The organism is Enterobacter sp. B79-1 (assembly GCF_057444735.1).
Map to the genome: position 1 here is coordinate 342,964 of NZ_JBYAZJ010000001.1, position 56,084 is coordinate 399,047.

Genomic DNA, 56,084 nt, shown 5'->3' on the forward strand with positions numbered 1-56,084 from the left:
TTGGGGATTTTTAATCTTCCCCCCGTTCTGATCGCTTCGGTGACGTAGCGAGCACAATAACCGGTGCTCTTCGATTGGGCGTGTGATTTGGCATACGAGATTGCGCCATCTTTATTCCATGGCATTGATATTTCCTTAACGCGTGAGTGCTAATGCAGCAACTCCGGAAATATCCTCCGTTTTACAACGCAATAGTAAACATAAAATGCCATAGAAATTTCATATAATTCAGACCTATATGATTAAAAAATCAATCCAGCGCCTTCACAATCTTCCCACTCGCCACAAACGTCCCGGCACCAAGATGATGTAGGGTATTCAGCTTATCCCCGTCAAACTGCCAGCGTCCGGCGACAAACGCGCGTTCGTCGGCTGCCGCTGAAACCACTTCACCAAACAGGGTGTCATATTTTTCTGCCGCAGAAGTTACAGGTAATAACCGGCACTCCATCCACGCCAGACATTTCTCTTCAATAACCGGCAGGCCAAGTTCAGGACCGTTCACGACCGGGATCCCATAGCAGTTGAATTTGTCTTCATCGCGCCCGCTGACGCTACCGACCGCGTATGTCCAGTTGGCCGCTGCCACGCCGGGGATGACGATGCCAAATTTCCCGCTGCGCTCAATCAGCTCACGTGACCAGGTACTTTTATCCACGACGATCGCGATGCGCGGCGGTTCAAACTCAACGGGCATTGACCATGCGGCGGCCATCACGTTGCGTCTGTCGAGGCTTTCATCCCGACTGGTGATAAGCACAGTCGGACCGTGGTTCAGCAGACGGCTGGCATGACGTAATTCAACAGGGCGAAAGTGATTCATAGAGGCTCCTTATTTACTTTGATGAGTATGACGAAAAAGCACGTAAATCAAAGTGGGCGCATAAAATTAGTTTATAAACAAAACATCGCAATCAAAGGAAACTGATTAATGTCCCCATTTCTGACCGCCTATTTCGCTCGCATCGGCTGGACGCAACCAACCGCTGTTGATATCGACACGCTGCGCGCGCTGCATTTACACCACAACTGTGCGATCCCTTTTGAAAATATTGATGTCGTTCTGCCGCGAGAGATCCACCTTGAGGATCAGAATCTGGTCGACAAGCTGGTCTCCGCGCGCCGCGGAGGTTATTGCTTTGAGCAAAACGGCCTGTTCGAACGCGTATTGCGCGAAGTAGGCTTTACGGTACGCAGCGTGCTGGGGCGCGTCGTTCTGGCAAATCCGTCGCAAATGCCGCCGCGCACGCATCGCCTGCTGCTGGTGGAGCTTAACGGTGAACGTTGGATTGCCGACGTAGGGTTTGGCGGCCAGACGTTGACGGCGCCGATTCGTTTGATTGCCAATGAAGAACAAGAGACGCCGCACGGGCTGTATCGTCTGCTGAGTGAGGGTAACGACTGGGTGCTGCAGTTCCGCCACCACGAGCACTGGCAGTCGATGTATCATTTTGACCTGACGACGCAGTATTTCAGTGATTACGTGATGGGGAATTTCTGGTCGGCGCACTGGCCGCAGTCGCATTTCCGTCACCATCTGCTGATGTGTCGTCACTTGCCTGACGGCGGCAAGCTGACGCTAACTAACTTCAACTTTACCCACTGGCAAAATGGCCATGTGGAGGAGCAGATCCATTTGCCGGACGCTGAAGCGCTTTACCGACTGATGCAGGAACGCTTTGGACTGGGCGTTGACGATGCAAAACACGGATTTTCACTGGCTGAGCTGTCGGCCGTGATGGCGGGCTTTGAAACGCAGGGAAAATAACTCGCTTCATTATCGGCCGCGAAACTCGCGTCGATAGCGGGAAGGTGAGGTATTGAGCAGATTGTGAAAGTGACGGCGTAAAGAGGTCGTCGAGGGAAAACCGACGCGCTCGGCAATGTCATCCACAGGCTGGTCGGTTTTTTCGAGATAGCGCTGTGCGACGATGATGCGCTGGTTGAGCAGCCAGCGCGAAAAACTTTCCCCCGTGGTTTGCTGGAACCGTCGGGTAAAACTGCGTCGGCTCATGCAGGCTTTTTCCGCCACGCAGTCCAGCGTGAGTGCGAGCTGGAGATTCTCCGTCGCCCAGGCCAGCGCATCGGTGAAATAATCCCCGCGACGCGTATTCTGAACCGGCAGCTCGACATACTGTCGCTGCCCGCCCTGGCGGTGCGGCGGTACAACCAATAAGCGCGCCACGCCGTTTGCCACTTCGGCACCCCATGCCTGACGCACCAGATGCAGGCAGCAGTCAATACTCGCCGCCGTTCCGGCGGAAGTGACAATGTCACCATCATCAATATAAAGCACGTCTTTATCCATTTGCACGGAGGGAAAGAGGCGCTGAAAATCAGCCGCCCATCGCCAGTGCGTTGTCGCAGGACGATGTTCCAGTAACCCGGCGGCGGCAACAACAAATGCGCCCATGCACAAACCCACAATGCGTGCACCCGCAGCATGGGCCTTTTGCAGCGCCAGCAGAAGGTCGCGATCCGGGGCTCGCTCGGGAACATCCCAGCTTGGGACGATCACCATATCCATTCCGGCCAACGCATCCAGCCCGCGTTCAACAACGATAGAAAATCCGGCATTGGTCTTCAGTACGCCGGGCGTCGTGGCGCAAACAACCAACTGATAAAGGGGCTCGCCTTGTGGTGTGAGTGCTTTCTCAAACACGGCATACGGCACCGAAAGGTGAAAAGGGATGATGCCATCAAATACCACAATACCAATTTTCAACGTCATAAAAGCCTCCATGTGCCAGCCAGTATAGAAGTCAGTCTGGCGACAGGGATCAAGTCCGGTCTTATTTTGTGACCGGAAGTGCCATAACGTCTTTGGTGGTCATTACCTCAGCGAATACATCGGCCACACCGGCTAATGCCGCCCGCTGCAGCGTTTTGTGATCCACCACGCCGCCCTTGCCGTCATCCAGATCGCGCGTTGCCGTTGCATCTTCAGGAATAATCACGCTGTAACCCAGCGGTACAGCGTCGCGCGCGGTGGACGAAATGCACATGTGCGTCATCAGGCCAATCACAATCACATTTTTAATCCCTTTTTTCTTTAATTGCGCATCCAGATCGGTGCCAACAAAAGCGCTCGGGGTCGCTTTGGTGATAATGGCGTCTTGCGCAGAAGGCTGCAGATCTTTATGGAACTGCGCATAAACAGATCCTTCGGCAAACAGCGGGCTGTCTTTCGGCCCCATATGGCGAACGAAGTAGACCGGCATCCCTTTTTGATGGGCATAGCTGACCAGTTTTTGACTGTTTTTCAGCACGTTTTCACCATCCGGGATCACCATCTGACCGCGAAAATCTTTTGATGCGTAATATTCGTTTTGAATATCCACCACAATTAACGCGGTTTCAGACGCCGATAAGGATGGGGTAGCTTCTGCGCCCGTCATTGCGCGAATGGTTTTGGTATTCATACGGGTTGTCTCCTGCGCGGTAGCATAAGTGCAAAATGCGCTCATCATGCCGATTATCACTGCCGTACGAAAAAAAGCTTTCATCACGATAACTCCCTCTGTGTTGTGTTCGGGAGCCATTATTCCTCACCGTTTCCAACGGCAGGAGTGACCTGAAGAACCAATAACGGTACTTTTGGGCCATTATGAGGCGATATTCAGTGGTGGAATTTTCTTCTGCAAAACGGCATGCTTCAGTCTTAATCGCCCGGTGGCGGCTACGCCTTACCGGGCCTACAGCCCACGCGGCGGCATTACTCGAAGGCATGTTGATATGGAAATCGTATTACGAAATAAATTCAGTTCATTGGGAATGTTTTTGGGGGGAATTGCACTCATTCTCTCAATCGTTCAGTTTTCATTCGGCCCGTTTTCTCCAAAGCCGCCAGCGCTTGAGGTTATTGTTGCTGAGAAAGTTTCTGCTGTAAAACAAGGGGTAATTGCGGGATTAAAGGGAGAGCGTCCTGCTGCCCGAACCGAAAAAACGACGGTTGATATCGACAGCATTATTCTTAACGCCGGGATTATACTCGCTGTTGTGGCACTGGGACTTTCGTTCATCGGAGGAATGTGCAAGGAGAGCCGTTGGGGGATCTCTGGGGCACTTCTATTCTCAGGGCTAACGCTGACCTATCATGCTGTGCTGCTTGCGTTCGGGCTGATCGTCGCAGTGTTGTTGCTGTTATTTATTCTCTCTCTGGTAACCGGAGGTTCCGTAGGCTGATTATAGCCCGATGGCGGCTACGCCTTACCGGGCCAGGAGGAAGCTGAACGTAGGTCGGGTAAGGCGTAGCCGCCACCCGACAAAATCAACGGCGCGATCTCACCACCTGATACCGACGGGTAAAATACTCAAACGGCGCGCTCCACACGTGCACCAGACGGGTGAACGGGAAGATCAGGAAGATCGTCATCCCCAGCACCAGATGAACGCGGAAGATCGGCGCCACGCCGCTCAGCATTTCTGATGAGCCTCCCTTAAACGTCACGATCCCCTGCGCCCAGCCCACCAGCTTCATCATTTCACTCCCGTCAGGATACTGCGCGGAGAAGGGGATGGTGGTCAGCCCCAAAATGCACTGGATCAGCAAAATGCTCATGATGATGATATCCGGCGTGGTGGACGTGGCGCGCACGCGCTGATTGAACAGGCGGCGGTAAAGCAGCATTGACCCGCCAATCAGCGTCAATACGCCACACACACCACCCGCCATCATCGCCAGCTGCTGCTTAACCGCGACGGGTAAAAACCAGGCGTACATCCAGTGCGGGGTTAACATGCCGAACAGGTGTCCGAAGAAAATCCCCAGGATCCCGATATGAAACAGGTTCGAGCCCCAGTTCATGCCGCGTTCGCTGAGCATCTGGCTCGACGAGGCGCGCCAGGTGTACTGCCCGTAGTCGTAGCGCAACCAGCTGCCGAGGAAAAAGACGGTGGCGCAGATGTAGGGGTAAATATCATAGAAAAATACGTTCAGGTAATGTGTCATTTTGGGCCTCCGGCGCTGACGTCCACGTACTGCGGCGCGACGTCCTGGCTAAAGCGTCGTTGATATTGCTGCATCGGCGAGCTGTCGCACGATGTGGCGTTGTCTTCGATAAACTTCACCTGTTCCTCTTCCCAGACGGCGTCCAGCGCCTGGCGGGAATCATCCCGTTTTTCACCGGACACCTGTGTCGCCACGCTGTCGCTGGAAAGCCGCGTACCCGCCAGCGCCAGCAGGGCATCAAACAGCTGGTAATGCGCTACGCCGCGCTGCTTCAGACGTCCTCCAATCAGCGCCAGGATCGGCGCGACATTTTGTAATCCTTCGCGCGCTTCGTCGTCGGTGACGATGCTGAGGTATTCCAGGTAGAGCGGCAGATAGTCCGGCAGCTCACGACAGTCGAGCTGTAGCCCGGCTTTCTCGTACTGGCTCATCAGGTCGACCATCGCCTGACCGCGATCGCGGGACTCGGCGTGAACGTGCTCGAACAGCAGCAGCGACGTTGCGCGACCGCGCTCAAAAACCTCGCACCACTCGGCCTGTTTATCCAGCAGCGGGGCGTTCAGATGCTGCCGGGTAAAAGGCAGCAGCGCGGGCGCGTCCTGCTCAATCAGCGAAAGCGCTTCGTCACGGCTTTCCCACAGGGTCTCATCGGGATACTCGATCAGCAGCGCGATGATTTTGAGGATCTGCATTATTCTCCCTCCCCATGTTCGCGCACCTCGGTGATGTTAATCGCGTCAATGCGGCTGCTGTTGAAGAGGTTGAATTTGGTGTCGGAGCCGTGGCAGCCGTCGCCAAAGGTGAAGCCGCAGCCGTTTTTCTCCGGGAAAGCGTCGCGCGCCATTTCACGGTGGCTGGTCGGGATCACGAAGCGATCTTCGTAATTGGCAATGGCCAGATAACGATACATCTCTTCAACCTGCGCTTCCGTCAGGCCCACTTCTTCAATGGCGCGGGTATCGGTCACGCCTTCCACGGTCTGGGAACGTTTGTAATGGCGCATCGCCATCATGCGTTTCAGGGCGCGCAGCACCGGGCCGGTATCGCCCGCGCTGAGCATGTTCGCCAGATACTGCACCGGAATGCGCAGGCTCTCTACGGCAGGAAGGACGCCGTCGCTCTGCGGCAGGCCGCCCGCATCGGCGTAGGACTGAATCGGTGACAGCGGCGGCACGTACCAGACCATCGGCAGGGTGCGGTATTCCGGATGTAGCGGCAGGGCCAGCTTCCAGTCCATCGCCATTTTGTAGACCGGTGAACGCTGGGCTGCGTCAATCACGTTCTGCGGAATACCCTGTTTCAGCGCTTCTTCAATCACCGCCGGGTCGTTCGGGTTCAAGAACACGTCGCACTGGCGCTCGTACAGATCGGTTTCATGCTCGGTGCTGGCCGCCTCTTCAATGCGGTCCGCGTCATACAGCAGCACGCCGAGGTAGCGGATGCGCCCGACGCAGGTTTCCGAGCAGACGGTCGGCTGGCCGGATTCAATGCGCGGATAGCAGAAGATGCATTTTTCTGATTTGCCGCTTTTCCAGTTGAAGTAGATTTTCTTGTACGGACAGCCGCTGATGCACAGACGCCAGCCGCGGCATTTGTCCTGGTCGATCAGCACAATGCCGTCCTCTTCACGCTTGTAAATCGCGCCGCTCGGGCAGGTCGCGGCACAGCTCGGGTTCAGGCAGTGCTCGCACAGACGCGGCAGGTACATCATGAAGGTGTTTTCAAACTGGCCGTACATCTCTTTCTGGATCTTCTGGAAGTTGCGGTCGCGGGCGCGTTTTTCGAACTCGCCGCCCAGCAGCTCTTCCCAGTTGGGCCCCCAGACGATTTTGTCCATCCGCTTGCCGTCAATCAGCGAGCGTGGGCGGGCGGTAGGGAGGTGATCGCCCTCCGGGGCGCGGTGGAGATCCTGATAGTCAAAGGTAAAGGGCTCGTAATAATCGTCAATCTGCGGCAGGACGGGGTTAGCGAAAATCTTCGACAGCACGCCCATTTTGCCGCCGAGGCGCGGCGTTAGCTTGCCGGTAATGCCGCGGATCCAGCCGCCTTGCCACTCCTCCTGATCTTCCCAATTTTTCGGGTAGCCGATGCCCGGTTTGGTTTCGACGTTGTTGAACCACGCATATTCCATGCCTTCACGCCCGGTCCAGACGTTCTTACAGGTGACCGAGCAGGTGTGGCAGCCAATGCATTTATCGAGGTTCAGAACCATGCCAACCTGTGAGCGTATTTTCATTTTTTCGCCTCCTGTACCTGATCCCGACCTTCGCCATCCAGCCAGTTAATGTTTTTCATTTTGCGGATCATGATGAACTCGTCGCGGTTAGAGCCGACGGTGCCGTAATAGTTGAAGCTGTACGCCAGCTGGGCGTAGCCGCCGATCATGTGCGTCGGTTTCGGGCAGACGCGGGTCACCGAGTTGTGGATCCCGCCGCGCCGTCCGGTCACCTCTGAACCCGGAATGTTCAGGATGCGCTCCTGGGCGTGGTACATCATCGTCATGCCCGGCGGCACGCGCTGGCTGACCACCGCGCGGGCGGTGAGGGCGCCGTTGGCGTTGAAGGCTTCGATCCAGTCGTTGTCCTCAATGCCCAGCTCGCGGGCGTCGGTTTCGCTGATCCAGACAATCGGCCCGCCGCGCGACAGGGTTTGCATCAGCAGGTTTTCGCTGTAGGTGGAGTGGATGCCCCATTTCTGGTGCGGCGTCAGGAAGTTCAGCGCTTTTTCCGGGAAGCCGTTTGGCGGGATCTCGCGCATATGGGTAACGCTTCGGGTATCAATCGGCGGACGGTAGGCCACCAGGCTCTCTCCGAAGGCGCGCATCCACGCGTGGTCCTGATAAAGCTGCTGACGACCGGAAAGGGTACGCCACGGGATCAGCTCGTGCACGTTGGTGTAGCCCGCGTTGTAGGAGACATGCTCGCTCTCAAGTCCGGACCAGGTCGGGCTGGAGATGATTTTGCGCGGCTGCGCCTGGATATCGCGGAAGCGGATCTTCTCGTCTTCTTTGTTCAGCGCCAGATGGGTGTGATCGCGCCCGGTCAGTTCGCCGAGCGCTTCCCAGGCTTTCACCGCCACCTGACCGTTGGTTTCCGGTGCCAGAGCGAGGATCACCTCGGAGGCGTCAATAGCGGTTTCAATGCGCGGCCGGCCTTTCGCCGGGCCGTCGAGCTTGACGTAGTTCAGCTTGCCGAGGAAATCGACCTCGTTCTGCGTGTTCCACGATATGCCTTTTCCGCCGTTGCCGAGCTTATCCATTAGCGGACCGAGAGAGGTGAAGCGTTCGTAGGTTTCCGGGTAGTTACGCTCGACGACCGCAATGTTCGGCGCCGTTTTGCCAGGGATCAGATCGCATTCGCCTTTGCGCCAGTCCTGAATATCAAACGGCTGCGACAGCTCCGCCGGGGAGTCGTGCTGCAGCGGCTGCAGCACCACGTCGGTTTCGGTGCCCAGATGCCCGACGCAGACCTCGGAGAAGACTTTGGCGATGCCTTTGTAGATCTCCCAGTCGCTGCGGGACTCCCACGCCGGGTCGACGGCGGCGGAGAGCGGATGAATAAAGGGATGCATATCCGAAGTATTCATGTCGTCTTTTTCATACCAGGTGGCGGTGGGCAGGACGATATCCGAGAACAGGCAGGTGCTGGACATGCGGAAGTCGAGCGTGACCAGCAGGTCGAGCTTGCCCTCGATGGCGGTGGTCTGCCACTCCACCTCTTCAGGCTTCACGTCATCGGTAGAGCCGAGATCCTCGCCCTGAATGCCGCTCTCGGTGCCGAGCAGGTATTTCAGCATGTACTCGTGGCCTTTCCCGGACGAGCCGAGCAGGTTAGAGCGCCAGACGAACAGGTTGCGGGGATGGTTCTTACCGTTGTCGGGCTGCTCGCAGGCGAAGCGGATATCGCCCGATTTTAACGCCTGAACGGTGTAATCCTGCGGGGACATCCCAGCGGCGTCGGCGCGCACCTTAACGTGCAGCGGGTTAAGATTGAGCTGCGGGGCCGACGGCAGCCAGCCCATGCGTTCGGCGCGGACGTTGAAATCAATCAGGTGGCCAGTGAATTTCGAGGCGTCCGCCAGCGGAGAGAGCAGCTCCTGCGCGGTCAGCTTCTCGTAGCGCCACTGGCTGGCGTGGTTGTAGAAGAATGACGTGCTGTTCATCTGGCGCGGCGGACGGTTCCAGTCCAGCGCGAAGGCCAGCGGCAGCCAGCCGGTTTGTGGGCGCAGCTTCTCCTGGCCGACATAGTGTGACCAGCCGCCGCCGCTCTGCCCGACGCAGCCGCAGAAGACCAGCATGTTGATCATCCCCCGGTAGTTCATGTCCATGTGGTACCAGTGGTTCACCCCGGCACCCAGAATGATCATTGAGCGACCGTGCGTTTTGTGCGCCGTGTCGGCAAACTCGCGGGCAATTTTTTCGATCAGATAAGCGGGCACGCCGGTAATCTGCTCGCCCCAGGCCGGGGTGTAGGCTTTGATTTCACCGTAGTGTGCTGCTGCGTTGTTGTCTTCCAGACCGCGATCGAGACCGTAGTTAGCCAGCACCAGATCGTAAACGCTGACCACCCGTTTCTCGCTGCCGTCGGCGAGCGTCAGGGTTTTGCTCGGCACGCGGCGCGTCAGCACCGGCTCCTGCTTCACGCTGCGGAAATGCGGATTTTCGTTGCCGCCAAAGTAGGGGAAGGCGACGTCGGCAACGCTGTCGTGGGTAACGAGCAAAGAAAGCGTCAGTTCGGTTTCGTGGCCCGCAGCCTGCGGCTCCAGGTTCCATTTGCCTTTTTCTCCCCAGCGAAAACCAATCGATCCGTTTGGCACCACCAGGTTCCCGGCAATGTCAAAGGCGACGGTCTTCCATTCAGGGTTATTGGCTTCACCCAGCCCGTCGACAAGGTCCGAGGCGCGCAGCATGCGTCCCGGCACCACGCGACCGTCTTCCTGCTCGTCGAGCAGCACCAGCATCGGCATGTCGGTATAGCGGCGACAGTAGTTGAGGAAGTAGTCGCTGGGGTTATCGAGGTGGAACTCTTTGAGGATCACGTGGCCCATCGCCATGGCGAGGGCGCTGTCGGTGCCCTGTTTGGGGGCCAGCCACTGGTCGCTCAGCTTCGCGACCTCCGAGAAGTCCGGCGTGATGGCGACGGTTTTGGTGCCTTTGTAGCGCACCTCGGTGAAAAAGTGGGCGTCCGGGGTACGGGTCTGCGGCACGTTCGAGCCCCAGGCAATAATATAGCTGGAGTTGTACCAGTCGGCGGACTCAGGCACGTCGGTCTGCTCGCCCCAGGTCATCGGCGAAGCCGGAGGCAGGTCGCAGTACCAGTCATAGAAGCTCAGGCAGGTGCCGCCCAGCAGGGAAAGATAGCGCGTGCCGGCGGCGTAGGAGACCATCGACATTGCCGGGATAGGGGAGAAACCCGCCACCCGGTCCGGGCCATAATTTTTGATGGTCCAGACGTTGGCGGCGGCGATCAGCTGGTTTAGCTCTTTCCAGTTCGAGCGGATAAATCCGCCGTGTCCGCGCGCCTGCCGGTAGCTCTGCGCCTTTTGCGGATCGCTCTGGATGGCGTCCCAGGCCAGCACCGGATCGGTATGCTGCGCCAGCGCCTCGCGCCAGAGCTCAATTAACGTGCGGCGCACCAGCGGGTATTTGAGGCGGTTGGCGCTGTAGAGATACCAGGAGTAGCTCGCCCCACGCGGACAGCCGCGCGGCTCGTGGTTGGGCAGGTCAGGGCGGGTGCGCGGATAGTCGGTCTGCTGGGTTTCCCAGGTCACCAGGCCGTTTTTGACGTAAATCTTCCAGCTGCAGGAGCCGGTACAGTTTACGCCGTGGGTGGAGCGCACAATCTTGTCGAACTGCCAGCGCTGACGGTAGCTGTCCTCCCAGTCGCGGTTGGTGTGGTATACCTGCCCGTGCCCGTTGGCGAAGCTGTCCCCCTTTGTTTTGAAATAACGAAAGCGATCCAACAGTTTGCTCATGACATTTCTCCTGCTTCGGACGTGTAGTTATTCTTTTTTTGCGGATTTGCGGCCATACACCAGCCAGGTAACAAGCACGCAGACGATGTAAAACACGAGGAACACCTTCATGGCGCCGACCGGCGATCCGGTCATCGCCAGCGAGGTGCCAAAGGCTTTGGGAATGAAGAACCCGCCAACGGCGCCGATAGCGGAGATAAAGCCCAGCGCGGCGGCGGTCTCCGTCACCGCTTCGTGCTGCGCCTGCTCGTCCGTGCCGCCCTGCTTTTTGACGCGGTCGAGAGTGATTTGGCGGAAAATAATCGCGATCATCTGGAAGGTCGATCCGCTGCCCAGCCCGGCGGTGAGGAACAGTCCCATAAAGACCAGATAGAACGCGACAAAGCTACTGGAGCCAGAGCCGGGCAGCGTCAGGAAGATCAGGGCGCTAAAGACGGCCATAAAGACGAAGTTAATCAGCGTGACCCGCACGCCGCCCAGTTTGTCAGAGATCATCCCGCCCGCTGAACGCGCCAGCGCACCGATAAGTGGACCAAAGAAGGCGAGGTGCAGGATGTTGACGTCCGGAAACTGAGTTTTTGACAGCATGGCAAAGCCCGCCGAGAAGCCGATAAACGAGCCGAATGTCGCCAGATAGAGCAGGCTCAGCAGCCAGAGGTGAAAGCGCTTCAGCACCGGGAGCTGGCTGGCAATAGAAGCCTTAGAGCTGGCAATATCGTTCATGCCAAAAAAAGCCGCAAGGGTTGCCAGCAGCAGCAGCGGCGCCCAGATCCATGCTGCATTGGCCAGCCATATCGTCGAGCCATCTTCCTGCGGCACGCCGTGCACGCCGAGGAAAGTGAACATCGGCAGAAATATCACCAAGGGTGCGACCAGCTGCATCACGCTGACGCCCAGGTTGCCGAGCCCGCCGTTAATGCCGAGCGCGCTGCCCTGTTTTGCCTTGGGGAAGAAGAAGCTGATGTTGCCCATGCTGGAGGCAAAGTTGGCACCTGCAAAGCCGCAGAGCAGGGCAATCACGATAAAGACCCAGTAAGGCGTCGCGGTGGTCTGAATGGCAATTCCCAGCCAGACGCAGGGAATAATCAGGATGACGGTACTCAATACCGTCCAGTATCGTCCGCCAAATATGGGCACCATAAACGAATAGGGGACGCGCAATATCGCGCCGGAGAGAGAAGGTAATGCCGTTAGCATAAAAAGTTGATCGGTGGTGAAATTAAATCCGACTTTATTGAGATTGACCGCGATTGCGCTAAACAGCATCCATACGCAAAAGGCCAGCAGTAAACATGCCACCGAGATCCACAGATTTCTTTGCGCGATATGTTTGCCTTTATTCTCCCAAAATTGCGCGTTTTCAGGTTTCCAGTTACTTAAAAGATGCGGGTTACTCTTTTCACTTTGTGGTGACATATCGCCCTCTTGCTTGCCATAATGGAGAGAAAAACGAAGTGAAAACAAAAAGATAAATGAGAGTGGGGACTAGGGTTTATTGGATGTTTTGGGATACATCTGAAAGGATAGATAAAAAAGCGAACCCCTGAGATTAGAATGGGATTAAGGGGTCGCTTAATGTGTTACTAATTGTAAAACGCACAGGAGTTAATACTCCGGAAGGGGTATTAAAACAATTCCAGCGTAATGAGTTTATCGAGATGCTTATTAAAGGCCGCGTCGTCCATCTCCGGCATATTTAATATGTAAATGCCGTCCAGCCCGCACACCAGCCCTATCAAACGCCAGGCAATATTTTCTGCACGGTCAGTCAGCGTAAATTCGCTGGCGTCCGCCCCGGCACGAATAATGGCAACGGTCTCCTGGTGCCACATCTCCATTGTCAGTACGTAAGCGCCTTTTATTTCGGCATCCCGAATGGCCAGAATTTGGGCTTCACGCCACAGACGAATGTAGGGTTCAAACCTGCCGTCATCGCTGCCGAGCATGGCATGCAGCCGCTCGCGCCAGCTGGCGTTTTCGTCCAACGCGTCGGCATCCAGCAGCTCGCGGATCAGGCGAACAAAGGCCAGCGACTTTAGCTCTCCACCGGAGGTGAAGTGGTGGTGAACCTGTCCTGTCGCCACGCTGGCTTCAGCGGCAATACGGCGCACCGTCATGGCCGCCAGTCCTTCGGCGAGGGCCACGCGCATGGCGGCCTGTAGGATGGCTTCACGCCGCTCGTCCTTGCTCAGATAACGCATGTTTTTCTCACTCTCAATGGGGGCGAAACGAGTGTAACAAAAAGCTGGACATGCGTTCAACTTTACGTAGGATCGCATCCTGGACATGTGTCCATGTTTTAAAAGAAAAGGAAATTTATGTTTCGTCAGTGGTTAGCGTTAGTGATTATCGTGCTGGTGTATATCCCGGTGGCGATCGACGCGACGGTGCTGCACGTGGCGGCGCCGACATTGAGCATGACGCTGGGCGCCAGCGGCAATGAATTACTGTGGATCATCGACATTTACTCGCTGGTGATGGCGGGAATGGTACTGCCGATGGGGGCGCTGGGTGACCGCATTGGTTTTAAACGATTGCTCATGATTGGCAGCACGCTGTTTGGCCTGTCCTCGCTGGCGGCGGCGTTTGCGCCTTCTGCGGGCTGGCTGATTGCGGCGCGCGCCTCGCTGGCAATAGGCGCAGCGATGATAATTCCGGCTACGCTTGCCGGGATCCGCACGCTGTTTGTCGACGCGAAGGATCGCAACATCGCGCTCGGCGTCTGGGCGGCCGTGGGATCCGGCGGCGCGGCATTTGGCCCGCTGATTGGCGGTATGTTGCTGGAACACTTCTACTGGGGTTCAGTGTTTTTGATCAACGTGCCAATCGTGCTTATTGTTGTCACGCTTGCGGCGCGCTTTGTTCCCCGGCAGCAGGGGCGGCCTGAGCAGCCGTTGAACATTAGCCATGCGATCATGCTGATCGTGGCGATTTTACTGCTGGTCTACAGCGCTAAAACCGCGTTGAAAGGCGTGCTGTCGCCGTGGCTGGTGGCCTGTACGCTGCTGACTGGCGCGGTGATGCTGTTTATTTTCGTGCGCATTCAGCTCCGCGCCCGCGTGCCGATGATCGACATGCGCCTGTTTTGCCACCGCATCATTTTAAGCGGCGTGGTGATGGCGATGACGGCGATGATCGCGCTGGTGGGGTTTGAACTGCTGATGGCGCAGGAGCTGCAGTTTGTTCATGGCTTTACGCCGTTTGAGGCGGGCATGTTTATGCTGCCGCTGATGGTGGCCAGCGGGTTTAGCGGCCCGATAGCGGGTGTACTGGTGGGACGTCTCGGTCTGCGTCTTGTGGCGGCAGGGGGGATGGGGCTGAGCGCGGTCAGTTTTATCGGCCTGTCGATGCTGGATTTCAGCACTCAGCAGCTTCTGGCGTCTGCCCTGATGGTTCTGCTCGGCTTTAGCGCGGCCAGCGCGCTGCTGGCCTCGACCTCTGCGATTATGGCCGCTGCGCCAAAAGAGAAAGCGGCTGCTGCAGGGGCGATTGAAACCATGTCCTACGAGCTGGGCGCGGGGCTGGGGATCGCCATTTTCGGCCTGCTGTTAACCCGCAGCTTCTCGGCGTCGATTGAGCTGCCGCAGGGGCTGAACCCGTCGCTTGCAGATAAAGCCTCGTCATCTATCGGTGAAGCGGTGAAGGTGGCGCAGGATCTGGCACCGTCACTGGCGGAGTCGGTGATTGAGGCGGCGAAAACGGCGTTTATCACCTCCCACAGCGTAGCGCTCGGCAGCGCGGGAGCGATGCTGCTGATGCTGGCGACAGGGATTTGGTTTAGCCTGGCGAAGGTGCCGAAGCCGTAAAACCCGCCAGGTTTGTCCCCTCTCCCTGTGGGCTGAAGGTTCCCCACAAAATAATTCCTGCACGGACGACCCCCTCTCCCTTGAGGGAGAGGGCTGGGGTGAGGGGGACATACGGCTCTGGTGGTCATTCCGTTCACTTTATGTTCCTTGCTACTCTGCAACGTCATGACCGGTGAACGTGCCAGGGTGGCTCAATCGCCACCACCCTGGCGACCCGGGCTCCCGGCGGTAAATCGCCGCTTCGCGGTGCCCTCGGCTTATTCCTTCCGGCTTATCGGGGACGGGCGGAGGCAACGTCCCTGTAAAGCCCGCCCTCTCGGCGCATCCCTGCGCCTCGCCCCGGCCTGCAGGAAACGCCTCAGCGATTTACAGCCGGACCAGGGCATCGCTGAAAGCCTCAGTCGTTCTGAAACAACGTTATTGCTTCTGTTTAAAATTACTGGGGGTTCGAGGGCATCAGGCCGCGGTAATGGCCTAGATTTCCTGCGCAGCGGCCAACACGCTGTGCAACAGCACATTTGCCCCTTTCTCTGACCACTCCGGCAGGATCCTTTCCGCTTCGTTATGGCTGATGCCTTTCTCGCAGGGGATAAAGATCATGCTGGCCGGGGCGATTTTGCTGACATAACAGGTGTCATGCCCGGCACCCGAAACCATCGGTTTAGACGAGTAGCCCAGCGCCGCCACGGCGCGTTCCGTGCGGGCCAGACACGCCGCGTTAAACGCAATCGGCGCGTAGTCAAAAATGCGCTCGACGTTAGCCATCACGCCACGGGCGGCCAGGCTTTCCGCAGCCTGATGCAGCGCCACCTCCATCGCTTCCAGCGCATCCTGCTCCGGATGGCGGAACTCCACGCTACACACGACGCGAGACGGCACCACGTTGCGCGAGTTCGGCGTGACCTCCGCCATGCCGATCGTCGCACGACCGTCCGGCGCATGCCGATAGCCAATCTCTTCCACCTTCAGCGCCAGCTCGGCAAACGCGGTTAACGCATCGCGTCGGCTGTGCATAGGCGTGGTGCCCGCATGCGCGGCGAAACCCTCCAGTGCGATCGTAAACCAGCGCTGGCCCATGGCCGCACGCACCAGACCGATATCGATGGATTCATCTTCCAGAATCGGTCCCTGCTCAATGTGCAGTTCATAGCAGGCGTGGACCGGAAAAGCGCGGGCCGGGATTTCGCCGCGATAACCGATCGCCTCAAGCGCCTCGCGTACCGTTACTCGCTTGCTGTCCATCCGGGCGTAGGCAAAATCTTCGGAAAGCTGGCCTGCCCAAACGCCTGATGCGAGCATCGCCGGGGCAAAGCGCGCGCCTTCCTCGTTGGTCCAGTTCACCAGCACAATGTCGCGCTCGGTTTGTACGTTGTTATCGTTCAGCGTCCGCAGCAGCTCAAGCCCGGCCAGCACGCCGTAGATACCATCGTAGTTGCCGCCGAGGGGTTGCGAATCGACGTGCGAGCCGGTCATCACCGGCGCAAGCGCCGGGTTTGTACCCGCGCGGCGAATAAACATATTGCCCATGCTGTCGACGTCGCAGGTGAGGCCCGCCTCCAGCGCCCAGTCGCGCAGCAGGTTACGCGCGATGCGATCCTCCTCGCTCAGGGCCAGACGGGTAACGCCACCGGCGGGCGTGCCGCCGATCTGCGCCATCATCTCCAGCGTTGTCCACAGACGCTCAGCGTTGACCCGAATCATGCCGTGTCCTTTTTACTGCGGTAGCGGAAGTCACAGCACGAGCCGCCCTGCATGATGGTGGTGGTGCGCGTCAGCTCCACGTCCGGCGCGTAGCCCACAATAAATTTCTCATCGCGCGCGCAGGAAAGCAGGTGACCGATTTCACCCAGCCCCATCTCGTGGTACATCTCGGCGTAGCGGCAGCGGGTCACGTTGTAGTTGTACTGCTGGTCGTCAGCGTCGATCACCTTAACCTCAAGGGCATTATCTTTCTCCCACAGGTACTGCAGGGCGATAAAGCTCTTTACGTCCGCACCGTCGGGCTCTTTGCTGGCAAACGCTTTGCCTGCGTCAATCGCGGCCTGCTCAATGGCCTCGCCAATGACCGCCTGCGCGCGGGTTTTTCCTATCTCCCGCACCAGGATTTCATAGATTGGCTTAATAATTTCTGCTTCAATTTTGCGGCGGGCGAGAATGCCCAGCTCATTATTATCACTCATCACATTGCCTCACTGCGGTTACTTGTCTTTCGCGCCGCCCAGCACGGTCTGCGGCTGCCACTTGCCGTCAACGACTTTGTAGACCGTGAACGACGGTGATTTCAGGTTGCCTTCTTTATCAAATGCGATCTGTCCGGTCACGCCCGAATAGCTGATGGCGCGCAGGGCAGGCAGATACTCGGTCGGATCGACGGAGTCGGCTTTTTCCATGGCTGCAACCAGCACGCGGGTGGCGTCATAGGCGAACGGGGCGTGCAGTTCAATATGCGTGTGGTAGCGCGCCTGGTAGGCTTGCTCAAACGCCTTACCGCCCGGCATTTGCTCAACCGGCAGGCCCGGTTCGAGGGCGACTACGCCTTCGCCTTCCTTCTGCGCCAGCTGAAGGAACGTCTGGCTGACGAAGCCGCCTGCGCCCATCAGCGTGGCGTTCATGCCCAGCTGTTTGATACGGCGCGCCAGCGGTGCTGCCTGGCTGTCAACGCCGCCAAAGAAGATCAGATCGGCGTTTTTGCTGCGAATGGCGGTCAGCACGGCGCTGAAGTCCACGGTTTTATCATCGACGTACTGACGGTCGACAATCTTCACGCCCTGAGCGTCCAGCGATTTGATAAATTCGTCCGCCAGACCCTGACCAAAGGCGGTACGGTCGTCGATCACCGCAATGCGTTTGGCTTTCAGCGTATTGACCGCGTACTGACCGGCAAACTGCCCGCCGTCATCGTCATGGCCCATTACGCGGAAGCTAGTGTCAAAGCCCTGTTTGGTATAGGCGTGCCCGGTTGCTACCGGGGCCACCTGTGCGATGCCCGCATCGTGATAAACGCGCGCGGCCGGAATGCTGGTGCCGGTATTCCAGTGCCCAACGACGCCCGCCACGCCGCTGTCCACCAGACGCTGCGCCACGGCAACGGCGGTGCGCGGGTCAGACTGATCGTCTTCGGACTGCAGCTTGAAGGTCACCGCTTTGCCGCCGATGGTCGGGTGCTGCTTGTTGATGTCGTCAATGGCCAGCTGCGCACCGTTTTCCAGATCTTTACCGATACGGGCAGACGGGCCGGTGAGCGGGCCCGCCAGGCCGATGGTCACGGTTTCGCTGCCAGCGGCCCACGCGGCCGTCGAGGCAAAACCGCTGAGGAGAATAGCGGCGCTGAGCGCACTGATTTTTACTGTTTTCATTATATTTCCCTGATGTTGGCTGGTGTGGTTAAACGGGCATTTCGCCCAGGTAAATCTGTGCAATCTGGTCGTCATTGAGCAGCGCTTTCGACTCGCCATGATGGACAATGCTGCCGCTGTCCATCACCCACGCGCTGTCGGTCACTTCAAGCGCGAGCCTGGCGTTTTGCTCGATCAGAAGGAGGGCGACGCCGCGTTCGCGCAGGCCGCCGATAACGGCAAAAATGTTCTCAACCATCTTCGGGGCAAGGCCCATCGACGGTTCGTCGAGGATCAGCAGACGCGGGCGGCTGAGCAGGGCGCGGTTAAGCGCCAGCAGCTGTTGCTCACCGCCGGAAAGCAGGCCAGCGAGCTGATGCTGGCGCTCCCCAAGTCGCGGGAAGCGCTCGAAAATGTCATTCATCTCTTGCCTGACGGTGACAGTGTCACGCCTGAGCCAGGCACCCATCTGCAGGTTTTCCAGTACCGTCATTCGGGCGAAGATCCCACGTCCTTCCGGGACCATAACCAACCCGTCCCGGAGCAGGGATTCGGGCCTGTGCTTACGTACCGTTTTACCGTTGAATTCAATACTGCCGCTAAAGTTTTCCAGCCCGGTGATGGCGCGGACGGTGGAGCTTTTTCCTGCGCCGTTAGCGCCGATGAGCGTAGCCTGTTCGCCCTCGCGCAGAGTAAAAGAGACATCGCGTACGGCCTGAATACCGCCATAATGCACGTCCAGACGTTCAACCTTCAGTAATTCAGACATGGGCGTTGCCTCCAAGCCAGGCGGCAATCACTGCCGGGTCGCGCCGCACGCTCTCCGGCGTGCCGCTGGCGAGCGTTTTGCCGTAATCAAGCACCGTCAGGCGATCGCAGATGCCCATCACCAGCTTGACGTCGTGTTCGATCATCAGCAGGGTTCTGCCGTCGTCACGAATACGCGTCAGCAGTTCACCGAGCGCCACTTTTTCCGCCGCGTTCATCCCGGCGGCGGGTTCGTCCAGCGCCAGCAGGAGCGGATCCGTTGCCAGCGCCCGGGCAATTTCGAGACGTCGCTGATGCCCGTAGGCCAGGTCGCAGGCGCGATAGTGGGCAAACTTGGCAATGCCGGTGTATTCCAGCCAGTGCCACGCCTGCTCGCGCGTTTCGGCTTCTTCTTTACGGGCGCGCCCGTTGCGGCTCAGCGCCGCCCATAAACCGTTGCGGGTGCGCACGTGGCGACCCACCATGACGTTTTCCAGTACCGACATCTCGTTAAACAGCCTGATGTTCTGAAACGTGCGGGCGATCCCGGCGGCGGTGACTTTTTCAATCTGTTTCGGGTAATAGGGCTTATCGGCAATGGTGAACTCACCGCTGTCCGCCGGATACAGCCCGGTAATCAGGTTGAAACAGGTGGTTTTGCCCGCGCCGTTAGGGCCAATCAGGCCGTAGATTTCGCCTTTATTCACGGTGAGCGAAACGTCATCCACGGCGGTCAGCCCGCCGAAGCGCTTGGACATATTGCGTACAGTTAACAGGCTCATGCTTTCACCTCCTTGTGGCGCACCGGCCAGATGCCTGAAGGACGAACCAGCATCACCAGCACCAGCGCCAGACCGTAGAACAGCTGGCGTAAAATTTCCGGGTCGACCAGCACCGTGCCAAACAGCGCCTGCTGAACGGGCGCGGCCTGGCTGCGCAGCAGCTCCGGCAGGGCCGTCAGGAGCACCGCGCCGAGGATCACGCCGGGGATATGCCCCATACCGCCCAGCACGACCATCGCCAGTACGGCAATGGATTCCTGCAAGGTAAACGACTCCGGTGAGACAAAGCCCTGAAACGCGCCGAACAGGGCACCCGCCACGCCGCCAAACGAGGCGCCCATGGCAAAGGCCAGCAGCTTGTAGTTGCGCACGTTGATGCCCATCGCGAGGGCCACGTCTTCATCTTCACGAATGGCGTGCCAGGCGCGACCAATGCGCGAATGCTGCAGGCGCAGGCAGACAAACACAATCGCCACAATCACCAGCATCAGCAGGTAGTACCACAGCCACAGGGCGGGCACTTTGAAGCCAAACCAGTGATATACGCCGCTGAACTTCAGGCCGAACAGGTTCAGGGTATCGACGCCGGTAATGCCCTTTGCGCCGTTGGTGATGTTCACCGGACGGTCGAGGTTACGCATCAGGATGCGGATGATTTCGCCAAAGCCGAGGGTCACTATCGCCAGGTAATCCCCGCGCAGCTTCAGCGTGGGTGCGCCAAGCATAATGCCGCACACCGCGGCAACCAGAGCCGCTATGGGAATAATCAGCAGCCAGGAGGTGTGCAGCCCCTCCGGGAACCAGACGGTGAGGATCGGGAATACCTCTGACAGGTGCGGGGAGGCAAGCAGGGCGGCCAGATAGGCACCGACCGCGTAAAAAGCGATAAAGCCCATGTCCAGCAGGCCCGTGTAGCCGACCACGATGTTAAGCCCCAGCGCCAGCATGATGTAAAGCAGGGCAAAGTCGATAACCCGCACCCAGTAGTTGCCGCCAATCTGGCTGGCGACCACGGGCGCAATCAGCAGCGCGAGGCAGAACAGCGTTATGCCGGACCAGAACGTGCGCGTCGCGGTCGGCGTTTGGAGTTGTACGGTTGTCATAGTGTTCCTTACGCTCTGTTTGCCACGCGTTCGCCGAGCAGGCCTGCCGGACGGAAGACCAGCACCAGAATCAGCACGATGAAGGCAAAGACATCCTGATAATTGCTGCCGAACACGCCGTGGGTCAGTTCACCCAGGTAGCCCGCGCCGAGTGCTTCTATGATGCCAAGCAGGATCCCGCCAATCATTGCGCCGCGAATATTGCCGATCCCGCCCAGCACGGCGGCGGTGAACGCTTTAATCCCTGGCAGAAAGCCCATGGAGAAGCTGGCGTTACCATAGTTGCTCGCCATCATCACGCCTGCCAGCGCGGCAAAGATGCCGCCGATGGCAAACGTGAGGGTAATTATCGCGTTCGGGTTCACGCCCATCAGCATGGCGACGCGCGGATTTTCCGCCACGGCGCGCATGCCGCGCCCCAGGCGGCTGTATTCGACCAACAGCCAGAGTCCGACCATGACGGTCAGCGCCAGCGCCACGGTCACGATGCCGGTGACGGTAACAATCGCAGGGGGATGGGCTTCGCTGCCGGACGTGACGGCGATCGGGTCCATCGGCAGGATCTGCGGGAACATCAGCGGATTGCGCGTCCAGATAATCATCGCCACGGTTTGCAGCAGCACCGAGACGCCAATCCCGGAGATCAGCGGTGCCAGACGCGGCGCGTTGCGCAGGCGTCGGTAGGCAAAGCGTTCCACAGCCATCGCCAGCAGAGCACAGACCGCCATGGCAACCAGCAGCGCAAAGCCCAACTGCAGCAGCAGCGGCAGATGCGGGAAGGTGTTGTTCAGAACGTTAATGGCGGAAAGCGTGGTTAACGCGCCGACCATCAGAATATCGCCGTGGGCGAAGTTAATAATGCGCAAGATGCCATACACCATGGTATAGCCCAGCGCGATCAGCGCGTAGATGCTTCCCAGCATCACGCCGTTGATCAGTTGTTGTATCAGTGTATCCAACGTGCGTACCCGACAAGTTGCTCTTTCAGCGGCTACCATCCAATAAATGAATAAAATTGTAAAATACACATATATTATTTCTTATGATAAACCGATATTGCTTTATCTCTATGATTTACATGAAAATATCAAAACCCATTAGCAGGGTGAAAAGCCTAAAGAAATCAATATATGAATAAAACAGAACAGTTGACCGCCGTGTCAGCCTATGCCGAAAGCCGTCTGGCAAACGATCCACCGCTTCGGGCCGTGCGGGCATTTGAGGCCATTGCCAGGCTGGGAAGCGTAACCCTGGCCGCGCAGGAGCTGGATATCTCCCCCTCCGCCGTGAGCCATCAGCTTAAGGTGCTGGAGGCCTATCTGCAGATGCCACTCACGGAGCGACAGGGGCGAAGGCTGATCCTGAGCCAGCAGGGGCGGGATTACTACCGCTCGATTCGCGCCGCGTTCAACGTGCTTCGGCAGGCGACGGAGCACCTGGTGGAACAGGCGCAAACGCGTCAGGTGACCATCAGCCTGATCCCGCTGTTTGGTATGGGGTGGTTTATTCCACGTCTGCCGACCTTTATGCGCGCCAACCCGCAGACGGAGATCAACGTCGTCTACGCCAACCACCGTAACTACCTGAGCGACGCATCCGATATGTCGATTCGCTTTGGTAACGGTCAGTGGGCTGGCTATCAGAGTGAAAAACTGATCTCCGGCCAGATGGTGCCGGTGTGCAGCCGCGCGTTTTTACGTATTCACGGCCATATCGATACGCCCGACCAGCTGCTGCAAATGCCGCTGCTGCATGACGAGGAGCGCTCGACCTGGCCGCAATGGTTTATGCAGCAGGGGGTGAAGCGTCCCGTGCGCCGCAGTGGACCGATGTTTGAGGATGGCTTGCTGACGCTGGCTGGCGTACAGGCCGGGCTGGGATGTGCCCTGATGCGCGAGCCGCTCATTGCTCCGTATCTTGAGAGCGGGGAACTGGTAAAGATCGTTGATTTACCGATCGACGACGGGCGGGATTACTACCTCTGCGTACGCACTGACTCGGACATGACCGAAGACGGGAAACTGCTGCAAAACTGGCTACGCCGGGCGGCGGGCAGTGAACAGAGCCTGGAATAAAAAAGGCCAGCGACGATGGCTGGCCTTTTCGTACTGACACATCTTAGAACTGGTAGGTCAGACCCACAGCCACGATGTTGTCGGTAGACACTTTGGCATCTTTGGTGAACGTGTTGTCGTCCAGCAGGTTGATTTTGTAATCAACGTAGGTAGACATGTTTTTGTTGAAGTAGTAGCTCGCGCCAACATCGATGTATTCAACCAGATCCTGATCGCCATAAGAACCGATGTCCTTACCTTTGGATTTCAGGTAAGCGATGGATGGACGCAGGCCGAAGTCGAACTGGTACTGTGCAACCACTTCGAAGTTCTGCGCTTTGTTCGCCACGTGACCGTTACCGAACGCGGTCATGTTACGGGTTTCAGAGTAGGTGGTTGCCAGGTAGATGTTGTTCGCATCGTACTTCAGGCCCGCTGCCCAGACTTCTGCGTTTTCGCCACCGGCGTTCAGATCGCTTGCTGCGCGAACCTGACGGTCAGTACGGTCGGATTTCGCATAGGTCGCACCTGCCGCGAAGCCATCGAACTCATAGCTGGAAGACAGACCCCAGCCGTCACCGTTGGATTCGGTGATATCGTCACGGTCGTTTTTACCCTGGTACTGTGCCGCAAAGTTCAGGCCGTCAACCAGACCGAAGAAGTCGGTGTTACGGTAGGTTGCAACGCCAGTGGTACGGCCAGTCATAAAGCCGTCGGTCTGGGTCCAGGTATCGCCACCGAATTCTGGCAGAACGTCAGTCCACGCGCCGATGTCGTAAGCAACACCGTAGTTACGACCATAGTCGAAAGAGCCGAATTCGTTGAATTTCAGACCGGCAAACGCCAGACGGGTTTTGTTACCGTCAGAGCCCTGTGCTTCAGAGCGGTTGCCCTTGAACTCATATTCCCACTGACCGTAACCGGCCAGCTGGTCGTTGATCTGCGTTTCGCCTTTAAAACCCAGACGAACGTAAGTTTTGTCGCCGTCGTTGTCAGCGTCATCAGAGAAATAGTGCAGACCTGTTACTTTGCCGTACAGATCCAGTTTGTTACCGTCTTTGTTAAAAACTTCAGCCGCGTTTACAACGCCTGCTGCCAGCATAGAAGTGACTGCCACTGCAACTAATTTAAGTTTCATCTTAAACATTCCTTATAATTTTCTTAGGTATTTCCTGAGCCAATTTGAACGATTTCTAAACGAGGCGGTTCGTCAATGGCAGACTATTTTTAAAAATCTTGTAGCCTGCTTTCAATAATAAGTTTCAAAATATTAAAGATAATTTCAATTAGTGTGATCCTGATCGGAATAATTGCCGTGAAACCCGCGAATTTGATTAATATTCACACATAAAATGACTATTTACGCGCCATGAATATTGCGCAGTAAATAGTTTATATATGTTGTAGTACAGGAGGGGAATATTCGTGATTAACGATCTTTTAAGTGTGAGGTGATAATGTTAAGTTCAATGAAAACAGTTACATGAAGGTTTCATTGCATCGAATTTATAAAGGGGCGTCTGACATACACAGAAACGTATTATTGCATTCTGTGCTATATAGTTCGTTAATATACGCAGCGAACTAATCACATTGCGTTGTCAGTTTATGTCAATATGAGAAGAGGTGAGGTTACGCCACGAGCCTAATATAAACAGAATTTAAACCGGTCACTCTAATTCTGATAAATATTCTGAGCAGGCTCACATTTTAAATTAATGTTAATTATGTTGCCGGGATGAAAATATTCCCGGCACGGGGAATTATTTGCGTGTCGCATACCAGCAAAGGAGCGAACCGGCGCAGACCATCAGCGCACCTTGCCAGAAAGAGAACGACAGCGGGGAACTTAACAGCACGGCCGCCAGGGCGGCGGATAATACCGGGGTGAAATAGGAGATCGCCGCCAGGACGGTGACGTTGCCGTGGAGAATGCCAATATTCCATGCGGCATAGCCAAACCCCAGCGCGATGCCGCACATGACGAGCTTCACCACCACCGGGATGCTGAACACCATCTCCGGCTGATCGCTGAGCGCATATTTCACCCACAGACTCAGCGCCGTTAGCAAAACGAAAAGGGTGATCCCGTTTTGTCCTCTGGCAAATTTGGCGGTGACGGTGCAGTAGGCCGCCCAGATAAAGGCACCGGCAAATGCCAGAGCATAACTCAGCGGGCTGGAGACGATATTGCGGATGATTTCATCAACGTGTAACCCCTGTTCACCGCCTAATACCCAGCAGACGCCGAGCAATGAGATCGCGAGCCCGGGGATCACCCACACGTTTGATTTCTGCCCGTTGAACAAAATCGCAAATACAATCGTCAGGCTTGGCCAGAGATAATTGACCATGCCTACTTCTATAGCCTGAGATCGCGTGGCGGCATAGCCTAACGACAGCGCCAGGCATATTTCGTAGCTGACAAATAAAACGCTGCCAGCAATAAGATACCGGGGCGAAAACCGTCTGATATCAGGAAATCCTACTGTTACCAGACACAGTAATCCGCTGAGGGTGTATATCATCGCCGCGCCGCCTACCGGCCCCAGCCCTTCGCTCACGCTGCGAATAAGGCCGACCATGGTGCTCCATAACAGTATCGCCGCCAGCCCAATAAGCGTTGCTCTTTTTCTGTCCATGTCGATGCCATTGCAATAAAAATCAGAGGGAAAATGTAGCGCATTCATCCTGACGCTGTCGCGAATTATTCTCTTAAGCCGTTAATCAAAAAGGGGTATTTGACCGTACCGAAGGTGACTATTTAGGGGGTGAAGGGAGATGACCTTGATTTGACGCAAAAAAAACAGGGGCATAGCTGTTAGTTTGCGCCACGAAGTCTTATTAGATAACGAGGACAACAATGGACGTCAGCCGCAGACAATTTTTCAAAATCTGCGCGGGCGGTATGGCCGGAACAACAGCCGCGATGCTGGGATTTGCTCCCAAAATGGCGCTGGCTCAGGCACGCAACTATAAGCTGCTGCGCGCGAAAGAGATCCGTAACACCTGCACATACTGCTCCGTAGGTTGTGGGCTTTTAATGTATAGCCTGGGCGATGGCGCGAAGAACGCCAGAGAAGCGATTTACCATATTGAAGGGGATCCGGATCATCCGGTGAGCCGCGGCGCACTTTGCCCGAAAGGGGCGGGGCTGCTGGACTACGTTCACAGTGAAAATCGCCTGCGCTACCCGGAATACCGCGCGCCGGGTTCCGACAAGTGGCAGCGAATCTCCTGGGATGAGGCCTTCTCCCGAATCGCCAAATTAATGAAAGCCGACCGCGATGCCAACTTTATTGAAAAGAACGAGCAGGGCGTAACGGTTAACCGCTGGCTTTCCACCGGGATGCTGTGCGCATCTGCGGCGAGTAATGAAACCGGCATGCTGACGCAAAAATTTGTGCGTTCTCTCGGCATGCTGGCGGTAGACAACCAGGCGCGCGTCTGACACGGACCAACGGTAGCAAGTCTTGCTCCAACATTTGGTCGCGGTGCGATGACCAACCACTGGGTTGATATCAAAAACGCTAACGTCGTGGTGGTGATGGGCGGTAACGCCGCTGAAGCACACCCTGTGGGTTTCCGCTGGGCGATGGAAGCAAAAAACAACAACGATGCGACGCTGATCGTCGTCGATCCGCGCTTTACGCGTACGGCATCGGTGGCCGATATTTATGCGCCGATCCGCTCCGGTACGGACATCACGTTCCTCTCCGGCGTACTGTTGTACCTGATCGAAAATAACAAAATTAACGCGGAATACGTTAAGCACTACACCAACGCGAACTTGCTGGTGCGGGATGATTTTGCCTTTGATGACGGGCTGTTTAGCGGCTATGACGCCGAAAAACGCCAGTACGATAAATCGTCCTGGAACTATCAGTTCGATGAAAACGGCTATGCGATGCGTGATGAAACGCTGACGCACCCGCGCTGCGTGTGGAACCTGCTGAAAGAGCATGTATCCCGCTATACGCCTGACGTCGTGGAGAACATCTGCGGCACGCCGAAAGCCGACTTCCTGAAAGTGTGTGAAGTGCTGGCCTCAACCAATGCCGCAAACAGAACGACCACGTTCCTGTACGCGCTGGGCTGGACGCAGCACACCGTTGGCGCGCAGAACATCCGCACCATGGCGATGATCCAGCTCCTGCTCGGCAACATGGGTATGGCCGGTGGCGGCGTAAACGCGCTGCGCGGTCACTCCAACATCCAGGGCCTGACCGACCTCGGCCTGCTGTCGACCAGCCTGCCAGGCTACCTGACGCTACCGTCTGAGAAGCAGGCCGATCTGCAGACCTATCTGGCGGCGAATACGCCTAAGGCGACGCTGCCGGATCAGGTGAACTACTGGAGCAACTATCCGAAGTTCTACGTCAGCCTGATGAAATCCTTCTACGGCGATGCGGCGCAGAAGGAGAACGACTGGGGCTTTGAGTGGCTGCCGAAGTGGGACCAGGCCTACGACGTCATCAAGTATTTCAACATGATGGATAAGGGCAACGTCACGGGCTATATCTGCCAGGGCTTCAACCCGGTGGCCTCCTTCCCGGACAAAAACAAAGTCGTTCGCAGCCTGAGCAAGCTGAAGTACATGGTGGTTATCGATCCGCTGGTGACCGAGACCTCCACCTTCTGGCAGAACCACGGGGAATCAAACGATGTCGATCCGGCGTCGATTCAGACCGAAGTGTTCCGCCTGCCGTCTACCTGCTTTGCAGAAGAGGATGGTTCTATTGCCAACTCCGGCCGCTGGCTGCAGTGGCACTGGAAAGGTCAGGATGCGCCGGGAGAAGCGCGTAATGACGGTGAGATCCTCGCCGGGATTTACCATCGCCTGCGCGAAATGTACCGCACTGAAGGTGGCAAAGGCGCGGAGCCGCTGCTGAAGATGGGCTGGGACTACAAGCAGCCTGACCATCCTGAGTCAGAGGAAGTCGCCAAAGAGAACAACGGCGTGGCGCTGGCGGATCTCTATGACGCGAGCGGCAACCTGGTGGCGAAGAAAGGTCAACTGCTGAACAGCTTCGCGCTGCTGCGCGATGACGGCACGACGGCGTCGTCCTGCTGGATCTACACCGGCAGCTGGACGGAGCAGGGTAACCAGATGGCCAACCGCGATAACGCCGACCCGTCCGGGCTGGGCAATACGTTGGGCTGGGCATGGGCGTGGCCGCTGAACCGTCGCGTGCTGTACAACCGCGCGTCTGCGGACATCAACGGCAAGCCGTGGGATCCGAAGCGCATGCTGATCCAGTGGAACGGGGCGAAGTGGGCGGGGAACGATATCCCGGACTACAACACCGCCGCGCCGGGCAGCAACACCGGGCCATTTATCATGCAGCCGGAAGGGCTGGGACGCCTGTTCGCCCTCGACAAGCTGGCGGAAGGGCCGTTCCCGGAACACTACGAGCCGATGGAAACGCCGCTGGGGACTAACCCGCTGCACCCGAACGTGGTCTCCAGCCCGGTGGTGCGTATTTACGAAGAGGACGTGCTGCGCTTGGGCAAAAAGGACAAATTCCCATACGTCGGAACGACCTACCGCCTGACTGAGCATTTCCATACCTGGACCAAGCACGCGCGGCTTAACGCTATCGCGCAGCCGGAACAGTTTGTGGAGATCAGCGAAACGCTGGCGAAGGCGAAAGGCATAGCCAACGGCGATCGCGTCACGGTCAGCAGCAAGCGCGGCTTTATTCGTGCCGTTGCCGTGGTTACTCGCCGCCTGCAGTCGCTGAACGTGCACGGTCAGCAGGTGGAAACCGTGGGTATTCCGCTGCACTGGGGCTTTGAGGGCGTGGCGCAGAAAGGCTACATCGCCAACACCCTGACGCCTAACGTCGGCGATTCCAACTCGCAAACGCCGGAGTACAAGGCGTTTCTGGTCAACATCGAGAAAGCGTAAGGAGCGATTCAATGGCGATGGAAACACAAGACATTATCAAACGCTCCGCGACCAACCCGATAACGCCCGCGCCTCGCGCGCGGGATTATAAGGCAGAGGTCGCAAAGCTTATCGATGTCTCCTCCTGCGTGGGCTGTAAAGCCTGCCAGGTGGCCTGTTCTGAGTGGAACGATATCCGCGATGAGGTTGGGCACTGCGTTGGCGTCTACGACAATCCGGCGGATCTGAGCGCCAAATCATGGACGGTGATGCGTTTTAGCGAAACCGACCAGAACGGCAGGCTGGAATGGCTAATCCGCAAAGACGGCTGTATGCACTGTGAAGATCCGGGCTGCCTGAAGGCGTGCCCGTCTGCCGGTGCAATTATTCAGTACGCCAACGGGATCGTCGACTTCCAGCAGGACAACTGCATCGGCTGCGGGTATTGCATCGCGGGCTGTCCGTTTAATATCCCGCGCCTCAATAAAGAGGATAACCGGGTATACAAATGCACCCTGTGCGTGGACCGCGTCAGCGTCGGGCAGGAGCCTGCCTGCGTCAAGACCTGTCCCACCGGCGCTATCCACTTCGGCACCAAGAAAGAGATGCTGGACGTGGCGCAGGAGCGGGTGGACAAGTTGAAAGCGCGCGGGTACGAAAATGCAGGCGTTTATAACCCGCAGGGCGTGGGCGGTACGCACGTGATGTATGTGCTGCACCATAACGACCAGCCGGAGCTGTACCACAATCTGCCGAAAGATCCGGCGATCGATACCTCGATCAACCTGTGGAAAGGGGCGCTCAAACCGCTCTCGGCGGCGGGCTTTATCGCCACTTTTGCCGGGCTGATTTATCACTACATTGGGATCGGGCCAAACAAAGAGGTGGATGACGACGAGGAGGAGGAACACCATGAGTAAGTCGAAAATGATTGTGCGCACGAAGTTTATCGACCGCGCCTGTCACTGGACGGTGGTGATCTGCTTCTTCCTGGTGGCGGTATCCGGGATCTCATTCTTCTTCCCGACACTGCAGTGGCTGACCGAAACCTTCGGTACGCCGCAGATGGGGCGAATTCTGCACCCATTCTTCGGCGTGCTGATTTTCGTGGTGCTGATGTTTATGTTCGTGCGTTTTGTTCATCACAACATCCCGGACAAGCAGGACATCCCATGGGTGAAAGGGATTGTTGAAGTCCTGAAAGGCAACGAGCATAAAGTCGCAAAGGTGGGCAAATACAACGCCGGGCAGAAGATGATGTTCTGGACCATCATGAGCATGATTTTTGTGCTGCTGGTGACCGGGGTGATTATCTGGCGTCCTTATTTTGCGCAGTATTTCCCGATTCAGGTGATTCGCTATGCGCTGCTCATCCACGCCACGTCGGCCATCATTCTGATCCATGCCATCCTGATCCATATGTATATGGCGTTCTGGGTGAAAGGATCGATTAAAGGGATGATTGAAGGGAAGGTGAGCCGCCGCTGGGCGCAGAAGCACCACCCGCGCTGGTATCGTGATGTGGAACGTCTGGAAGCGAAAAAAGAGAGTACGGAAGGGATGAAGTAAGACCTGCGCCGTCGGCTTTGCCCGGCGGCGCTTGCGCAGGGGTTATGTATTGGTAATCAGTGCATCAATCCCTGCAATTACATTGCTTCTTGCACTGCTCAAATTACATACATAATTTTTATTACTTAGTTTTTTCTTATCCACATATGTTATTGCTGCTGTATTCAGAAAAAATGTCTGAAAATCAATATTTACCAGCGGGGTCACAGCATTAAAATAGCCTTTCAGGTGATTATGATAGCTCAATGGCATAATAAGCCTCGTTGATAAATCCTCATAAAAATCATGCTGAATAATCATAAAATAAGGCTGATATTCACGTGTCCTTTCTGAGGGATTTCGATAAACATCAAACTGGAAGCACATCAAAGCCCTCCAAAATAAGGGTCATCAGATAGTAACCCAGCTTTTGCGGTCAATTCATTCATGGCTTTTATGAACCCCTTGTCCTGCTGGCTCTCAAGCACGCGATCTTCAGCTGACAACGGCGGACACGGTAAGACATCCGTAAGATGTTCTTTTACAGTACGATTTTCCACTCGCTTTGATTTCATCGGTATCTCCTTTGTTGGTGCGGTCATTATCAACCGCAGCCAACAAAAAACAATACTGTTTAACCTGGTAATCTCCATTCCGCGAGCCGTCTTCCAGTAATATCAGAACCGCTCTTCAACATACCGGAACGGGTATTTCGTGGGTTTTATCTTGCCAATTTTACGCTTCGGCAAGTCGACCTTTTCGACGTGAATGTCTTTATAGGGGATCTGTTTAAGCAGGTGCGAAATAATATTTAGCCGCACGCGCTTTTTATCTTCTGAACGCGCCACAAACCACGGTGCCCAGGCGGTGTCGGTGGCTTTAAACATCGCGTCGCGGGCGAGAGTGTATTCGTCCCAAAGGTTGAAAGATTTAATGTCCATCGGGGACAGCTTCCAGATCTTACGACCATCGTTAATGCGATCGCGCAGACGGCGCTCCTGCTCTTTTGGTGTGACTTCCAGCCAGTATTTCAGCAGGATAATTCCGGCATCCACCATCGCTTTTTCCATCACCGGCGTGCCGTCCAAAAATTTCTCCACCTGCTCCTCGGTACAGAACCCCATCACGCGCTCGACGCCCGCGCGGTTATACCAGCTGCGGTCAAAGATGACGATTTCACCGGCAGAGGGCAGATGCGGCACGTAACGCTGGAAGTAGAGCTGGCTTTTCTCTTTATCGGTGGGGGCGGGCAACGCGACAACGCGGAAGACGCGCGGGCTGACGCGCTCGGTGATTGCTTTGATGGTGCCGCCTTTACCGGCGCCGTCGCGTCCTTCAAACACAATACAGACCTTTAATCCTTTGGCGACGACCCACTGCTGGAGTTTAACCAGTTCCACGTGAAGGCGACGAAGCTCTTGTTCATACTCTTTGGTCTTCAGCGCGGGTTTAACCTCCCTGTCTACGCTGGCTTTGGTCACGGTCACTGCTTTCGTTTTATTCTGTTTTGCGTTTCCCATGATAATCCTCATCTCCGAATCGGGTGATGTGCCTGGAAGGAACTAACACTTTGAAGTGTAATGCTGGCCGGCAACCTTCGCGGGAATTTTTGACATACGTGTCTGATAAGCGTGTTTCCCTTCATCAGGTAACGGGTTAGAATGGTGAGAAGGACTGTATAAATAAACAGGGTGGTGCCATGGCATTGATTTTTGAAGGCGAAAAAATAGGTCGTAACCGTTTTACCGGCGAGAAAATAGAGAATGCAATTTTTCGTAACTGCGACTTTTCCGGTACGGATTTAACCAGCTCGGAGTTTATCGGCTGTCAGTTCTATGACCGGGAAAGCCAGCAGGGCGGTAACTTTAATCGGGCGCAACTTAAAGATGCTATTTTCAAAAGCTGCGATTTATCGATGGCGGATTTCAGGCATTCAAATGCATTAGGCATCGAAATCCGTGAATGCAGGGCGCAAGGGGCCGATTTCCGCGGGGCCAGTTTTATGAACATGATCACCACCCGTACCTGGTTTTGCTGTGCTTACATCACAAAAAGCAACCTGAGCTATGCCAATTTTTCGAAGGTGGTTTTGGAAAAATGCGAGCTGTGGGAAAACCGCTGGAACGGCGCGCAGATACTTGGCGCTACCTTTAGCGGCTCGGATCTGTCTGGGGGCGAGTTCTCATCCTTTGACTGGCGAGCGGCCAATTTTACCCACTGCGATCTGACCAATTCAGAACTGGGTGATCTGGACGTGAGGGGTATTGATTTGCAGGGCGTCAAACTGGACAGCTATCAGGTTTCCCAGTTGATGGAGCGACTTGGCATCGTTGTTTTAGGCTAACGGTATTCACAGTCTCACCTGAATGAATGGATTAACCTGTCAGCCAACTGATTTGAACTGGTTCACCATACCAGATTGTTTGATAATGCCCGTCGCGAATAGTTAACCCGTGGTCGTGGTATGAAAAAAACAATTTTTTCGTTGGCGCTTGGTACGTTTGGTCTGGGAATGGCCGAATTCGGCGTGATGGGCGTGTTGACGGAACTGGCGAAGGACACCGGGATTTCGATTCCCTCTGCCGGGAACATGATCTCCTTTTACGCCTTCGGCGTGGTGATAGGCGCACCGATTGTGGCGCTGTTTTCCAGCCGGTTCTCTCTGAAATCAACATTATTGTTCTTAGTGGCGATGTGCGTCATTGGGAATGCCCTATTCAGCCTTTCACATTCTTACGTCGGGCTGGCGACAGGCCGCCTAATTTCCGGATTCCCTCACGGCGCGATTTTCGGCGTAGGGGCGATAATCCTCTCCAAAATTGCGCCGCCGGGAAAAGTTACGGTCGCGGTGGCCGGTATGATCGCCGGAATGACCGTTGCCAATCTTGTCGGCGTACCGCTCGGGACGTGGCTGGGGCATGAGTACAGCTGGCGCTATACCTTTTTCCTGATTGCTGCCTTTGATGTGCTGGTGATCCTCTCCGTGTTGCTGTGGGTGCCCACTCTGCACGATAAATCAGAGATCAAATTGACCGCGCAGTTCCACTTTCTGAAGAAACCGGAGCCCTGGCTGATTTTCGCCGCCACCATGTTTGGCAACGCAGGCGTCTTCGCGTGGTTCAGCTTCGTTAAGCCGTTTATGGTCAATGTATCGGGTTTCTCCGAAGGCATGATGACCGTCATAATGATGCTGATGGGGCTCGGCATGGTATTGGGCAATCTGCTGAGCGGTAAACTCTCGGGGCGGTTTAGCCCGTTGCGCATTGCTGCCACCACCGACATGGTCATTGTCGCCTCACTGTTGCTGCTTTTCGCCTTTGGCGAACTGAAAACGGCCTCGCTGTTGATGGGCTTTGTCTGCTGTGCAGGCCTGTTTGCACTTTCCGCACCGCTGCAAATTCTTCTGCTGCAGAATGCGAAAGGGGGCGAAATGCTGGGGGCGGCGGGCGGACAGATGGCCTTTAATCTGGGTAGCGCTGTAGGGGCATACTTTGGTGGGATGATGATTACGCTCGGCTTTAGCTGGCGCTATGTCACGCTACCGGCGGCGTTGTTGTCCTTCGCTGCGATGACCTCGCTGTTGATGTATGGCCATCTCTGCGCCAAAAAGCGTCAGGCCAACGCACGGGCGCTGGCCTGATTTTTTCAGGGAAGCCAGGGCTCGCCCAGGGTCAACATCAGACGGTTGGCCCAGGCAAAGAACGCGGCGGATTGCAGCAGATCGAGCTTTTCAAGCGTATCCAGTTTCTGTTTTTCCAGCTCAGCCAGATGGCCCGGCGTGGCGGCAGGTGGCGTGACCGACAGCGCCGCCGCATAGTTGATTTCCGCCTGCCAGCGCGCAGACTGCCCCTCGCTCAGGGCGCGTCCCGGCCTGACGGCCAGAAGGGTTTCCACCGCGCCGTCGTCCTTTGACAGCTGGCTCGCTTTGCGCGCATGGACAGATGCGCAGTAAATGCAGCCGTTGATTTTACTGGCTACCGTCGCGGCCAGTTCGCGTTCAGCACGCGGTAATCCTCCCGGCGTGTAAAAAATCCCTTTATCCGTTAACGTGCGCTGTTCCAGAACCGGCAGGTTGCGACCCAGCAGGCGGAAATAGTCAGATTCCGTATGGCCAAATTTGGCGAGAATAGTCACTTCATCATCGTTAAATTCTGCCAGAGGTTTAGCGGCAATCCATGGCTCCCAGCCCAGCTCTTGCTGGGTGAACGCGACGGGGGCCGCTTTACCCGTGGCAGTGGTTGCGTTGGTGTGCCATGCCCCCGCAACGACGGGCGTATCGCTGGCCGCAATGGGTTTATCATTCAGTAAACGCAGCCCGGCAATGAGTCGGCTCTGGAAACTGACGAAGGCGATCAGTTGAGCAAGGGTGACAATGCCGTCTTTGCTCCATCCCGCCTTTACAAGCGCCTGTAATGCACCGGGTGTGGCGTCGACAGGTGAGAAGGTGAGCAGACGGGCAAAGTTCAGCGCGGCGGTCAGGCGTCCGGAGGTCGGATCGGCCAGCCCAAATCCGGCATAGTGTGCCGCCAGCGCCTCAGCGTTGTGCCATTTTGCGACCTTCGCCGCCACGGCAAAGCGTTCATCCAGCGCAAATGCTGCATCCTGCTGGCTGAATAAAATCTCATAACTGCCCTGAGCGTGGCGTGTGGCGGCGTCCCGCGTGGCCCGCGCCTCTGCCAGCGGCGAACCGGGCACGATTTCCGCCAGTTCAGCGAGAATATCCTGACTTAAAGCCATACGTGTCTCCTCAAACAATGTGGGGGGCGATGTGTTCTGCAATCAATTCAATCGATCGTAGGGTGTCCCGGTGCGAAGGTTCTACCGAATGCACCTGGAATGAGATATCCGTGGCGCGCGCCAGGATGCCGTCCGCTTTAAGCGAGTTCAGTACCGTTTCCGGCGACCCGATATGCGCATCGAACTGTCTGCGATAATCCGTGACAGTGTCACCTGTTACCCTATGTCCCGCCGCGCGATGCTGTTGCGCCTGTCGGGTTAAGCCCGGCGTCGCCACCTTCAGCGCATAGTCATCGCTGTCGGCGACGAACGCCGTACGTGAGGCCAGGATCCGTGGCGCGATACCGGCGGGTAGCGCGTCAAGATAGGCGTCAACAATTGGGTTTTGGATTTGGCCGAGCGTTAAATCTAACTGTTCAGCGGGGCGAGGCTGGGTACGAGACAGCATCAGCCCATGACCGGCCCGCGCGGCGCGCGCGGCACCGTCGACGGAGAACGTGGCAATCCAGATACGGTCGGCCAGCTGTGGCGCAGGCGGATAAAGGTGGTTATCCGGATGGGTCAGCGAATCCCCGCGCCAGGCGCTTTGGATCGCGTGCAAATGGTCAGCGAAGACCGCGCCTCGCTCCTCAAACGTCAGGCCAAAGGGCAGAAAAGAGGTCGGCGTGCCGCCGGAGCCAAAACCGACTTCAAGACGTCCATTGGCGAGTAAATCGAGCACGGCGGCATCTTCTGCGACGCGGAGCGGGTTTTCCATCGGCAGGGTAATGATGGCCGTACCCAGGCGGATGGTTTCGGTATGCGCGGCAACGTGTGCCAAAAACAGCAGCGGCGACGGCAGCCCGCCTTCGTTTTCATGAAAGTGATGCTGCGCAATCCAGGCGCTGTCAAAACCGTGGCGTTCGGCGTGGCGGATCTGTTCGGTTGCCAGTCGATAGCGCTCCTTTGGCGTGGCGTCGTCAAGCAGGCGTGTGAAAAAGCCCAGGCGTTTTCGCGTCATGCGAACTCCTCCGTAGCGGGTGAAAAAAGGGGAATAGCGTCGATAAGTTCGCGGGTATAGTCGTTCTGCGGGGCGTTGAACAACGTCTCAACGGCACCATGCTCGATGACTTTACCGCCCTGCAGCACGGTGACGGTGTGGGCTATGCGGCGAACCGTTGCCAGATCGTGTGTGATAAAGAGATAGGTCAGCCCAAGCTGTTGCTGCAGCTGCTGGAGAAGCGCCAGAATTTGCGCCTGCACGGTAACGTCCAGCGCGGAGGTGGCTTCATCCAGAACGATAAGGGTCGGCTCCAGGATGAGCGCCCGGGCAATGGCCACGCGCTGGCGCTGGCCACCGGAGAGTTCCCGCGCCGTACGCCCCAGCACGTCGAGCGGCAGAGCCACCCGCTGCGCAACCGTCTCCACGCGGGTCCTGCGTTCCGCTTTACTGAGACGGGCGAAATTTTTTAACGGCTCTTCAATAATCTCAAACAGCGTCTGATGCGGGTCGAGCGAGGCAAACGGGTTTTGGTAGACGAACTGGATCTTCTGACGCAGCTGTCGACGTGCCTCCCTGCTGAGGGTGGTGGCATCAATATCATCGATAATCACCCGCCCGCTGTCCGCCTGCTCAAACCCGAGCAAAATGCGGGCAAGGGTGGTTTTGCCCGAGCCCGATTCGCCGACTAACGCGTGTGTACTGCCGCGCGTGACGTCAAAACTGACGTCGTCCAGCGCCTGCAGCTGATGCCCTTTACCCAACGAGAACTGCTTGCTGATGGACAGCGCGCGAATAGCAGGCGAGGCCAGCGGACGTCCCGAGACCGGCGCGATAGTCAGACGCTGGCCCTGTAAATCGCTTAACAGCTGGCGGGTATAGGCATGCTGCGGGGCGCGGACGATATCATCGGTCGCGCCGTGCTCCTGCACTTCACCGTGGCGGAACACCAGTAGCCTGTCGGCACGCTGTGCGGCCAGCGCCAGGTCATGCGTCACAAACAGTACGGCGGTACCGGACTCCCGGCGAAGAGCGTCCAGCAGATCCAGAATGCGCTTTTGCACCGTCACATCCAGCGCGCTGGTCGGCTCGTCGGCAACAATCACGTCCGGTCGCAGGGCAATGGCGATGGCAATCAACACGCGCTGTTTCATGCCGCCGGAGAGCTGATGAGGATACTGTTTCATGCGTTGTTCGGGGTGGCTCAACCCCACTTTAGTCAGCAGGGCGAGCACCTGTTCATCACGCTGTGCGTGGGGCACTTTTTGGTGTAGTTCAATTATTTCACCCACCTGCGCACCGATGGTTTTCACCGGGTTGAGGGAATTACCCGGATCCTGCGGGACGAGGCTAATCCGCGCGCCACGAAGGGTATCGAGACGTTTAGCTGACCACTGGCTTATCTCCTCGCCGTTGAGGATGATTTTGCCCGCATCACGCCGGGCGTTATCGGCCAGCAACCCCATGATGGCCTGTGCAGTGCTCGTTTTACCGGATCCTGACTCGCCCACAAACGCCAGCATTTCCCCCCGTTTGAGGGTAAAGCTGACGTTATGAACCACCTCTTGCCACTGGCGAGCGGTACGGTAGCTAATCGTCAAATTTTCCACAGAGAGAACGGTCATGAGCGACCTCCGCTAAACTGCTGGCTGATACGGTTGGTGGCCAGCACCACGGCAATGACCACCACGCCGGGGAAGGTGGTTAACCACCAGGCGGTTGAGAGATAGTTACGGCCTTCGGCAATCAGTAAACCCCATTCCGGAATGGGGGGCGGAGTGCCATAACCGAGGAAGCTCAGCGTGGACAGCGCCAGGATAGCCTGACCAAACTGAAGCGTGGCGAAGGCGAGGACGGCGGTTAACGAGTTGGGCAGAATGTGTCGCCACAGCACGGCGAAGAACGTTCCGCCGCTGCCGTACGCCGCTTCGACGTAGTCCGTGTGACGGATGCGCACGACTTCACCGCGCGCCAGGCGAGCAAAGCTGGCAATCGAGGCGACGCCCACGGCGACGGCGGCGTTAACGGTGCCAAACCCGAGCAGGATGATCACAGTCAGGGAAAGCAGCAGGGACGGAATTGACAGCAATACGTCAACAAAACGCATCAGCAGAGATTCGACGCGCCCGGCGAACGCCCCGGCTATCACGCCCAGCCCGGTGCCGACCAGTAGCCCCATGGTGACGGCGGCCAGCGCGGCGCTCAGCGAATGCGACGCGCCGTAGACAATGCGGGCGTACACGTCGCGGCCAAGCTGATCGGTACCCAGCCAGTGATCGGCCTGCGGAGCCAGACGCTGCGCCCCGGCAATCCCTTCAATCGGGCTGTAGTGGGTAAACAGACCCGGCGCAACGGCGGCGAGCGCGGCGGCGATAATGACCGCCCAGGCCAGCCAGAGTCCCGGCTGCCACTGCAGCCCTTGCCACGTCGGGACGCGTTTGCGCGCGGCGGCAGCGTAATCGACCAGACTCATGAGGCACCTCCGGTAACGGTTTGCAGGCGTGGATCGAAGAGCGGCATCAGCAGATCCACCATCAGGTTAATCAGCACAAAACCGAGCGCAGAAATCATCACCACGGCCTGAAGCACGGCGATATCCTGGTTATTCACCGCCTGCTGGGTCAGCTGTCCCAGCCCGCTGCGGCCAAAAACCGTTTCGGTGATCAACGCCCCGGCAATCAGTTCGCCCAGCAGCAATCCGGCAATGTTCAGGACCGGCAGCAGGGCGTTACCGGTGACGTGACGCCACAGGACGGCGGTTTCGCTCAGCCCTTTGGCCCGGGCGACGGCGACAAACGGCTGCGCCGCCACCTGGTCGAGACTGCGCATCAGAATCTGCGCCAGCGGGGCGGAGATCGGGATGGCGACGGTGACGATCGGCAGGATCAGCCCCTGCAGCGGCGTCGGGTTAATCACCGGGATCAGCCGCAGCTGAAAAGAAAAGAGCTGGATGAGGGCAATCCCCAGCCAGAACGTGGGTAAGGAGATAAACAGGACCGGCAGAGACTGAAGGGTATTACTCAGCCAGCGCAGACCCGGCAGGCGGGAGGCAAAGGCCAGCGCAAACGCCAGCAGGACCGCGAGCACAAACGCGGGCAGAGCGAGGCTCAGGGTGTCCGGCAGGTTGCTGGCAATCAGCTCGCTAACCGGTACGCCAGCCTGCAAGGAGTAGCCGAAATCACCGTGCAGCATTGCAAGCAGCGTATGAAAATATTGCTGCCACAGCGGGCTGTCCGCGCCGTACGCCACGCGCATTTCCTCGATTTGTGCCGGGCTTAGTCCCAGATCCGGGTTCTGAAATTTGATCAGCACCGCGTCACCCGGCAGCACCTGGAGCAGCACGAACGAGAGGGTAAAGGCAGCCCACAATACCAGCAGGCCGTGCCCAAGACGTTGAAGAAGTGCGTGGCGCATCGTCATCTCCTCAGTGTTTCTCAATCCACGCGCCGTAGAACGACGGGCGGCCAACCGCTTCAAAATTCACACCTTTTAACCACGGAGCACCGGCAAAGACCTGCGGCTCCTCGAAAATCGGAATGACGTAGGCTTTGTCCAGCAGATAGCGCTGGGCGTCTCCCGTCAGCTGCAGGCGTTTTTGCGGATCGACTTCAGCAGAGATGTTCACCAGCAGTTCATTCAGCTTGTCGTCACGGAAGTTTTTGACCTTGTCGCTGGATCCGCCCTTTTGCAGCAGCGCGTCGCGGTTAGCGGGGTAGAACATGCTTTTCACCACGTCCGGATCGGCGCGGCCCACTTCGGAGACGGTTAGCGGCGTTTTCAGCGGGTCAAGGTTATCCAGCGTGCGGCTGCCTGCGTCACCGGCTTTGACGCTCAGCGCCACGCCCACCTGTCGCCACTGCTGGGCAACCAGCTGCAGCACCTCTTTGTTTTGCGGCTGCGGCAGGGATTCATATACCGTCAATGCCAGACGTTGACCGTCTTTGGCGCGGATCCCGTCGCCGCCCGCTTTCCAGCCCGCCTCGTCCAGCAGCCGGTTGGCTTTGGCCGGGTCAAAGGTCAATTTTTCGCTGAGATCGACAAAGCCTGCGGCTGAATCGGCAATGACCGATTTGGCCTGTGGGTAGTTAGGCGAGAAGAGGGTCTCGACCACCTGTTTTGCATTGGTGGCATGCAGCAGCGCCTGGCGCACGCGGATATCGGAGACCAGTGGGTTATCCGGGCGGAAGCTGATGCTGTCGTTAACCCCGCGCGTAGGCGCTGCGTAGATTTTATAGCCCTGATCGGTCGCCTGCTTTTCGTCATACGCCTGCACCTGGCGAATAAAGTCGGCCTGACCCGCCAGCAGGGCGCCGACGCGCACGCTGTCCTCCTGGGTGACGATAAACTTGATGCCGTCGAGATTCGCTGGCCCCTGTTGCGCCAGGCTTTTCGGTCCCCACTGGTAGTCTTTGCGGGCTTCCAGCGTCACTTCGCGTCCGAGCTTTTCGTCTTTAACCACAAACGGCCCGGAGCCAACGATATGGCGGGCATCACCCAGCTCTTCGAAGTTGCGCTTCAGCGTGCTGAGCGAGACCAAACCTGAGCCAATGGTGGCGGTGCCCTGCAGGAACCCCGGCGATGGTTTTTTGAAGTAGAACTTCACGGTCAGCGGGTCGATGACTTCGCTACGATCGTAGTTGTTGATCACTTCTGACACCGGCAGGCGCTGCGCCTTATTGCCTAAACCGTAGGTATCAAAATTTTTCGCTACGGCACTGGCGTCCAGCGGCGTGCCGTCGGAGAAGGTGATGCCGGGCCGAATTTTAAAGGTATATTCGGTTTTATTGGCGTTGGTGGTCCAGCTTTCTGCCACCCAGGGTTCCACCTGCAGCGTTTTCGGGTTCTGCCACGTCAGCTTGTCGGTGATTTGGTTCAGGATACCGCCGTTCGGGTAGAAGCCGCCGGCGGGCGGGTAGAGGTTGGTGTGCGCCTGTTGCTCCAGATAGATCAGCGTGCCGCCTTTGACGGGCACTTCTGCTGCCCAGGCTGTTGTTGTCGCCAGAATCAGCGCCGTCAGCAGCGGCAGACGAAATGGGGTTTGCATGGTGAATTCCTTTGTTATCTTCTTGTTAGCGTCGGATTCATCATCGGGCGCAGGGGAAAACAAGGGAACAAAGGAATTAAGATAAGGATTGCCGGAAAATGGCTATAAAAAAACCGCCCCGGAGAGGAGCGGTGATGAAAGATGATCGGTTATGAACGCAGGTCGATCACCATACGGCCGCGGATCTGGCCCTGTTCCATCTCTTTAAAGATGGCGTTGATGTCCTCAAGCGGACGCATCGTCACTTTCGGCACAACCTTACCCTCAGCGGCGAACTGGAAGGCTTCCTGCAGATCCTGACGGGTGCCGACCAGCGAACCGACCACCTGAATGCCGTCCAGCACCAGGCGCGGAATGTCGAGGCTCATCGCTTCCGGCGGCAGGCCAACCGCAACCACGCGGCCACCGGCACGCACGGCATCAACGGCTGAGTTGAATGCGGCTTTTGCGACGGCAGTGACGACTGCGGCATGTGCGCCGCCCGTTTTCTCTTGCACAATTTTCGCGGCATCTTCGCTGCGGGAGTTGATGGTCAAATCTGCACCCATGCTGGCCGCCAGCTTCAGCTGTTCGTCGTTAACGTCAAGGGCGATGACTTTGGCGTTAAAGACGTTTTTGGCGTACTGCAGCGCGAGGTTGCCCAGCCCGCCCAGACCATAAATTGCAATCCACTGGCCCGGTTTGATTCCAGACACTTTCACCGCTTTGTAGGTGGTGACACCTGCACAGGTGATGCTGCTGGCTTCAGCGGATCCCAGACCATCCGGCACTTTTACGGCGTAGTCAGCGGTGACGATGCACTCTTCCGCCATGCCGCCGTCAACGGAGTAACCGGCGTTTTTCACGTCGCGGCACAGGGTTTCGTTGCCGGAATTACAATATTCGCAGTGGCCGCAGCCTTCGAAAAACCACGCCACGCTGGCACGATCGCCAACTTTCAGTGATTTCACGCCGGGGCCGATTTCCTTCACGATGCCAATCCCTTCATGGCCCAGAATCACCCCGGTTTTATCGCCGAAATCGCCGTTCTTCACGTGGAGGTCGGTATGGCATACGCCACAGCACTCCATCTTCAGCAGGGCTTCCCCGTGCTTTAGCGGACGTAAGGTTTTTTCGGTAACGTTGACCTGGTGATCCTGAGTGACAACAGCAGCCTTCATGTGTATCTCCTTGTTCATGATGAGTATCTGCATAGCAGGTGTAATACTCCTTAAGGATTAGTGGTTTGGCGCTGTAATGCAAGGCAATGGCAACATAATGTCATCATTTAAGCCGATTTCAGATTAAGAATACGGCGTTCCTCTAATAATTAAGGGGGGAAAATGCTGGCCCAGCGAGGTGCTCGCCGGGCGCAGACTTACAGCTGTGCTTCTATCTCCTCAATCTCTTTACGCCATTGCGCCTGCAGCTGCGGCTTTTGATGCTTCGGCTTACGCGCCAGATCGTCTTCCAGCAGCGTTTCCAGCGCGACCAGCCGTTCAAGCAGATCGTCATACGGCGAGGGTTGAACTGTCTCATCGGCGATGACGGGCGCGGTGGGTGTCACCAGACCCGCGCTTTCACGCATCCGCTCAAACACCGCTTCGGCATCGTGCCATTCGCTCAGCGTTCCCTCTTCAATCAGCCAGAAACGGTTGCAGCTTTGGCTGATTAACTGACGGTCATGGCTGACCAGCAGCACGCCGCCTTCGAACTCTTGAAGGGTTTCTGCCAGCGCCGCTTTGCCTTCCATATCAAGGTGGTTGGTCGGCTCATCCAGCACCAGCAGGCTATAGCGGGCAAGCGTCAGGCCAACGAACAGCAGGCGAGAGCGCTCGCCGCCGCTGAGCGTGCTGACGGTTTGTCCGTGACGCGCCCACGGGAAACCCGCGCTTATCAGCGCCATTTTGCGGTTCTGCGGATCCGGTGCGAACGGCTCCAGCGCGTCAAGCAGCGTGGCAGAGTCCGACAGTTGATTAAGCGTCTGGTCGTAATAGCCTGGTGACACGCGCGGATGGATTTTCAACCCGCTGTCTGCGGGCTTATCGGCAAACTGTTGCCAGATAAGCCTCATCAGCGACGATTTGCCGCAGCCGTTACGACCGACAATCGCCACGCGATCGCCGCTTTTCAGCCGCGCCATGTCGATGTTAAACAGCGGCGGTAGCCCGGGCGCAGGCGGGACGCTGAGGTTTTCCATCTCCAGCAGACGGTCTGCCCGCAGCGCGTCGCCGCGCAGGGTTAACGTCCACTGACTGCCTGCCGTAAGCGCCGTCTGGCTCTCCTTCAGTCGTTCGACCTGTTTTTCCATCTGTTTGGCTTTGCGGGCAAGGTCTTCGTTGTCGTAGACCTTTCCCCAAGTCGCCAGCCGCTTCGCGCTGGCGGTGACGCGGTCGATCTCCTTTTGCTCCGCCTTGTGGCGCTGCGCGTCGCTTTCATCTTTTGCTTCAAGCGCCTTGCGTGCCGCCGTGCAGGGAAGGGCAAAGTAGTGCAGCATCTTATCGCGCAGGATCCAGCTGCCGTTGGTGACGGCATCCAGCAGCTGTCTGTCGTGCGAGACCAGCACGAAGCTCCCGGGCCAGTTCTGCAGGAATTGTTCCAGCCACAGCAGGGTCGGTAAATCGAGGTGGTTGCTCGGTTCGTCCAGCAGGAGCAGATCCGGATCGTGGATCAACGCTCGTGCCAGCAGCAGACGCGTATGCTGCCCGCCGCTGAGCGTTGCGGATTGCAGCATCATATCCTGCGGCGTGAAGCCCATGCTTGCCAGCAGCGTTTCGGCTTTCCAGCGCTGGCTGTCGCGCTCAGCAAAAGGCAGCTGTGCGAGTACGGCATCCAGCATGGTCAGCGGGAAAATGGCGTCCGGGAGATGTTGCTCCACGCGTGCCATCAGGCAGTGCCCGGCCAGCGCTACCGTTCCGGCAGCAGGGGAATCTGTGCCGTCCAGCACCTTCAGCAGCGTACTTTTGCCGCAGCCGTTGTCGCCCAGCAGGCCAATGCGGTCGCCTTTTTTCAGCGTAAAGGAGAGTGAGTCGAAGAGCGTGCCAAACGCCGTATCAACGCGTAAAGATTGTGCAGTGAGTAAAGTGCTCATTGTTGCTTACCCAAGAGTTACAGGCATGTTTATGCCTCGTCAAACATCGCTGACGATAACTCAGTAAGCCCGAGAGAAGGGATTTCAGGGGGTGGTGTCTTCGCTCAAGCAGAAGTTATCGCAGCACGATACCGATAACGCTTGAGCTGGTGCGATCACCAAATGTATGTGAAACATTGAAAATTTCACGATACAGCATAATTGGCCTCCTTATATATTCAGTTGGTTAATGTGTGTCGAAAGTATAATCGAATGTCACACGATTGCACGTTAAGAATTTTGTCATTATGCCGATACCCTTCATTATGAAACCAAAAGGAGGTTGAGCGTATGGCCTATTATTACGCCTATCACAGTGCATCTAATTCCAGCAATTTTGATTACATCAAGGGATATGGTGTTAGTGCAAGTAGTGAGAAAAAGCTGAGTAATGTAAAAACAGGTGACTTTGTCTTTGTCATCCAAAATGTTCATAAATCTGTGGGATACCAGCTTTGCGGACTTTACCGTATTGAAGGGATCGATTTCGAGGAGGGAAACGTTTACCCCCATCGCGTGCAGTTGAGCGATGTGTCTAAGCTAGATGATTTTATTACGCTTGATCGCCACAAATTAAGCAAAGTTCTGCCTCCAGCGGGCAAAGAATACCGTTGGGATCGCTTCATGAATCACTTCGCTCAAACAGGAAGGACATTCCAGAAGCCTCTGGACGCGACGGTTATTGCCATCCTCAAGGAACAACTTAACCAACAGCGAGTGGACAGCGAAGATATTCCTGGCCGCGATGAAAACGACTTTTACGACAAAGTAAGCAAGGCGTTAAAACTACAATCTGAGGAAAGACGAAAGCGGCTGCAAAATGCGTCTGTGCATCCGGCGAAAAAACAGGTTTCCGTCTGGCGTTACGATCGTAATCCCGATGTTGTGGCCGAAGTACTCCTCAGAGCTCAAAATAATTGTGAATGTTGTGATGCCCCGGCGCCATTTCAGCGCACGAAGGATGGGAGATATTATTTAGAAGTTCATCACATTATTCCGCTATCAGAAAATGGGGAAGACAACGTAGACAATGCTATTGCCCTTTGCCCTAACTGTCATCGGCAGGAGCATTACGGTGAACCGCGGATAGATAAAAGCTGGCAACCTAGCAAAAAATAAGTGGGCCAGTGGCCCACTCACATTTTAAATCGAAGTACGACGATAGCTGCGGTATTCAGGCTTCCAGAAGTTGTCGTCGATGGCCTGCTGCAGCGCGTCGGCAGAGGTTTTCACCGCCACGCCCTGCTGTTGCGCCATTTTACCTACCGCGAATGCGATAGCGCGCGACACCTTGTGAATGTCTTTCAGCTCTGGCAGCACCAGACCTTCGCCGTCATTGACCAGCGGAGAGTGGCCCGCCAGGGTTTCGCTTGCCGACATCAGCATTTCGTCGGTAATGCGGGATGCGCCGGAGGCGATCACGCCCAGACCAATGCCCGGGAAGATGTAGGAGTTGTTGCACTGGGCAATCGGATAGGTTTTATCCTTCCACACCACCGGATCGAACGGACTGCCGGTCGCGACCAGTGCATTACCTTCTGTCCAGGCGATGATGTCCTGCGGCGTCGCTTCCACGCGTGAGGTCGGGTTAGACAGCGGCATCACGATAGGGCGTTCGCAGTGCTTGTGCATCTCGCGAATAATCTCTTCGGTGAAGAGACCGGTTTGCCCGGAAACACCGATCAGAATATCCGGCTTCACGTTGCGCACCACGTCCAGCAGGGAAAGGACTTCGTTGTCGGTATCCCAGTTTTTCAGGTTTTCGCGCTTCTGCACCAGCTTGGTCTGGAACGGCAGCAGGTTCGGCATACCGTCGGTCAGCAGGCCGAAACGGTCAACCATAAAGACGCGGGAGCGGGCCAGCTCTTCGCTTAACCCTTCACGCTGCGTCTGGGCGATAATCTGCTCGGCAATACCACAGCCCGCAGAGCCTGCGCCAAGGAAGACAATTTTCTGGTAGCTCAGCTGGCTACCGGCTGCGCGGCTGGCAGCGATCAGCGTGCCTACGGTCACCGAAGCGGTGCCCTGGATATCGTCGTTGAACGAGCAGATCTCATCCCGATAACGGTTCAGCAGCGGCATCGCGTTCTTCTGCGCAAAGTCTTCGAACTGCAAGAGTACGTCCGGCCAGCGCTGTTTCACGGCCTGGATGAAGTCGTCGACAAACTGATAGTACTCATCGTCGGTAATACGCGGATGACGCCAGCCCATGTAAAGCGGATCGTTCAACAGCTGCTGGTTATTGGTTCCGACATCCAGCACCACCGGCAGGGTATACGCCGGGCTGATGCCACCGCAGGCGGTATACAAGGAGAGCTTACCGATTGGGATCCCCATCCCGCCAATGCCCTGGTCACCAAGACCCAGAATACGTTCGCCGTCAGTCACCACGATGACTTTAATATTGTGGTTTGGCACGTTCTGCAGAATATCGTCCATGTTGTGACGGTTCTGATAAGAGATAAATACCCCACGGGAACGACGATAGATCTCAGAGAAACGTTCACAGGCGGCACCCACCGTCGGGGTGTAGATCACCGGCATCATCTCTTCGAGATGGTTTTGCACCAGGCGATAGAAGAGGGTTTCGTTGGTGTCCTGGATGTTGCGCAGGTAGATGTGTTTGTCGATTTCCGTCTTGAAGCCCTGATACTGGATCCAGGCGCGCTCTGCTTGTTCTTCAATGGTTTCAACCACTTCAGGCAAGAGGCCTAGCAGGTTAAAGCTGCCGCGCTCTTCCATGCTGAAGGCGCTGCCTTTGTTGAGCAGGGGAAATTCGAGTAAAACGGGTCCGGCGTATGGGATGTATAAGGAACGATGTTTTTTCAGTTTGTTGTCCATGTCACTCACTCTTTTTATGAAGATCCGTCCCTGACACTGCTGTTTGTCATCTTTCTGGCCTGTGCTACGGGGTGCGGTCGGGCGGTATTATAAAGGAGCTAAATATTAATTACCGCAACACATAAATAAAAACACCATCGGGATTACCGATGGTGTCGTAAATGTCTTACTGGAACTTACTTGCCTGCGTGGCGCTTTCTGCCCGTGGCGTGGGTGACCTGCGTTTCACTGTCGCCCTCAATCACCACTTTACGTTGGTTTGAAAGCTTGTAGTTCAGTCCCAGAATATGGCGTGCCTGACGGTTCGATTTCATGTTAACTCCTCAATCCTGTTGATAGTTTTAAGGACAAGCTTGCTTACGCAAACGAAATGTAACCCCTTAGGTTGCAGATCCAGCTTAGCAGGTTTTTACAAAGGTGCGTTTCGCCCGCTAACAACATAGTTAATGGTCTGCTGGTAGATGTCACTGAGGATGTCATTGTCTGTGGATTCCACCCACTTGGTCAGTTCCATCAAAATGTCATCTTCAGTCACAGCACCGTGCTCGGCGTGAAGACCCTGCGCAATGGCGTTAACGAGTTCCGGTTGTGCTGCTGTAGTATTTGCCGGGTAATAAGTAAACATGCTGCCTCCGTGTCGTTGTCTGTTTAATGTTACGGCGTGCAAAAATATAATTCACATTCAGAATGGCAAATATTTCCGGCGCTGTGTGTAAGATTCATCTTAGAATTAAAAAAGTCATAAGTGCATGCTTTTATGTGCTTTTAAAAAGGAGGGGGAATCAATGGGAGAGTGGGTAGATATTTGCGGGTTGCTCCTGCTATCACGGAAATATAGCAGGAGCAGATTTTAACTTACCACTTCATTTCGCCGGTATTCACCTTTGCGCTTAACTCAAGAGAGCTGACTTCGGCCAGGTCCGGCTGCTGTTTTTTCATCGCGGCAATCACGCCAGCAGAATCCTTATGCTTGGCCAATGCCTGTTCAAACTGCTGCAGATACGTGCGGGTAAAGTCGATAGCGCCGGTTCCGGCTGGCGGCGTACCGAGGTAGTGGCCCGGGATCACGCGCTCTGGCTTGTGCGCGGCCATATTATCCAGGGTTTCCTGCCACTGCTGACGGCGAGCCGACGTTTGGGTATCCGCTGTCCAGACGTGAATGCCCCAGGAGACGCCGGTGCCGCCGAGGATAGTCTTCGCTGATGGGATCCACACATAGGCCGCGTAGCTGTCTGGCTCCTCAATATCGATCTTTTCTCCGTCAACCATAAACGTGGTGGACGCGAGCACCTGCGGGACGACCAGCTCCGTTGGCGCGCCGTCTTTCATCTGCGGACCCCAGAAGGCGAGTTTGGCGTCTTTGGTGGCTTTGATATGGTCAACCACATGCTGCGTGGCCACCACTTTGGCATTCGGGAAGGCTTTCACCAGCGGCTGAAGTCCAAAATAGAAATCCGGATCGCCGGAGGTGATCACAATCTTGTTCAGTGTTTTCCCGCTTTTGCGGATTTTTTCTACCAGCGCTTCGCCATCTTTCACGCTGAACTGCGCGTCAAACAGCACCGCCTCTTTCGGGCCGGAGACCAGCGTGGAGGAGACCGCAAAAATGCCTTTTTCCTGCGGGTTATAGGTATCAATGGTCAACGGCGCGGCAAACACAGCCGGAGTGAAAAGGGTGGAAAGCAGGGCAAGGTGAGTGAATTTCATGCTGTTGTCTCTGTTGTTCAGGAATATCGCTATTGTACGGATATTCGCATTTGCCAGAATTCCTGAAACAAGACATGCTTTGTTTCATAAATCGAGCAAATGGAGTGTTGTATGGATCGCGTTATTGCTGCTCAGGTCTATAACCGAATATGCGAGCTGGGGAGCCTGAGCGCGGCAGCCCGCGCGCTGGGTATTTCTCGCCCAATGGTCAGCCGCTATCTGGAACAGATGGAAAAGTGGGCGGGAACGCGGCTGGTAAACCGCTCGACGCGCAAGCTGACGCTGACGGCGGCAGGGGAAAAGGTGCTGCAAAAAACGCGCACGCTTTCGCGGCTGTCGCAGGAAATTGAAGATCAGTCGGCAAAAGATTTGCCTTCAGGCACGCTGCGGGTGGCCTGCGCGCATTTTACCGCTATGCACATTATCGCGCCGGTGCTGCCCGATCTGCTGTCCCGGTTTCCGCAGCTGCGCGTTGAGCTGGACGTGAACAACCATCCGGTGAGCCTTGTCGGAGAACGGATTGACGTGGCGATTCGCATCACGGATAACCCGGAGCCGGGAATGATTGCCCGCAGGCTGGGTGAGTGTCGCTCGGTGCTTTGTGCTTCGCCCGACTACCTTGCGCTTTATGGGGCACCGACGACCGCAGCCGACCTGGCCAACCACAACTGCCTGCACTACAGCTTCTTCGCGGGTCAGTCCTGGTCGTTTTTGACGCCGAAGGGGGAAGCCGTTTCAATTGCGGTGGGCGGAAACCTCAGTGCCAGCATTTCGTCTCTCTTGATGGACGCCGCCATTCACCACGGCGGCATCGCGATGCTACCGGAGCGCGAGGCTAAGGAAGCCCTATCACAGGGTAAGCTGGTGCAGGTGCTCGAGGCATTAACGCCCAAGCCGATCGGCATTTTTGGCATCTACCAATCTCGGGATTACCAGCCTGCGGCTCAGCGGGTGTTCCTTGATGCACTGGCTAAGTCGCTCATGGAGGGTTAAGACTCGTCTGTCTTTCATGCAGAATACGCTTAGCGTCCTATACTTAATCCTTTGTAAGCCAAAAGGAGAGCAAGAATGACGATTCATAAGCACGGTTCGGCACACTGGTCTGGTGACATCAAATCAGGAAAAGGGACGGTTTCAACGGAAAGTGGCGTCCTGAATCAACAACCTTACGGCTTTAACACCCGTTTTGAAGGCGCAAAGGGCACGAACCCGGAAGAGTTGATTGGCGCAGCGCACGCCGCCTGTTTCTCAATGGCGCTGTCGCTGATGATTGGTGAAGCGGGCTTCACCGCGGATTCCATTGACACCACGGCGGATGTCTCACTGGATAAAACCGACGGTGGTTTTGCGATCACAAAAATTGCGCTGACCAGTAAGGTCACCGTACCGGGTATTGACCCGCAGAAATTCGACGGCATCATCCAGAAGGCCAAAGCTGGATGCCCGGTATCGCAGGTACTAAAAGCGGAAATCACGCTGGACTATAAGCTCAACTAAGTCTGAAGCCGGGCGCCCGCCCGGCTAGCCCTTCAACGCTGTCGGGAACACGTCACCCAGCCACGTAATAAATGCCCGCAGGCGATGCGTCAGATGCCGGTTCTGCGGATAAACCACGTGAAAAGGATAATCCGCAGGACGCCATTCATGAAGGATTTCAACTAACGCTCCGGTTCTCAAAGAGGAACGGGCCGCGTAGCCAAACGTCTGAATAATTCCCAGCCCAGCGACCGCCGCTGCCAGGTGCGCATTGCTTTCGTTCACCCCAAGATAGTGCGGCACGCTGATTTCCAGCGCCTCGCCGTTTTCTCTGAAGCGAAAAGGAAACGCCCGTCCGGTCACGGGTGAGAGATAGCTCACCAGCTTGTGCCCATTGCGCAGCTCTTGCGGGTACGCGGGAATGCCGTGACGCTTCAAATAGTCGGGTGAAGCACAGGTCACCCTTTCCGCCTCCCCGATGCGGCGGGCGATCAGCGTTGAATCATCAAGCGGGCCACCGCGGATCACGCAGTCCACGTTACCGCCTATCAAATCTACCGGTCGGTCAGCCACGCCCAGATCGATGCGAATATCCGGATACCGCTGCATAAAGTCCGGCAGCAGGGGGATAAGCACGTCACGCGCGGTGGAGCCGCCGACGTCAATACGCAAATGCCCTTTGGGCGTACAGCAGGAGGCGCGAAACGAGGTGTCGATATCCTCAATATCAATCAGCACCCGCATGGCTTTTTCATAGTATTCCGTCCCCTCCAGCGTCGTCACGACGCGGCGGGTTGTCCGGTGCAGCAGCCTCGTTTCCAGATGCGTTTCCAGCGATTTAACCAGCTTGCTCAGCGTGGCGATCGGCATGTTCAGAGAATTTGCCGCACGCGTGAAGCTGCCGGATTCGACGACTCGCGTAAACGCCCGCATCGCCAGTAATTGATCCATGCGATCCCCCGGATTATTTCTCTGTGTGAATAGTCATTTTCATTTTTGCCCATTTTTCACCAATTACGCCAGCGCTAAAGTGTGTTCAACCCAACCCCCCTCATTAAAGGTGAATACAATGAACACAACGCTCGCAGGAAAAATCGCACTGGTGACCGGCGGCAGCACAGGTATTGGTCTGGCAACCGCGCAGGAGCTGGCGGCACAGGGTGCTAAGGTCTATATCACCGGTCGCCGCCAGGCTGAGCTGGATGCCGCTGTCACCAGCGTCGGTGCCGCTGCCGTGGGTATCCGTGCAGACGTCTCTTCGCTTGCCGATCTCGACCGGATCTACGCCCAAATTGCACAGGAAGCAGGTCACCTGGATATCCTGTTTGCTAATGCAGGCGGCGGAGACATGCTGCCGCTCGGGGCCATCACCGAAGAGCAGTTTGACCGGATCTTCGGCATTAACGTGCGGGGCGTACTGTTTACGGTACAAAAAGCGCTGCCGCTGTTGGTCACCGGCTCATCCATCATCCTTACGGGGTCGACCGTGTCGGTGAAAGGGACCGCCAACTTCAGCGTGTACAGCGCAAGTAAAGCCGCCGTGCGTAACTTTGCCCGCTCCTGGGCACTGGATTTGCAGGGGCGGGGCATTCGCGTCAACGTCGTCAGCCCTGGACCGGTCAAAACTCCAGGACTGGGTGACCTGGTGCCGGAATCCCAGCGCCAGGGGCTTTACGACGCGCTGGCCGCTCAGGTTCCGCTGGGCCGCTTAGGGGCACCGGGAGAGGTCGGTAAAGCGGTGGCGTTTCTAGCCTCCGACGCGGCCAGCTTTATCAACGCCGTCGAGCTGTTTGTCGACGGTGGAATGGCGCAAATCTAACCCGCATTTCGCCAGCAGCGCACGTTCCGGCCCTCACGAGAGGGCTGTAACGTCTGAGGACGTTCACACCCCTGCGTTGCCATCGGGCAGCGGTCGCGAAAATAACACCCTTCTGGCAGATGGCGGTTACCCGGAAGGTCCGTTTTACGCAGCGCCAGCGCTTCATCCAGCGGCACGCCGGTTTTCGGGACGGAGTCCAGCAGCAGCCGGGTATACGGATGCTGAGGATCCCCCAGAACCTGCGCGGCGCTTCCCAGCTCAACGATTTGACCCAGATACATCACCGCCACGCGGTCGCTCATGTGCCGGACCACCGAGACGTTATGTGAGATGAGCACATAGGTGAGATTGCGCTGCTGCTGTAGCTTGATCAGCAGATTGAGGATCTGCGCCTGCACGGAGATATCCAGCGCGCTGGTGGGTTCATCCAGCACGATGACGTCAGGATCGGAGGAGAGCGCACGGGCGATGGCGATGCGCTGGCGCTGGCCGCCCGAAAACGCATGGGGAAGCCTGTCGAGGTATTCCGGACGAATCCCGACCTGCAGCGCCAGATCCTCAGCAAGCTGGCGACGTTCACGTACGCTGCTGCGTTTTTGCACCCACACCGGCTCGGTGATAATCCGCCAGACCGGCAAGCGCGGATCGAGCGACGAGAGCGGATCCTGAAACACCATCTGCATATCGCCAGCATGGTGTGTCCGCTGGCAAACGCCGGTACTGGGTTTGAGCATCCCCATCAGCAGCTGCGCCAGCGTGCTTTTGCCGCAGCCGGACTCTCCGACAATGCCCAGCGTTTCGCCCCGATGGAGCTGGAGATCCAGCCCGTTGAGGGCGTGAACCTGCTCGGTAACGCGCCCAAGCCAGTTTTTGCGCGCGGTAAAGTTCACGTGCACGCTGTTCAGTTCCAGCAGAATGTCAGACATGGTGTGCCCCCTGTTGCGGGTACCAGCATGCCGCCTGTTGGCCTTCAGCGCCATGTGGCATCAGGCCGGGCGTTTCGCCGCATTTCGCACCAGCGGCAAAGCAGCGCTCGCGAAATGCACACCCGCGCGGAAGCTGGCTGAGGTTGGGTACCGTGCCGGGAATGGCGGGTAGAACGTCGCGAGGTTGGCCGTTTTCCGGTGCGCACTGCAGCAGGCCGATGGAATAGGGATGAACGGGATGATGAATTAACGTCTGCGTGGCACCGCTCTCTATCACGCTCCCTGCATACATCACGTACATCCGGTCACAAAGCTGCGATACCACCGCCATATCGTGGCTGATAAACAGCACCGAGGTGCCGCTGGCGCGCGCTTTATGCTTCAGTAACCGCAGCACCTGCAGCTGGACGGTCACATCCAGCGCGGTGGTGGGCTCATCCGCAACGATAAGCTCCGGCTCGCAGGAGAAGGCAAGGGCAATCATCACCCGCTGACGCATGCCGCCGGAAAGCTCAAACGGATAGCGCTCCATCACTCTGGCCGCGTCGGGGATTTGCATCTCCTCCAGCAGGCTGATTGCTTTTTGCTGTGCCTCCCGTCGGGAAAGGGACTGATGCTGGCGGATCACCTCCACCATCTGTTTGCCGATGCGCCGGGTGGGATTGAGCGCCGTCATCGGCTCCTGAAAAATCATCGCCACCTTCGCGCCGCGCCACTGGCGAAGCTGTTTTTCCGTGGCGTTCAGCACGTCTTCACCCAGCAGAGTGACCTTTCCGTGATGAACACGGTAGCTGCCTTCCGGCAGCAGGCGCATCGCCAGCATCGCCGTCACCGATTTGCCCGAGCCGGATTCGCCCACCACGCCGACAATTTCCCCGCGTTTGATCTCCAGCGAAACGTGGTTAAGCGCATGAACGTCCCCGCGAAAAATCGGGAAGCTCAGGTGTACATCTTCTATCGCTAAAACGGCATCACTCATCACTGCTTTCCTCCCGATTTCGGATCCAGCAGGTCGCGGATCCCATCGCCAAACAGGTTAAAACCGACAGCGGTGATCAGAATCGCCGCTCCCGGAAAGGCGCAGTACCACCACTGGTCAAGCACGTAGTTGCGGCCAACGGCGACCATCGCACCCCATTCGGCGGTGGGCTGCTGCGCGCCTAAACCAATGAAGCCCAGCGTGGCGGCCATCAGGATCGCGCTGCCGATATCCAGTGAGGCCTGCACAATCAGCGGCGGCAGGGCGTTGCGCAGGATGTGCCAGCTGATCAAGTGCCATCGCGATGCGCCAAAGGTACGTGCGGCCTGCACGTAGGTAAACTGGCGCACCACCAGCGTTTGCCCGCGCGCCAGGCGGACATAAAACGGAATGCGCACAATCGCAATTGCCAGCATGGCGTTAAACAGGCTCGGGCCGAGCGCGGCGGCCAGCGCCATCGTCAGCACCAGCGACGGGATGGAGAGCATAATGTCCATGATCCGCATGATAATGTCGTCACCGCGCCCGCCCAGCACGCCAGACAGACAGCCAAGCAGCGAGCCAATACCGCCCGCAATCGCCACCACGGCTAACCCTGCGGTTATGGACTGCTGGCTGCCAATCAGCACCCGGCTGAACAGATCGCGGCCCACTTCATCGGTGCCAAACCAGTGTTGCGCAGACGGTGCCTGCAGGCGGGCGGTCAGGTCGAGCGCGTTCGGGTCGTGCGGTACGATCCACGGTGATGTCACCATCAGCGCCAGCATCAGCAGCATAATCACGCCGCCAATCAGCGTGAGCGGGCTTTGGCGCAGCATCCAGAACAGCTTTGCCCAGTTGATGCGCTGCTTTGCGGGTTTTACGGGGACGGACGTTTCCTGAGTTAACATCATTCGGCACCTCCGCGCCCGATTCGTGGGTCAATCCACAGATAAAGCAGATCCACCACCAGATTGACGAAGACATATGCCAGCGACACCACCACCGCGAAGCCCATGACTGCCGGGAAATCCAGCGCCTGAATAGAGGTCACCACCCAGGCACCCATTCCCGGCCAGGCAAAGACGGTTTCGGTCAGCACCGCACCGTAAAGCAGATCGCCCAGCGCCAGCCCGAGCACCGTAATCGACGGGATCATCGCATTGGGCAGAGCATAGCGCAGGACGATGTACCAGCCCGGCAGGCCGCTGGCGCGGGCGGTGCGGATATAATCCTCGCTAAGCTGCTCCAGCATCGCCGAGCGAACCTGTCGCGCTACAATCCCCAGATGAACAAACGCCAGGGTGAGCGAGGGGAGAATCAGGTGCTGCAGCGCGTTGAAAAACACCTCGCCGTTGCCTTCCAGCAGCGCATCCAGCAGATAAAACCCGGTCACGTGCGCGGGCGGATCGAGCCAGTCATCCAGCCTGCCGCCGCCCGGGAGAATTTGCAGTTGTCCGTAGAACAGCACAATCACCCCCAGCCCCAGCCAAAACGCGGGCGTGGAGATGCCGGTCATCGCCATCAGCCGCACCAGGTGGTCCAGCCAGCGGTTACGGTAGACCGCGGATAAAATGCCCAGCGGCACGCCAATCACCAGCGCCAGCAGCAGGGAGCAAAAGGCCAGTTCCAGCGTGGCGGGAAAAAAGGCCTTCAAATCTTCCGCCACCGGCCGCCCCGTACGGATGGAAGTGCCTAAATCACCGTGCGCCAGCGCGTCCACGTAGCGACCAAACTGGACCCAGAGCGGCTGGTCCAGCCCCAGCTGCTGGCGGATGCTCTGGACCATTTCGTCGCTGGCGCGGTCACCGGCCAGCAGACGGGCCGGATCGCCGGGGATCATGTGTGAAATAACAAAGGTGATAATACAGACACCGGCCACCACCAGGAGTAACCCCCAGCAGCGCTGGCGCAGAATGCTCCAGAACGTCATACATTTTCCCCCGGCGAGAGCCGCTACTTGCTCATGGTGGCGATGTTAAACACCTGCTCGAGCATCGGATTAAAGGTGAAGCCTTTGACCTCTTTGTTCATCGCCAGCTGGTAGTTTTTCTGGAACAGATAAACGTAGGCCGCCTCGTCAATCACCACTTTTTGCGCCTGCTGGTAGTCTTTGGTGCGCTCGGCCTGGTCAGTGGTTTTCAGCGCCGCCTGAAGTAGGGCATCGACCTCTTTGTTCTCATAGAACGAGCGGTTGCCCGGCAGCCCTTTTTTGTCCGATTCGAACCAGTAGTTCATGAACATATACGGGTCGGCAAAGTCCGGGCTCCAGTTGCCGATGGCGATGTCGTAATCGCCT

General features: G+C 57.0%; 53 protein-coding genes (2 of these 53 only partly in view). 13 read left to right on the plus strand and 40 right to left on the minus strand.

Annotated elements, in window-relative coordinates; all coding sequences use genetic code 11:
- On the minus strand, positions 1 to 125 hold the beginning of the coding sequence (locus AC2T6E_RS01710; RefSeq protein WP_337256035.1) for a CHAP domain-containing protein. 238 nt of this gene lie to the left of the window's left edge; the window shows 125 of its 363 coding nt (coding positions 1-125); it begins with the start codon at positions 123 to 125; the stop codon falls past the left edge of the window.
- A gap of 125 nt (positions 126 to 250) precedes the next feature.
- Positions 251 to 823, minus strand: a complete 573-nt coding sequence (locus AC2T6E_RS01715) for a flavin reductase family protein (RefSeq protein WP_010426134.1) — start codon at positions 821 to 823, stop codon at positions 251 to 253.
- A gap of 108 nt (positions 824 to 931) precedes the next feature.
- Here AC2T6E_RS01715 and nhoA point away from each other — a divergent pair, with 108 nt between their 5' ends.
- Positions 932 to 1,768, plus strand: a complete 837-nt coding sequence (gene nhoA / locus AC2T6E_RS01720; protein WP_486690319.1) for an N-hydroxyarylamine O-acetyltransferase — start codon at positions 932 to 934, stop codon at positions 1,766 to 1,768.
- A gap of 9 nt (positions 1,769 to 1,777) precedes the next feature.
- On the opposite strand, the gene AC2T6E_RS01725 is transcribed toward nhoA, so the two are convergent.
- Positions 1,778 to 2,731 carry a GlxA family transcriptional regulator gene (locus tag AC2T6E_RS01725; protein ID WP_416719092.1) on the minus strand — a complete coding sequence of 318 codons (954 nt, stop codon included), beginning with the start codon at positions 2,729 to 2,731 and terminating at the stop codon, positions 1,778 to 1,780.
- 61 nt (positions 2,732 to 2,792) lie between these two features.
- Positions 2,793 to 3,506 (minus strand): cysteine hydrolase family protein, encoded by a 714-nt coding sequence (locus tag AC2T6E_RS01730; protein WP_120158218.1) that lies wholly within the window; start codon positions 3,504 to 3,506, stop codon positions 2,793 to 2,795.
- 229 nt (positions 3,507 to 3,735) lie between these two features.
- Between AC2T6E_RS01730 and AC2T6E_RS01735 the strand changes: the two genes are divergently transcribed.
- Positions 3,736 to 4,185 carry a hypothetical protein gene (locus tag AC2T6E_RS01735; protein ID WP_454539595.1) on the plus strand — a complete coding sequence of 150 codons (450 nt, stop codon included), beginning with the start codon at positions 3,736 to 3,738 and terminating at the stop codon, positions 4,183 to 4,185.
- Between the two features lie 85 nt (positions 4,186 to 4,270).
- On the opposite strand, the gene narI is transcribed toward AC2T6E_RS01735, so the two are convergent.
- From narI to AC2T6E_RS01765, 6 genes are all read right to left on the minus strand, one after another.
- Entirely contained in the window at positions 4,271 to 4,951 is a 681-nt protein-coding gene (gene narI / locus AC2T6E_RS01740) for a respiratory nitrate reductase subunit gamma (protein ID WP_486690322.1), read from the minus strand.
- Positions 4,948 to 5,643: a nitrate reductase molybdenum cofactor assembly chaperone gene (gene narW / locus AC2T6E_RS01745; RefSeq protein WP_108417388.1), complete on the minus strand. Its 696-nt coding sequence runs from the start codon at positions 5,641 to 5,643 to the stop codon at positions 4,948 to 4,950. Before narW ends, narI begins: the two co-directional genes overlap by 4 nt.
- A complete protein-coding gene (gene narH, locus AC2T6E_RS01750; protein WP_089600055.1) occupies positions 5,643 to 7,187 on the minus strand; it encodes a nitrate reductase subunit beta in 1,545 nt (514 codons plus the stop codon). The genes narW and narH overlap by 1 nt, the downstream gene beginning before the upstream one ends.
- Positions 7,184 to 10,924: a nitrate reductase subunit alpha gene (locus AC2T6E_RS01755; RefSeq protein ID WP_108417389.1), complete on the minus strand. Its 3,741-nt coding sequence runs from the start codon at positions 10,922 to 10,924 to the stop codon at positions 7,184 to 7,186. The genes narH and AC2T6E_RS01755 overlap by 4 nt, the downstream gene beginning before the upstream one ends.
- A 27-nt stretch (positions 10,925 to 10,951) precedes the next feature.
- Complete coding sequence (locus AC2T6E_RS01760) at positions 10,952 to 12,340, minus strand: NarK family nitrate/nitrite MFS transporter (protein WP_486690325.1); 1,389 nt, start codon at positions 12,338 to 12,340, stop codon at positions 10,952 to 10,954.
- A 209-nt stretch (positions 12,341 to 12,549) separates the two neighbouring features.
- The gene (locus tag AC2T6E_RS01765; RefSeq protein ID WP_089600051.1) at positions 12,550 to 13,125 is read right to left on the minus strand and encodes a TetR family transcriptional regulator; all 576 of its coding nucleotides are present in this window, start codon (positions 13,123 to 13,125) and stop codon (positions 12,550 to 12,552) included.
- A gap of 117 nt (positions 13,126 to 13,242) precedes the next feature.
- Here AC2T6E_RS01765 and AC2T6E_RS01770 point away from each other — a divergent pair, with 117 nt between their 5' ends.
- Positions 13,243 to 14,730 (plus strand): MFS transporter, encoded by a 1,488-nt coding sequence (locus tag AC2T6E_RS01770; RefSeq protein WP_010431424.1) that lies wholly within the window; start codon positions 13,243 to 13,245, stop codon positions 14,728 to 14,730.
- A 474-nt stretch (positions 14,731 to 15,204) separates the two neighbouring features.
- On the opposite strand, the gene AC2T6E_RS01775 is transcribed toward AC2T6E_RS01770, so the two are convergent.
- The 7 genes from AC2T6E_RS01775 to AC2T6E_RS01805 are packed head-to-tail and all read right to left on the minus strand — an operon-like array spanning position 15,205 to position 21,656.
- Positions 15,205 to 16,431: a Zn-dependent hydrolase gene (locus AC2T6E_RS01775; RefSeq protein WP_348552592.1), complete on the minus strand. Its 1,227-nt coding sequence runs from the start codon at positions 16,429 to 16,431 to the stop codon at positions 15,205 to 15,207.
- Positions 16,428 to 16,910: an L-2-amino-thiazoline-4-carboxylic acid hydrolase gene (locus tag AC2T6E_RS01780; protein WP_046889613.1), complete on the minus strand. Its 483-nt coding sequence runs from the start codon at positions 16,908 to 16,910 to the stop codon at positions 16,428 to 16,430. The genes AC2T6E_RS01775 and AC2T6E_RS01780 overlap by 4 nt, the downstream gene beginning before the upstream one ends.
- 18 nt (positions 16,911 to 16,928) lie before the next feature.
- Positions 16,929 to 18,086 (minus strand): branched-chain amino acid ABC transporter substrate-binding protein, encoded by a 1,158-nt coding sequence (locus AC2T6E_RS01785; RefSeq protein WP_126816280.1) that lies wholly within the window; start codon positions 18,084 to 18,086, stop codon positions 16,929 to 16,931.
- Positions 18,087 to 18,114: 28 nt separating this feature from the next.
- Positions 18,115 to 18,834: an ABC transporter ATP-binding protein gene (locus tag AC2T6E_RS01790; protein WP_120158209.1), complete on the minus strand. Its 720-nt coding sequence runs from the start codon at positions 18,832 to 18,834 to the stop codon at positions 18,115 to 18,117.
- Positions 18,827 to 19,594, minus strand: a complete 768-nt coding sequence (locus AC2T6E_RS01795) for an ABC transporter ATP-binding protein (RefSeq protein ID WP_260662089.1) — start codon at positions 19,592 to 19,594, stop codon at positions 18,827 to 18,829. The genes AC2T6E_RS01790 and AC2T6E_RS01795 overlap by 8 nt, the downstream gene beginning before the upstream one ends.
- Positions 19,591 to 20,697 (minus strand): branched-chain amino acid ABC transporter permease, encoded by a 1,107-nt coding sequence (locus AC2T6E_RS01800; protein ID WP_108417396.1) that lies wholly within the window; start codon positions 20,695 to 20,697, stop codon positions 19,591 to 19,593. The genes AC2T6E_RS01795 and AC2T6E_RS01800 overlap by 4 nt, the downstream gene beginning before the upstream one ends.
- Positions 20,698 to 20,705: 8 nt before the next feature.
- Entirely contained in the window at positions 20,706 to 21,656 is a 951-nt protein-coding gene (locus AC2T6E_RS01805; protein WP_100166595.1) for a branched-chain amino acid ABC transporter permease, read from the minus strand.
- A 171-nt stretch (positions 21,657 to 21,827) separates the two neighbouring features.
- Here AC2T6E_RS01805 and AC2T6E_RS01810 point away from each other — a divergent pair, with 171 nt between their 5' ends.
- The gene (locus AC2T6E_RS01810; RefSeq protein WP_486690333.1) at positions 21,828 to 22,772 is read left to right on the plus strand and encodes a LysR substrate-binding domain-containing protein; all 945 of its coding nucleotides are present in this window, start codon (positions 21,828 to 21,830) and stop codon (positions 22,770 to 22,772) included.
- A gap of 43 nt (positions 22,773 to 22,815) precedes the next feature.
- Here the strand turns inward: AC2T6E_RS01810 and ompC are convergent, their stop codons facing one another.
- Entirely contained in the window at positions 22,816 to 23,889 is a 1,074-nt protein-coding gene (gene ompC, locus AC2T6E_RS01815) for a porin OmpC (protein WP_100166597.1), read from the minus strand.
- A 625-nt stretch (positions 23,890 to 24,514) separates the two neighbouring features.
- On the minus strand, positions 24,515 to 25,393 hold the full coding sequence (yddG, locus tag AC2T6E_RS01820; protein ID WP_316466198.1) for an aromatic amino acid DMT transporter YddG: 879 nt from the start codon (positions 25,391 to 25,393) through the stop codon (positions 24,515 to 24,517).
- Between the two features lie 221 nt (positions 25,394 to 25,614).
- Between yddG and fdnG the strand changes: the two genes are divergently transcribed.
- Genes fdnG through fdnI form a run of 3 tightly spaced genes read left to right on the plus strand, consistent with a single transcriptional unit; the run spans position 25,615 to position 30,210 of the window.
- Entirely contained in the window at positions 25,615 to 28,662 is a 3,048-nt protein-coding gene (gene fdnG, locus AC2T6E_RS01825; protein WP_486690336.1) for a formate dehydrogenase-N subunit alpha, read from the plus strand.
- A gap of 11 nt (positions 28,663 to 28,673) precedes the next feature.
- The gene (gene fdxH / locus AC2T6E_RS01830; RefSeq protein ID WP_119936597.1) at positions 28,674 to 29,561 is read left to right on the plus strand and encodes a formate dehydrogenase subunit beta; all 888 of its coding nucleotides are present in this window, start codon (positions 28,674 to 28,676) and stop codon (positions 29,559 to 29,561) included.
- Complete coding sequence (fdnI, locus tag AC2T6E_RS01835; protein WP_108417402.1) at positions 29,554 to 30,210, plus strand: formate dehydrogenase-N subunit gamma; 657 nt, start codon at positions 29,554 to 29,556, stop codon at positions 30,208 to 30,210. The genes fdxH and fdnI overlap by 8 nt, the downstream gene beginning before the upstream one ends.
- Before the next feature lie 42 nt (positions 30,211 to 30,252).
- On the opposite strand, the gene AC2T6E_RS01840 is transcribed toward fdnI, so the two are convergent.
- The 3 genes from AC2T6E_RS01840 to ppk2 form a co-directional block, all read right to left on the minus strand.
- The gene (locus tag AC2T6E_RS01840) at positions 30,253 to 30,576 is read right to left on the minus strand and encodes a CcdB family protein (RefSeq protein ID WP_108417403.1); all 324 of its coding nucleotides are present in this window, start codon (positions 30,574 to 30,576) and stop codon (positions 30,253 to 30,255) included.
- A complete protein-coding gene (locus AC2T6E_RS01845; RefSeq protein ID WP_108417404.1) occupies positions 30,576 to 30,764 on the minus strand; it encodes a hypothetical protein in 189 nt (62 codons plus the stop codon). The genes AC2T6E_RS01840 and AC2T6E_RS01845 overlap by 1 nt, the downstream gene beginning before the upstream one ends.
- A 102-nt stretch (positions 30,765 to 30,866) precedes the next feature.
- Positions 30,867 to 31,709: a polyphosphate kinase 2 gene (gene ppk2, locus AC2T6E_RS01850; RefSeq protein WP_234419579.1), complete on the minus strand. Its 843-nt coding sequence runs from the start codon at positions 31,707 to 31,709 to the stop codon at positions 30,867 to 30,869.
- A 179-nt stretch (positions 31,710 to 31,888) separates the two neighbouring features.
- Here ppk2 and AC2T6E_RS01855 point away from each other — a divergent pair, with 179 nt between their 5' ends.
- The gene (locus AC2T6E_RS01855; RefSeq protein ID WP_010431379.1) at positions 31,889 to 32,533 is read left to right on the plus strand and encodes a quinolone resistance pentapeptide repeat protein QnrE3; all 645 of its coding nucleotides are present in this window, start codon (positions 31,889 to 31,891) and stop codon (positions 32,531 to 32,533) included.
- 120 nt (positions 32,534 to 32,653) lie between these two features.
- Positions 32,654 to 33,829 (plus strand): MFS transporter AraJ, encoded by a 1,176-nt coding sequence (araJ, locus tag AC2T6E_RS01860; protein WP_126817004.1) that lies wholly within the window; start codon positions 32,654 to 32,656, stop codon positions 33,827 to 33,829.
- Positions 33,830 to 33,834: 5 nt separating this feature from the next.
- Here the strand turns inward: araJ and AC2T6E_RS01865 are convergent, their stop codons facing one another.
- The 8 genes from AC2T6E_RS01865 to AC2T6E_RS01900 all read right to left on the minus strand — a co-directional run bounded on the left by AC2T6E_RS01865 (position 33,835) and on the right by AC2T6E_RS01900 (position 44,019).
- The gene (locus tag AC2T6E_RS01865) at positions 33,835 to 34,926 is read right to left on the minus strand and encodes an alkylhydroperoxidase domain protein (RefSeq protein WP_212473978.1); all 1,092 of its coding nucleotides are present in this window, start codon (positions 34,924 to 34,926) and stop codon (positions 33,835 to 33,837) included.
- A gap of 10 nt (positions 34,927 to 34,936) precedes the next feature.
- Positions 34,937 to 35,926, minus strand: a complete 990-nt coding sequence (locus AC2T6E_RS01870) for a putative FMN-dependent luciferase-like monooxygenase (protein ID WP_486690342.1) — start codon at positions 35,924 to 35,926, stop codon at positions 34,937 to 34,939.
- On the minus strand, positions 35,923 to 37,530 hold the full coding sequence (locus AC2T6E_RS01875; protein ID WP_486690344.1) for a dipeptide ABC transporter ATP-binding protein: 1,608 nt from the start codon (positions 37,528 to 37,530) through the stop codon (positions 35,923 to 35,925). The genes AC2T6E_RS01870 and AC2T6E_RS01875 overlap by 4 nt, the downstream gene beginning before the upstream one ends.
- Positions 37,527 to 38,378, minus strand: coding sequence for an ABC transporter permease (locus AC2T6E_RS01880; protein ID WP_148400737.1), 852 nt, complete (start codon positions 38,376 to 38,378; stop codon positions 37,527 to 37,529). The genes AC2T6E_RS01875 and AC2T6E_RS01880 overlap by 4 nt, the downstream gene beginning before the upstream one ends.
- Positions 38,375 to 39,319 (minus strand): ABC transporter permease, encoded by a 945-nt coding sequence (locus tag AC2T6E_RS01885; RefSeq protein WP_126817019.1) that lies wholly within the window; start codon positions 39,317 to 39,319, stop codon positions 38,375 to 38,377. Before AC2T6E_RS01885 ends, AC2T6E_RS01880 begins: the two co-directional genes overlap by 4 nt.
- Before the next feature lie 10 nt (positions 39,320 to 39,329).
- Positions 39,330 to 40,949: a TIGR04028 family ABC transporter substrate-binding protein gene (locus AC2T6E_RS01890; protein ID WP_427353664.1), complete on the minus strand. Its 1,620-nt coding sequence runs from the start codon at positions 40,947 to 40,949 to the stop codon at positions 39,330 to 39,332.
- A 149-nt stretch (positions 40,950 to 41,098) separates the two neighbouring features.
- Entirely contained in the window at positions 41,099 to 42,109 is a 1,011-nt protein-coding gene (gene adhP, locus AC2T6E_RS01895; protein ID WP_416719084.1) for an alcohol dehydrogenase AdhP, read from the minus strand.
- Positions 42,110 to 42,306: 197 nt separating this feature from the next.
- Positions 42,307 to 44,019, minus strand: a complete 1,713-nt coding sequence (locus tag AC2T6E_RS01900) for an ABC-F family ATP-binding cassette domain-containing protein (protein ID WP_486690348.1) — start codon at positions 44,017 to 44,019, stop codon at positions 42,307 to 42,309.
- Between the two features lie 330 nt (positions 44,020 to 44,349).
- Here AC2T6E_RS01900 and AC2T6E_RS01905 point away from each other — a divergent pair, with 330 nt between their 5' ends.
- Positions 44,350 to 45,177, plus strand: coding sequence for an HNH endonuclease (locus tag AC2T6E_RS01905; RefSeq protein WP_108417413.1), 828 nt, complete (start codon positions 44,350 to 44,352; stop codon positions 45,175 to 45,177).
- A 24-nt stretch (positions 45,178 to 45,201) separates the two neighbouring features.
- Here the strand turns inward: AC2T6E_RS01905 and AC2T6E_RS01910 are convergent, their stop codons facing one another.
- From AC2T6E_RS01910 to AC2T6E_RS01925, 4 genes are all read right to left on the minus strand, one after another.
- Positions 45,202 to 46,899 (minus strand): NAD-dependent malic enzyme, encoded by a 1,698-nt coding sequence (locus AC2T6E_RS01910; RefSeq protein ID WP_089598514.1) that lies wholly within the window; start codon positions 46,897 to 46,899, stop codon positions 45,202 to 45,204.
- A 176-nt stretch (positions 46,900 to 47,075) separates the two neighbouring features.
- Positions 47,076 to 47,213, minus strand: a complete 138-nt coding sequence (gene sra / locus AC2T6E_RS01915; protein WP_013096533.1) for a stationary-phase-induced ribosome-associated protein — start codon at positions 47,211 to 47,213, stop codon at positions 47,076 to 47,078.
- 95 nt (positions 47,214 to 47,308) lie between these two features.
- Positions 47,309 to 47,524, minus strand: a complete 216-nt coding sequence (gene bdm, locus AC2T6E_RS01920) for a biofilm-dependent modulation protein (protein WP_010431341.1) — start codon at positions 47,522 to 47,524, stop codon at positions 47,309 to 47,311.
- Positions 47,525 to 47,754: 230 nt separating this feature from the next.
- Positions 47,755 to 48,606, minus strand: a complete 852-nt coding sequence (locus AC2T6E_RS01925; protein WP_042714308.1) for a Vmh family MBL fold metallo-hydrolase — start codon at positions 48,604 to 48,606, stop codon at positions 47,755 to 47,757.
- A 111-nt stretch (positions 48,607 to 48,717) separates the two neighbouring features.
- Here AC2T6E_RS01925 and AC2T6E_RS01930 point away from each other — a divergent pair, with 111 nt between their 5' ends.
- Positions 48,718 to 49,599: a LysR family transcriptional regulator gene (locus tag AC2T6E_RS01930; protein ID WP_250901290.1), complete on the plus strand. Its 882-nt coding sequence runs from the start codon at positions 48,718 to 48,720 to the stop codon at positions 49,597 to 49,599.
- A gap of 75 nt (positions 49,600 to 49,674) precedes the next feature.
- Entirely contained in the window at positions 49,675 to 50,103 is a 429-nt protein-coding gene (locus tag AC2T6E_RS01935) for an OsmC family protein (RefSeq protein ID WP_108417415.1), read from the plus strand.
- Between the two features lie 24 nt (positions 50,104 to 50,127).
- On the opposite strand, the gene AC2T6E_RS01940 is transcribed toward AC2T6E_RS01935, so the two are convergent.
- Complete coding sequence (locus AC2T6E_RS01940) at positions 50,128 to 51,033, minus strand: LysR family transcriptional regulator (protein WP_214605104.1); 906 nt, start codon at positions 51,031 to 51,033, stop codon at positions 50,128 to 50,130.
- Positions 51,034 to 51,151: 118 nt separating this feature from the next.
- On the opposite strand from AC2T6E_RS01940, the gene AC2T6E_RS01945 reads away from it, so the two are divergent.
- Positions 51,152 to 51,901, plus strand: coding sequence for an SDR family NAD(P)-dependent oxidoreductase (locus AC2T6E_RS01945; RefSeq protein WP_214605103.1), 750 nt, complete (start codon positions 51,152 to 51,154; stop codon positions 51,899 to 51,901).
- Here the strand turns inward: AC2T6E_RS01945 and AC2T6E_RS01950 are convergent.
- The 5 genes in view from AC2T6E_RS01950 to AC2T6E_RS01970 are tightly spaced (at most 23 nt apart) and all read right to left on the minus strand, a layout consistent with a single transcriptional unit that may run on beyond the window.
- On the minus strand, positions 51,898 to 52,827 hold the full coding sequence (locus AC2T6E_RS01950) for an oligopeptide/dipeptide ABC transporter ATP-binding protein (protein WP_486690355.1): 930 nt from the start codon (positions 52,825 to 52,827) through the stop codon (positions 51,898 to 51,900). The two genes, AC2T6E_RS01945 and AC2T6E_RS01950, sit on opposite strands and share 4 nt — an antisense overlap.
- Positions 52,820 to 53,806 carry an ABC transporter ATP-binding protein gene (locus tag AC2T6E_RS01955; RefSeq protein ID WP_265185860.1) on the minus strand — a complete coding sequence of 329 codons (987 nt, stop codon included), beginning with the start codon at positions 53,804 to 53,806 and terminating at the stop codon, positions 52,820 to 52,822. The genes AC2T6E_RS01950 and AC2T6E_RS01955 overlap by 8 nt, the downstream gene beginning before the upstream one ends.
- Positions 53,806 to 54,699, minus strand: coding sequence for a D,D-dipeptide ABC transporter permease (gene ddpC / locus AC2T6E_RS01960; RefSeq protein WP_486690356.1), 894 nt, complete (start codon positions 54,697 to 54,699; stop codon positions 53,806 to 53,808). Before ddpC ends, AC2T6E_RS01955 begins: the two co-directional genes overlap by 1 nt.
- Positions 54,696 to 55,718 (minus strand): ABC transporter permease, encoded by a 1,023-nt coding sequence (locus AC2T6E_RS01965; protein WP_042717629.1) that lies wholly within the window; start codon positions 55,716 to 55,718, stop codon positions 54,696 to 54,698. Before AC2T6E_RS01965 ends, ddpC begins: the two co-directional genes overlap by 4 nt.
- Before the next feature lie 23 nt (positions 55,719 to 55,741).
- Positions 55,742 to 56,084: the 3' portion of an ABC transporter substrate-binding protein gene (locus tag AC2T6E_RS01970; RefSeq protein WP_108417420.1), read on the minus strand. Its footprint extends 1,190 nt past the window's final position; 343 of the gene's 1,533 nt are visible here — the last part of the coding sequence; the start codon falls outside the window, past its right edge; the stop codon is at positions 55,742 to 55,744.

Excerpts from the sequence above, each read along its gene's own strand:
- AC2T6E_RS01910 (WP_089598514.1), bottom strand. The coding sequence starts at position 46,899 with ATGGACAACAAACTGAAAAAACATCGTTCCTTATACATCCCATACGCC.
- AC2T6E_RS01785 (WP_126816280.1), bottom strand. The coding sequence starts at position 18,086 with ATGAAAACAGTAAAAATCAGTGCGCTCAGCGCCGCTATTCTCCTCAGC.
- adhP (WP_416719084.1), bottom strand. The coding sequence starts at position 42,109 with ATGAAGGCTGCTGTTGTCACTCAGGATCACCAGGTCAACGTTACCGAA.
- ompC (WP_100166597.1), bottom strand. The coding sequence starts at position 23,889 with ATGAAACTTAAATTAGTTGCAGTGGCAGTCACTTCTATGCTGGCAGCA.
- AC2T6E_RS01810 (WP_486690333.1), top strand. The coding sequence starts at position 21,828 with ATGAATAAAACAGAACAGTTGACCGCCGTGTCAGCCTATGCCGAAAGC.
- AC2T6E_RS01890 (WP_427353664.1), bottom strand. The coding sequence starts at position 40,949 with ATGCAAACCCCATTTCGTCTGCCGCTGCTGACGGCGCTGATTCTGGCG.
- narW (WP_108417388.1), bottom strand. The coding sequence starts at position 5,643 with ATGCAGATCCTCAAAATCATCGCGCTGCTGATCGAGTATCCCGATGAG.
- AC2T6E_RS01790 (WP_120158209.1), bottom strand. The coding sequence starts at position 18,834 with ATGTCTGAATTACTGAAGGTTGAACGTCTGGACGTGCATTATGGCGGT.
- fdxH (WP_119936597.1), top strand. The coding sequence starts at position 28,674 with ATGGCGATGGAAACACAAGACATTATCAAACGCTCCGCGACCAACCCG.
- AC2T6E_RS01730 (WP_120158218.1), bottom strand. The coding sequence starts at position 3,506 with ATGAAAGCTTTTTTTCGTACGGCAGTGATAATCGGCATGATGAGCGCA.
- AC2T6E_RS01840 (WP_108417403.1), bottom strand. The coding sequence starts at position 30,576 with ATGTGCTTCCAGTTTGATGTTTATCGAAATCCCTCAGAAAGGACACGT.
- AC2T6E_RS01735 (WP_454539595.1), top strand. The coding sequence starts at position 3,736 with ATGGAAATCGTATTACGAAATAAATTCAGTTCATTGGGAATGTTTTTG.
- AC2T6E_RS01715 (WP_010426134.1), bottom strand. The coding sequence starts at position 823 with ATGAATCACTTTCGCCCTGTTGAATTACGTCATGCCAGCCGTCTGCTG.
- AC2T6E_RS01845 (WP_108417404.1), bottom strand. The coding sequence starts at position 30,764 with ATGAAATCAAAGCGAGTGGAAAATCGTACTGTAAAAGAACATCTTACG.
- fdnI (WP_108417402.1), top strand. The coding sequence starts at position 29,554 with ATGAGTAAGTCGAAAATGATTGTGCGCACGAAGTTTATCGACCGCGCC.
- bdm (WP_010431341.1), bottom strand. The coding sequence starts at position 47,524 with ATGTTTACTTATTACCCGGCAAATACTACAGCAGCACAACCGGAACTC.
- AC2T6E_RS01955 (WP_265185860.1), bottom strand. The coding sequence starts at position 53,806 with ATGAGTGATGCCGTTTTAGCGATAGAAGATGTACACCTGAGCTTCCCG.
- AC2T6E_RS01885 (WP_126817019.1), bottom strand. The coding sequence starts at position 39,319 with ATGCGCCACGCACTTCTTCAACGTCTTGGGCACGGCCTGCTGGTATTG.
- AC2T6E_RS01795 (WP_260662089.1), bottom strand. The coding sequence starts at position 19,594 with ATGAGCCTGTTAACTGTACGCAATATGTCCAAGCGCTTCGGCGGGCTG.
- AC2T6E_RS01755 (WP_108417389.1), bottom strand. The coding sequence starts at position 10,924 with ATGAGCAAACTGTTGGATCGCTTTCGTTATTTCAAAACAAAGGGGGAC.
- narI (WP_486690322.1), bottom strand. The coding sequence starts at position 4,951 with ATGACACATTACCTGAACGTATTTTTCTATGATATTTACCCCTACATC.
- narH (WP_089600055.1), bottom strand. The coding sequence starts at position 7,187 with ATGAAAATACGCTCACAGGTTGGCATGGTTCTGAACCTCGATAAATGC.
- AC2T6E_RS01925 (WP_042714308.1), bottom strand. The coding sequence starts at position 48,606 with ATGAAATTCACTCACCTTGCCCTGCTTTCCACCCTTTTCACTCCGGCT.
- sra (WP_013096533.1), bottom strand. The coding sequence starts at position 47,213 with ATGAAATCGAACCGTCAGGCACGCCATATTCTGGGACTGAACTACAAG.
- AC2T6E_RS01875 (WP_486690344.1), bottom strand. The coding sequence starts at position 37,530 with ATGACCGTTCTCTCTGTGGAAAATTTGACGATTAGCTACCGTACCGCT.
- AC2T6E_RS01765 (WP_089600051.1), bottom strand. The coding sequence starts at position 13,125 with ATGCGTTATCTGAGCAAGGACGAGCGGCGTGAAGCCATCCTACAGGCC.
- AC2T6E_RS01930 (WP_250901290.1), top strand. The coding sequence starts at position 48,718 with ATGGATCGCGTTATTGCTGCTCAGGTCTATAACCGAATATGCGAGCTG.
- AC2T6E_RS01780 (WP_046889613.1), bottom strand. The coding sequence starts at position 16,910 with ATGAGTGATAATAATGAGCTGGGCATTCTCGCCCGCCGCAAAATTGAA.
- ddpC (WP_486690356.1), bottom strand. The coding sequence starts at position 54,699 with ATGATGTTAACTCAGGAAACGTCCGTCCCCGTAAAACCCGCAAAGCAG.
- yddG (WP_316466198.1), bottom strand. The coding sequence starts at position 25,393 with ATGGACAGAAAAAGAGCAACGCTTATTGGGCTGGCGGCGATACTGTTA.
- AC2T6E_RS01900 (WP_486690348.1), bottom strand. The coding sequence starts at position 44,019 with ATGAGCACTTTACTCACTGCACAATCTTTACGCGTTGATACGGCGTTT.
- AC2T6E_RS01725 (WP_416719092.1), bottom strand. The coding sequence starts at position 2,731 with ATGACGTTGAAAATTGGTATTGTGGTATTTGATGGCATCATCCCTTTT.
- araJ (WP_126817004.1), top strand. The coding sequence starts at position 32,654 with ATGAAAAAAACAATTTTTTCGTTGGCGCTTGGTACGTTTGGTCTGGGA.
- AC2T6E_RS01870 (WP_486690342.1), bottom strand. The coding sequence starts at position 35,926 with ATGACGCGAAAACGCCTGGGCTTTTTCACACGCCTGCTTGACGACGCC.
- AC2T6E_RS01800 (WP_108417396.1), bottom strand. The coding sequence starts at position 20,697 with ATGACAACCGTACAACTCCAAACGCCGACCGCGACGCGCACGTTCTGG.
- AC2T6E_RS01880 (WP_148400737.1), bottom strand. The coding sequence starts at position 38,378 with ATGAGTCTGGTCGATTACGCTGCCGCCGCGCGCAAACGCGTCCCGACG.
- AC2T6E_RS01770 (WP_010431424.1), top strand. The coding sequence starts at position 13,243 with ATGTTTCGTCAGTGGTTAGCGTTAGTGATTATCGTGCTGGTGTATATC.
- AC2T6E_RS01950 (WP_486690355.1), bottom strand. The coding sequence starts at position 52,827 with ATGTCTGACATTCTGCTGGAACTGAACAGCGTGCACGTGAACTTTACC.
- ppk2 (WP_234419579.1), bottom strand. The coding sequence starts at position 31,709 with ATGGGAAACGCAAAACAGAATAAAACGAAAGCAGTGACCGTGACCAAA.
- AC2T6E_RS01905 (WP_108417413.1), top strand. The coding sequence starts at position 44,350 with ATGGCCTATTATTACGCCTATCACAGTGCATCTAATTCCAGCAATTTT.
- AC2T6E_RS01945 (WP_214605103.1), top strand. The coding sequence starts at position 51,152 with ATGAACACAACGCTCGCAGGAAAAATCGCACTGGTGACCGGCGGCAGC.
- AC2T6E_RS01775 (WP_348552592.1), bottom strand. The coding sequence starts at position 16,431 with ATGATTCGGGTCAACGCTGAGCGTCTGTGGACAACGCTGGAGATGATG.
- nhoA (WP_486690319.1), top strand. The coding sequence starts at position 932 with ATGTCCCCATTTCTGACCGCCTATTTCGCTCGCATCGGCTGGACGCAA.
- AC2T6E_RS01965 (WP_042717629.1), bottom strand. The coding sequence starts at position 55,718 with ATGACGTTCTGGAGCATTCTGCGCCAGCGCTGCTGGGGGTTACTCCTG.
- AC2T6E_RS01935 (WP_108417415.1), top strand. The coding sequence starts at position 49,675 with ATGACGATTCATAAGCACGGTTCGGCACACTGGTCTGGTGACATCAAA.
- AC2T6E_RS01855 (WP_010431379.1), top strand. The coding sequence starts at position 31,889 with ATGGCATTGATTTTTGAAGGCGAAAAAATAGGTCGTAACCGTTTTACC.
- AC2T6E_RS01865 (WP_212473978.1), bottom strand. The coding sequence starts at position 34,926 with ATGGCTTTAAGTCAGGATATTCTCGCTGAACTGGCGGAAATCGTGCCC.
- AC2T6E_RS01760 (WP_486690325.1), bottom strand. The coding sequence starts at position 12,340 with ATGTCACCACAAAGTGAAAAGAGTAACCCGCATCTTTTAAGTAACTGG.
- AC2T6E_RS01940 (WP_214605104.1), bottom strand. The coding sequence starts at position 51,033 with ATGGATCAATTACTGGCGATGCGGGCGTTTACGCGAGTCGTCGAATCC.